The following is a 57,671-nucleotide window of genomic DNA, read 5'->3' as shown; positions in this document are numbered from 1 at the left end:
GTTCATTACTCCATGTTAAAACACCAAGAGTACGGTTTGTTTCTTGATCATTTAATGCAAAGTGTTTAATGTATACATATCCACCTTCGCTTTGGTACCCTTTTGTTACAGCTGCAGCCATTTTACCCGAAAGAAGTCCATCTTCTGAATAATATTCAAAATTTCTTCCAGCGAATGCTGTACGGTGTACGTTTATTCCTGGTGCATACCAACCAGTAACACCGTACGCCTTTGCCTCAGCTCCAATATGTTCACCCATTGCTTTTGCAAGTTCAAGGTTCCAAGTAGATGCAATCATAATTTCTGCAGGAAAGGCCGTACCAGATTGTCCGTTAGCTGCCATATTCATATTGTTTATTGCAGCTGGCCCATCGTAATCTAAGGTTGCAGGTTTACCAACACTCTCTATTTCAAGCGTTCTATAACCGCCTAGTGTAGCAAGTTTAACTAGTTCATCAACAGTAAACTGATCGAGTAATTCGTTCCAGGACTTATCATTAAAATCGACACCAACAAAATCTTTTAACGTTTTGCCATTGTCAGCTCCCGTTGTCGGCGCTGCATCATGAGTATCACTAGGGACATCGTATCGAATACTATTTATCAATTTGACAAATTCCTTATCTACTATCTTTCCTTGTACTGTTTTCTTTTCACCCTCAGGTGTTGTAACAGTAAATTCCTTATTCTTATCCATTTTTGCAAGACCAGCAAAATTATCTGCTCTAGTAAGATAATTGGTAATACTTCCTTCACCTGTTACTTCGTCATCAAACTGATTAACAGCTACTTGCTTATCAGTTGAACGTCCTGAATCATACACCACTTCAGCAAGTTCCTTAGAACCAACATCAGCTATTTTGTCATGAGAGTTACTCATAAGCATGAGCTTATATTCGCCTGCCTCAAGAACGTATGAACCGGTTTTACTATACTCTTTGTTAGCATCGTAAGAAGCCATATCCTCTACCTTAAAAGTAAGTGTTACAGTTTCAGATTCTCCTGGTTTAATCACATCTGTTTTTTCAAATGCAATTAAATCGATTGACGACTTTTCAATCCTTCCAGTGTAAGGGGCTGAGAAGTATAATTGCACAACCTCTTTACCTTCTACTGAACCAGTGTTTGTTACATTAACATCCACTGTTACTTCTGTATCAGTCCAATTTAAACTATCTTGAACAACTTCTTGTTCAAAGTTTGAATAGCTTAATCCATAACCAAATGGATATTGGACTTTTTCATCATAATTAATAAAACCTAAATCTGCAGCAGTTTCATAAAAACGGTATCCAACATATATACCTTCTGAATAATCAACATATTTTAATAGAACATTACTTGAGTCCACAGCTTGCGAATATGAACCATCATTATTTTCGAATACATAATCAAAATCACCGAAATTTGCCATAGCAGGTGCATCGAGAAGATCTTTCGTATATAGATCCACTGTTCGACCAGATGGGTTAACTTCACCAGAAAGAACCCTTCCCAATGCATTAAATCCGTTTTGTCCTGGTCCTGCCACATTCAAGATACTTTTTATCTGACTATAATTTTCAACCCAACCAAGTTCAAATGTATTCGCACTGTTTACTACTAGGATCACGTTATCAAAATTTTCTGTAACAGCATCAATCATACCCTGTTCTCTATTGCTCAGTTCAAGGTAATGTTTGCTTGTATCTAGATCATCTTCATTACCAAATTTCTGACCAGTTGCACCAAATGCACCACCCTCAGGATCAAATGTGTCTGGACCATCCATACTACGTGGTAGGTCCGCTCCCTCTCCACCTGAACGTGCAAGGAAAATAATTGCGACATCTGAAAAGCCTTTCGCTTGTTGCATTAATTCATCTGTATAGAAATCAGATGGTTTTGGTTCTGGAATCGTCCAGTCTTGGCCATCCATACCTACAAGTGGTCTCTCTATACCTGTATCAACATAAGCTTTATATAATTCCTCATTGACTTTAAAACCGGCCCCTTCAAGACCATCCTTTGGTGTAACTGCTTTCGACGCATCTGATGCGCCTGATCCAGTACCACCGTATATTGGATTAGTAAAACTCCATCCGAAAACGTTTACTTTTTCGCCCTCAGACAATGGTAAAGCGTTTTCATTATTTTGCAATAGAACAATACCTTCGTCTGCAATCTGCTCAACTACTATCTCTGAATTTTCACGGGCTTTAACTGCTTCTGCACTTTCTAAATCTATTGTAGAAAAGTACGCTGAGATAACATCCGAGAATTGAGCTAATGCAACGTTTGCAGCAACAATAATAATGATTAAGAAAGACAGAATTGAACTCCAAACAATCCGAAATTTTTTCTTGCTCATTTTCTTTTTCGCCATTTGGTTTCCCCCCTAACTATATTTACAACAAAATATTACCATATTATTTTTCTGATAAATTTCATCTGCATAAACTGTTGTTATTTTTGCATGAACTGTAAATCTATTATGTGAATTCTGTAAATAAAAAATAGACTTAGATTTTACATATACTCAAAACCCAAGTCCTTGCATTACATTAGTTATTATTCAACTAGTTTAATATTGGCATAAATATCTTTAGTTCAAACCACTTACCCTTTTGATCCACACTAACCACACCATCATACTTTTGAACAGTGTATCGAATGCTTTTCAGACCATAGCCATGATTAAATGAATCCTTCTTAGTCGTTACTGGTAGTCCAGCTTCTAGTTTTAGATCTCCTTCAAAATAATTTTCAATACGAATCATAAGGAACTTCTTTTGAGTAAAGACAGAAACATGAATTAATCTTTTTTCAGCTTCTTTGATTTGTTGTACATGTTCTATTGCATTATCTAGCGCATTCCCAAAAATGGTGGTGATATCAACGACATCCATATCGTTCAGCAAGGTGCCATCAGCAACGCAGGTTAGAGTAATTCCATTCTTAATGCAATGGAGATTTTTGCTAGTAAGTACTGTATCCAAGACATGGTTACCCGTTTTGTTTTGTGCTTCGTAAAATTTAATATCATTCTCCATCTTCTCTAGAAATTCATTTCTCTTATCTACGTTTTCTTCAGCTCTAAGTGCTATAAGTTGATTTTTTAAATCGTGATATTTAAAATTAATCATTTCGATGCTTTCTTTTGATAGCTGATACTGAGCATATTGATTCTGTAAGATATCCTGTACCGCTTTTAACTCATGCCTTGTTCTTAAGTCGTTTATTTGAATATGGTATGCATATAAGATAGACAGTCCACCCAAGTCAACCAAGGTTCGAATATTAAGAATCTCTTTGGCATATTGTCCACTAAAGGGAGTCCTAGAGGTCACAAAGCTCAAATTGCTTATTGCAAACACGGCTATACCCGTCATTATTGTTGACCAAAATTCACGCTTCCTAATATTCAATCTACCTTCTGTAGGAATATGCCTTTTTTCTAACAACCATAATGAAAGAAAAAGAAAAGCATATACAAACAATAGTAAAAGAAGCTCTAAAAATATATCACTGCTTTCAGCATTCCAGAAAAAGAACCGAACCTGCCATTCCAGAGATGCTACAAATTCTGCGGCAACAAACGCTCTTACACTAAAATATCCTGCTTCAATCATACTAATATCACAACACATATAAATCAGAAGAAACATCATTCCCATGGCGACAACCATACATGGTACCCAAAAGACAATCGGCAAGTCTTTGGTGATTACTAGAAAAACAGACTGAATGATGAGAGCACCACTTGAAAATGCCACCAATCTCCAGCCATATAGTTTCTTTGCCAATATCGATATATATACAAGACACGCAAGCCACTCCGCTAATGCTGTAAGTATTCTCGGGATATCCGGAAGAACATCATTCACTTTATCACCTCACCCCAATAATGGGATAAAGCTTCCATGAATGCTTTTCGTTTATTTCGGCTTACTAATAGTTCTTTCCCTTTCACGATTGCACAGTTATCATTCATTCCATCCACATGCTCTAAATTGATTAAGTAGCCCTTATGTGCACGAAAGAAGTGGAATTCAGATAATTGTTTTTCCAACTCTTTCATTGTACCGGTTGTCATAATTTCTTCTTTATTCATGGAAAAATTAAGCTTATGCCCGAAACTCTCCACATAATATATATCTGAAACCTTTAGACGCATAACCCCACCTTTGACCGCTATCGTAATAAAGCGCGACTCTCTTTTCTTCATTCTTTCAATCGCCCGATTCAGCCGTTCCGAGAACGCAAAATAAGAAATCGGTTTCAACACATAATCCAATGCATCCACTGAATATCCTTTAATCGCATACTGTGCCATATTGGTAATAAAGATAATAACAACCTCTGAATCCATTTTTCTAATTTCTTCTGCGGCAGCCATCCCGTCCATAAAACGCATTTGAATATCCATTAAAATAATGTCAAATTGAGCATGATAGTTTTCAACAATTTCATCTCCATCAGAAAAAGTCTCCATTTCTATATTTTCACCTTTCTCTTGTTCGAACCTTCTAATATACTCTATTAATTGCTCCTTATATTTAACATCATCCTCGACGATTGCAATACGTATCATTTCCTTAATTCCTTTCAATTTATTCCATTACCCTCTAAAAAAATTAGAGATTATTATCTCTCTTAAAACTTTGTATATAATTAAACTTTTAACATAACATTAAAGAAATAGAAAGAGGTTGACTAGACTTGGCAGATAGGAATTTTAAAGTAGTAATTTTAAATTAATAGAATAAGTAGACATCTAAAGTATTTTTAGAATTTAAAAAACCCCCTCCAGAAGGAAAGGTTTACTATTCAATATTGATTACATCCACTATTATCTTTCTTAACAAGTAGCGACAGAACTTGAGGCATCTAGAGTATATGTGGCAACCTATGAGATGATGGTGATTATAACCACGGCCTCAGCCTCCTCAACAAGCAAGTTTTTCTGCTGATCTTCACCTCATGCTATTCACCTGGAGTTTCCACCTTCCGCTACAATCATAAAATCCAATTATCAACATTAGATTTTACCCCCCCTTATTTATAGTCGCTTCATAATGCTCTTTACTAAGTCTTACTACTTTAAGTTCTTTAATTCTCTCATTCCATTTCAATGCTAGGCTCTGAATTCCAAAGAATTTTGTGAAAGTATGACTCCCAATGATAAGATTTATCCCTTTAAACTCTGCATATTGAATTGTATGGACTTCAGCATCATACCGATCTTTGCATTGCAACCCCCTGGAACTTTTGCTGAATAACAAAGGAGTTTAACCCCAACAAGCCCACCTTTTGAAAAATCATCCTTATATGGAAGCATCCACATCTCCATACGTCTGTTGAATTCCTGTATATCACTAAATTTGAATAGTCCTCAAAGTTACCAATTGTGCCCGATTTTAAATCCATACGAATGCACCACCCTTTCACCGTTGTTATAGAGAGATGATGGTAAAAAGGTGGCATCCGTTTGCATTTTTTGTGGGAAATTAGTGAATTAAAGAAAATCTCCTTTAAGCCTATCATTTATACTCCATTAGAAAAAGCACCTATATACAGCACCTTTAATTGTTTGCTATTATTTATGATATTTTTAGACAAAGTCTAAAAATATAAAAGCCTGTGAAATTTACGATGAAATTTCACAGGCTTTTTCATTTCAGAGGATTGTTTTATCACAACCTCTACCTTAATAAAGAAACTAACTTTAATTCAAATATAGCTACTAAGCGTCCTTTTACTTCATGATTTTTCAGTTTTTCTATCCTTTTATCGGTTTTCTCAACAGTCTCTTAAACCTAACAACAGCCTATCTAAATGACTCTCACTCAGAAACATTTCACAGACTAAAAGCAATAAATCGTTTTTTACCCAATATATCCGATAATTCATGTTTCCTAATAGACATTTGTACAATTTTTTCAATATAGTTTAGGAAATATCAAGGGTTGCATCGTCTATTTTGGGATATTTCCTATCCATAGCACAACTAACCACATCTTCATCAATTGCGATTATAAAGGTTGTCTTTTTTACAGCTAAAAATAACTTTATTGCTTCCAGTGTGTCAATTATACGTTCAGAACTGAACCTATCTAAGTCATCTATAATGATGATAAGATTCTCTAAGTTAGAATTATTCATCATTTGCTCAAATTCCTCTTAAACAATCTAATATGGAGAACCACGTTTTCCTCTTCTGATTATTCTTTGAGGAATTCTTTGCCTTCATCATTCCTGCTAATGTTTCTTCATCCTTTTTTCATCTTTGGGTATAATTGATGGGTAGGAAGTTTAATGGTTAGTTACACCGCAAAACCATCTGCGCCACGCACTCAACATGCGCAGTATGCGGAAACATATCAACCGGCTGCAAATACTCCACCTTATAATCTTTAGACATATAATCAATATCTTTTGCTAAGGTAGAGGGATTACATGACACATAGACAAACTTTTTCGGCTTTACCTTTTTGATTGCGTCTAATAGCTTACGATCACAGCCTGTTCTCGGCGGGTCAACGACAACCACATCTGGGCGCCAGCCTTCTTCTACCCATTTCGGCAGCCAGTGTTCTGCTGTGCCTGTTACATAGGTTGCGTTTTCGATACCGTGTCTATCTGCGTTTTTTTGTGCATCTGTAATCGCAGCTTCGATTGTATCCATGCCGCGGACTTCACTTGCGCCGTCTGCTAGCCATAAGCCAATAGTTCCGACCCCACAATAAGCATCCGCTATTTTTTCTTTTCCTGTTAATGCTGCTGCTTTTTTTACTTCATCGTACAGCTTTACTGTTTGAACAGGGTTCAATTGGAAAAAAGCTCGGGCTGACAATTCGAAGTTTAAATCACCTAGTGTTTCTTGAATGACCTCTTCCCCACTTAAATGGATGGTTTTTTCGCCAAAAATAAGAGACGTTTTGTTGCCATTGATGTTTTGCACTAAAGATTTTACTTCTGGTAATCTTTTTTGAATTTCAGCCATTACTAATTTTTTTCTTGGCATTTCTTTTTGTGTTGTGATCAATACCACTTGTACTTCTCCAGATTCAAAGCCAGCGCGTGTTACAATCGTGCGGACGATCCCTTTTTGTTTCCGTTCATCATAGATTGGCACTTGGAATTCTTCTAAGATTTTGCGGACTTCTTCTGATACTTTATTCGTTAACGGATGCTGTACCATACAATTCTGAATGGGGATTAAGCGATGGGAATCTAGTCCATATAGCCCTGCAATCACAGCACCATTTTTTTGCTGTCCCACTTGGAATTGACTTTTATTACGATAATTCCATGGATCTTCCATGCCGATTGTTGGGCGAATATCCAATTTATCAATTTTTAGCTTTGTATGTCTTTCTAATGATTGAATGACAATATCTCTTTTTTCCTGCAATTGCTGATCATAGGCTAAATGCTGAAGCTGACATCCTCCACATTGTTCATAAAAAGGACATGGTGCTTGTACGCGAAAAGGCGAGGCCTTTCTTATCTTCTTTACCTTTCCTTCTGAAAACTTGGGCTGAACCTTTGTTGCTTCTACTACCACTTCTTCTCCGGGAAGAGCACCTGGCACAAATACAACCTGCCTTTTAAAATAGCCGACTCCTTCTCCGTTGATCCCTAAACGTTTTATTGTCAATGGGAAGGTTTGTCCTACTTTCAGCTTCGCCATCGTATTTTGTTGTTTATCTTTCATCTATAATTACTCCTATTATCTTCTATTAAAAGGGTACTACTAGCTTTCCTCATTATGTCTTCTTCCTATACTAAAGCTTCTTTGGGGAAATATCCAGTTTCTCTTATTCCCAGAAGCTGAAAAAGATTTCCAGCTAATAAAAACTATAATTCCTCAGGTAAATAGCTTAATGACAAGTGAAGCAACTATTGCAAAAATATTGTAATAGTTGCTTTTTTAACGAAAACTCCTGAGGCAGCTATAAAATAATTACTGTCAACCATCCCTTAAGGTATTGACATGTAGATAATTCTAAGCTATTCTAAATAACGCAAGTAATTACTTACATTCATTTTTGGAAGTTGGATGGGATATGGAAAAAATAAATAGTACATCAGATCGAATCATTCAAGCGTTTATTGAGCTATTTCGTGATTATGGATATAAAGGAACAACGACCCGCGCCATTGCCGAAAAAGCAGGAGTAAATGAAGTAACAATTTTCCGCCATTTTGGAAATAAAAAGGGGATTATGGAAGCAGCTATTCAATCAGTATCCTATCACCCTATGTTAGAAAAAGTTATTAATGAACAAATGGTTTGGGATCTTGAACAAGATTTGTGGGTAATCGCAGAGGGCTACCTTACGTATATGGAAAAAGTTAAAGATTTAATTATGATTGGTATGAGAGAAGCGCAAATGTTTCCCGAACTTAATGAAACGATTGTTAACATTCCAAAGCAATTAAAAGAAATGATGGTATTATACTTTAATGAGATGAATAGAAGAGGCAAGATAGTGGATACAGATATTGATTTTCAAGCGATGAATTTTATCTGGCTGAATTTCGGCTACTTTCTTTCAAAATCTCGCTTTGGTGACAGTGTCATTTCAAGTTCAAAAAAGGATTTTATAAAACACAGTGTTTATCTTTTTGCTAGGGGATTAACACCCTAGTAATTTTTTATACTATAAATGCAAGCATGTACTTGCTTTAAAAAGGGGAATTTAAATGAAAACATTAAAACAATTTTTTAAACATCCTGAAACTATTATTGGTATTTCCACTGCGGTTGCATTCCTATTAATTTTCTTCTGTGTATGGATGACAGCATATGATGGCGTTAATAATCGGATCGACAAACTGAAAATTGGTTTAGTTAATGAAGACCAACAAATAGGTTCCATGATTGAAAAAAAAGTGGTGAAAAATGTACCATTTGAAGTGAAAATGTACCAATCGATTGATTCTGCAAAAAAAGATATGAATCAATCAAAACTAGATATGGTAATGCATATCCCTGCAATCTTCTCTAGTCGACTACAAGAAAATGGGAAACCGGAAATTAACTATTTCATTAACCAAGGAAACGCTACTTTGGCAAAACAAATAATGGATGGAGCAGCAAAGAATATTACTCAATCCATTAATGAAAATGTTTATAATTATAAACAACAACTTATTCTGTCAAACTTACAGGAGCAATTAGGAAAAAACATACCATCAAATGAGCTCGCACAAGAATTTTCAAAGGGAATTTCTCAAGCTTTGGAATCTTTAAACATCCAATCTGTTCAAACAACTGTAGAAAAGACGAATAATGTTGATGGATTTGCTCCTACTATGGTGCCGATGATGATGGTACTTGCTTCATATGTAGGCTCTATGATTATGAGTCTTAATATGAATATTGTTTCATCAAAAATAAAAAGCAATTATAATAAATGGTCGATATTCTTAGTAAGACAAATCATTAATATAGGTGCATCCATTCTTTTATCTGGCATCACATTATTATTGTTTGCTATATTTAATATTGAATTACACATATCTATAATGGAGTCAGGAATATTTCAAATTTTTGTCTATTTTTCTTTCTTAAGCTTGACACAGATGTTTGTTATTTTATTTGGACCAGGTGGCATGTTATTTAACATCCTTGTCCTTTCATTGCAGCTTGTTACTTCAGGAGTAATTATTCCAAAAGCGATGTTATCCAGCTTCTATCAGACGATTGGTTCCTATTTACCGGCAACATATGCCTCAAATGGCTATTATTCATTGATTTTTGGAGGAAAGAGTTTAACAACTGAGATGATGGCTCTGCTAATCGTATCAACTGTAACCCTTTTTGTAGCATTGTTTAGAATTGCTTTACTAAAAAAAAGCGTTTCTACAAATAGTGTCGTGAGTCAATAAGACTGTTTTACAAACTAGGTATTCAAAACAGCATTAGCACTGAAAAAGCTTCCTAAAATATCCCCCTTTCCAGCTAATAAAAACTACATTCCTTAGGTATATGGAACTGAAATTCATTACATGATTTAGCATTGGCTTAATAGTAGATTAATAATCCTTTTCTATACTAAGGTAGTACGAAAAATTACTTTGTTGAGGTGATTCTTTTGAATTTCAAGAAGTTAACATTGGGAATGATGACTGCTTTACTTTTTACAGGAATGTTAGTTGGCTGCTCTGACCAAAAAGATGACCAAAAGGAAGATACCAAAACAGAAACACCAGCAGAGAACGAAACAAAAGAATAAGAACATGAATATAGAAATAAGAAAGAGGCTGATCCCGATGTTCAGCCTTTTTTCTTATATGCATTTTCAAAAAAAGCAGATTATTCTTCTTCTGAACTTTCTTTATTTTTCAGAGCAAAATACTCTTTTAACATCACCTGATTTTCTGCTATATCTGCTAGTGTATACTGGTCCAATACTTTAAAAAACTGTTCCAATGCATTATTTAGAACATGCTTTAATGAACATACCGGCGTAATGACACAGGCATTTTTATCCTCAAAACATTCTACCAAATAGAAGTTTTCCTCAGTTTGGCGGATAAGTGCGCCAATATTGATTTCTGCTGGATCCATTGCTAAACGAAAACCACCGCTTCTCCCTCTGATTGTTTCTATATAGCCTAATTTTCCGAGATTGAAAATAATCTTCATCAAGTGATTTTTCGATATATTATAAACTTCGGATATTTCTTTGATATTTGTCAGTTTTGGTGTTTCTTTTGTTGCCAAGTAGATTAATACTCTTAGAGAGTAGTCAGAATAGTTAGTTAACCGCATAACCCTATCTCCTTTTGCTATTTTTACGGTTCTAATAGTGAAAATGTGAACATTTTGTTAAACATGTTAAAAACAGTGAAAAAGATGTATTTGAAATATTGCTTTTATCCAGACAGACTTTTATCATTAAAGATGTATTTAAAATATTACTTTAAAAGAAGGTTATAAAAATGCTATCACAAAAAACAATTGACATTATTAAATCTACTGTACCAGTATTACAAGTACATGGTACACAAATAACTACTGTTTTCTACAAAAATATGTTTGCTGCACACCCTGAACTGCTGAATATTTTTAATCATGCTAATCAAGCACGAGGACGCCAGCAAACCGCTCTTGCTAATACCGTATTAGCAGCAGCACAAAATATTGATCAGCTTGAGACTATTATACCAGTTGTAAAGCAAATCGCCCACAAACACCGCAGTTTAATGGTGAAAGCCGAGCACTATCCAATCGTCGGGGAATTTCTTTTAAAAGCGATTAAAGAAGTTCTTGGAGATGCTGCTACTGATGAAATTATCCAAGCATGGGCTGATGCTTATGGTGTCATTGCCCAAGTATTTATTGATATTGAAAAAGAAATGTATGAAGAAAGTGCTTCTAAAAATGGCGGCTGGGCTGATTATAAAGAATTTAAAGTGATGAAGAAGATAAAAGAAAGTGATGTTATTACGTCCTTTTATTTAGCTCCAGCTGACGGCAGTTCATTGCCAGCCTATGAAGCTGGTCAATACATTACCATCCGCTTATCCATTCCCGGGGAAAAATTCTTATTTAACCGTCAGTACAGCCTATCATGTGCCAGCAATAAAGAATATTTCCGTATTTCCGTTAAAAAGGAAGCGTCAGTAGAAAATCCGGACGGCAAAGTTTCTAATTATCTTCATAGCGATATTGATGTTGATGATCTAATAGAAGTTACCGTTCCAGCTGGTGACTTCACCCTTTTAAAAGAAGAAAGCCAGATTGTTTTTATTAGTGGTGGTGTTGGTATCACCCCATTTATGAGCATGGTAGGAACTATTGCAAAAGAGCAGCCAGATCGCGAGGTACAATTTATTCATTCTGCAAGAAGTGGTTCCGTTCAAGCATTCAAAGAGGAATTAATCCAACTGAAAGAAAAAATTGCGAATTTCAACCTTTCCTATATATACGAAAATCCTTCTGAAGAAGATAAGCTAAATCCTTTCTTCCAAAAAGCTGGCTATATTGATGCTGACTGGCTAAAAGAGAATGCCATCACAGCAGATGGACATTACTATGTCTGCGGCCCAGTTCCATTTTTACAAGCAGTGATAACAGGGTTAAAAGCAAATGGGGTTGATGATAGTCAGATTCATTATGAATTCTTTGGTCCTTCTATGAAGTTATAAGAAAGAAAAAAGCCATTTGTCCGCTGACAACTGGCTTTTTTTCTATTAATGGATATCCCGTTTCTTAAAGTTACCGCCTTTTACTTCTGATACATCATAAATAGCGACAAATGCTGTCGGATCTAATTCATGAATAATTTCTTTCATTTTTCTTTCTTCCATGCGACTGACTACACATGTAATTTCTTTAAATGGTTCATTCGAGTATCCACCTTCTGCAAGTGTATAAGTGGCACTACGACCTAGGCGGTCACGAATGGTTTCAACCATTATTTCCGGCTCATCTGTAATAATTTTAAACGTTTTGGATCCACTTAACCCTTCTTCTACAATGTGGATTACTTTAGAGGCAATGAAGTATGCAATCGCGGATAAAATAGCTCCTTGGAGACCAAATACGGTAGATACGAAAATAAATACAAACAAGTTTAAAAATAAGATTAAGTCACTTGTTCCGAATGGTAACTTTCTTGAAAGTAATACAGCTAACATATCGATTCCATCTAATGCTCCACCATTACGCAAGGCTAAACCCATTCCAAAACCAATGATAATCCCACCAACAACCGTTATTAGAAGTGTATCTCCTTCAATGATGGTCGGGACATGGTGCATTAAGCTTGTACTAATTGCTAAGGAGAGTATACCGATAACCGAATATATAGCAAAACTTTTTCCTATCTGTTTATATCCTAAAAATATAAAGGGAATATTTAATATCCCAATCAAAATTCCAAGGGGAAATCCCATTAACTGAGAACCAACGATACTTAAACCAGTAACCCCTCCATCGGAGACTGCATTGGGAATAAGCACTGCTTCCAGTCCATATCCCGTGATAATTCCTCCAATAATAACTAATAATGCTCTTGAAGCCTTAAGAAGCTTCTTTTGTTTTTTCTGTGTCTTTTTCTCCATTTACTTTCCTCGTTTCAAACTATTTAAATAATCAACTTATTTATATTTTACCATAGTTAATTGTTAACAACTAAAGATAAGGCTAAAGAGCTACTCAATGCTTCTCCATAGGTAAAGGGATGCATAGCTTAAATATGGATGCCATTCCGGGAGCAAAGCTTCCATTTCTTCTTTTGTCGGCTTCTTATCCAATTGTAAAAGCTTTTTCAACGCATTTTGAATCCCTATATCCGCAATGGGAAAAAGATTATTCCTTCCTAATCCAAATAACAATAGATTCTGAATCGTCCATTGCCCAATTCCTCGAAAGCGGATTAATTCTTTCATAATTTCGTCATCAGACTTTTTTTCTAAACTAGCGAGATCTAAATTACCTTTTATTATTTCATTGGAAAGATCGATAATATACTCTGCTTTTCTTGTACTAAATTGCAGCTCACGCAATTCTTGGACGGTAAGCTTTGCTACTGTTTCTGGTGCTGGGTAAAACCAGACACCATCTTTTTGAAAACCATATGTAGTCACAAAACGCTGGGTTAAGGTGAAGGCAAACTTTAGGTTTAGCTGCTGATGGATTATACACTTTACTAAACTGTTGTAAGGATGAAAATCTAATACAATCGGTGTTCCATAATGCTCCTCAAAGAGCGGCTTTAATTTGGTTGCTTGAAAATGTTCATGAATGGCGAGCAAGGATTCATCCCACCGGAAAATTCTGCGGATTTCTTTATAAATGAGGTCATGCAAAGAGGAATCTATTTCCTCCCATTCTAAGCGAAATGTTGGTTTTTCCGTTATTCCAGTTGCTTGTATCTTCACCACGATTGGTTTGTTATCGATACGAAGTGGTACTTTGACCCATCTTGCTTCTTTATCCAGTACATGTAGTGGATCTAAGGCTAATCTGCTCAATACGAGATCAAAATTATAAGGTCCTTCAATTTTAATGGTATGCAAGGTGATCACCTGTTTTTTTCTTGTATTATAGCATGAAAAAGCCCAATCAAGAGAAGAAAATCTCTAATTGGGCATGCTTACCATTCTTAATGCATGATCCCTTCATCCATTTCTTTCTTCAGTGTTAAATCGTCTAAGCTTTTAAAAGTATAGCCTCTTTTTTTCAAATCTTTAATTGCTTGTTCCAGCGCTTCTGCGTTATCTTTTGAAACAGTATGAAGCAATAAAATACAGCCCGGATGAACTTGTTTCATTATATTATCATAGCTATACTTCCAGCCCTTTTGCTGGTCGGTCTTCCAATCTACAAAGGCTAATGACCAGAACACTTGTGTATATCCTAACTCTTGAGCAAGCTTTAATGTTCTCTCACTAAAAACACCACGCGGGGGACGTAAATAAGTCATTCCCTTTTTCCCTGTTAGTAATTCCGTTTCTTTCACAACGGAATCAAGCTCCTGTTTTAACTTTTCATCACTAACTTGGGTAAAATCTGGATGATGGTAGGAATGGTTCCCAATAATATGACCTTCCGCAGCCATTCTTTTAACAAGATCTGGAGCACTTTTTAAATAATGACCAGTAATGAAAAACGTTGCAGGTACCTTTTCTTTTTTTAGAACATCAAGAATTTTCCCTGTATACCCATTTTCATAGCCATTATCAAAGGTTAGATAAAGCACCTTATCTTCACTTGTATCTTTATAATAAGCACCATACTTTTCTAGTAAAGCATCTAACTCTGGTCCTGCTTCTGCTGGTTGTTCATTTGCTGCCTTTTTGAATCCCCAGCTTTGTGGTTTATTGGATACACTCGCTACAACAGGAAGGGCAAATAAACAAAAAGCAGAAAAACAAATAAACGCTTTGATTGCTAATTTCAATGTAATTCCTCCTTTACCGTTCATTCCTTTTGTTATTTTCTGTACACTGGAGGAATTCATTCTTGGTAATAACAAGCAAAGAAAAAAACGGCTAATCTTTTAGCCGTTCTCACCAAATTTATTTGTATACACGATCTTTAAATTGCGCTAATTTTTCTAAAGAGGACATTTCAATATCTTGATGAAGAGAATTACCATGTGCATCCATTGTCACCACGGCTTTAAATCCCTCTACTTTTAAATGCCACATCGCTTCAGGAATTCCAAACTGCATTAGGTCTACACCTTCTACCGATTTAATGCAATCTGCGTAATATTGGGCCGCTCCGCCAATGGCATTTAAGTACACACCGCCATGCTCTTCCAATGCCTTTAATGTTTTAGCACCCATACCGCCTTTTCCAATCACTGCGCGAATGCCAAATTTTTTCATGATATCCCCTTGGTAAGGCTCTTCCCGAATACTTGTTGTCGGTCCAGCAGCCTTCACATGCCAATTTCCCTCTTCATCTTTGAGCATAACTGGCCCACAATGATAAATAATTTGTCCATTTAAATCAATTGGAGCCTCATTTGTACTTAAATATTTATGGATCGCATCTCGCCCTGTATACATCATTCCATTAATTTGGACAACATCTCCGACTTTTAATTGGCGGATTTCCTCTTCACTAATTGGTGCTTGAAGAGTAATAACTTCCTCTGCTGCCGCTACTTCATTGTCTTCCGTTTCTGCTTTGAAATCAATTTTATCTCCTTCTTGATATTGCCATTCCTTAATTTCCCCTGTATCAGGGTTTACGGAGATAGCCAAACGACGGAATGCCCAACAATTGTAAGCAACAGATACAAAGAAGCTAGCTGGAATACGGTTCATCACGCCAATTTTACAGCCTAACAGCGTTGTTTCCCCGCCAAATCCCATTGTACCAATTCCTAGTTTATTCGCATTCTCCATGATATACGCTTCTAGCGCCGCTAATTCTGGAATATCATTTGTATCGTCGACAGAGCGGAATAGCTGCTCTTTCGCTAAATCATATCCTGCAGAACGGTCTCCACCGATACCGACTCCAATGAAACCTGCACTACAGCCTTGCCCTTGTGCTTGATATACAGAATGAAGAATACATTTGCGAATTCCGTCTAAATCACGCCCAGCACGGCCAAGCCCTTCTAATTCACATGGAAGACTGTATTGAATATTTTTATTTTCACAGCCTCCGCCTTTTAAAATTAAACGAATATCGATATAATCCTTTTCCCACTGTTCAAACTTTATGACAGGTGTCCCTGCCCCTAAATTATTCCCGCTATTTTCGCCTGTAAGTGAATCAACAGAGTTTGGTCTGAGCTTCCCATTTTTCGTTGCAAGCTCCATTGCTTCATAAATAGCTGCTTTTATATCTAGCTGATTGACAGCAATAGGTGTTTTTATTTTAAATGTTGGCAGCCCTGTATCTTGGCAAATAGGTGAGACTTCCTTATCCGCCATCCCAATATTTTGCGTAATGGTCGCTAAACTCATCGCCGAACGAGTCCCAGCATTTTCTGATGCAGTAGCTTTCGCAATTGCACGTCGCACATCTTTTGGAAGATTGGTCGATGTTTCTACAATTAAATCGTAAATACTCTTCTTCAAATTTTCAAAATACATGCTTCTCCCCCTCATTTGAAAAGCGCAAGGCAACCTTGCACATTTTTTGTTACATACAAATACTCCCTATAAAAAATTATACTCTTCTCTTCGGCGATAGAGAAGTGATTTGCAATCGTTTACAGAAATATTCCGAAAAAACAACAAAAAAGCCTGGATGATTTTCTCCATCCAAGCAGCGCAATCTTATAAATCTCTATGTTTAAACTCATTACATTTTGATTCAATTTCATCTATCATTTCAATTAAGCGATCAATATCCTCTAGTTCAGCTTCTTCTGGATCAATTGCATCTAGCACATCCATAAACATATTTAATCTTGTCTTTAGAAAAGTAACTTGCTCATTTTTATCTGTAATTGAACTACCCAATGTATTCTCTCCTTTCAAAACTACTTCTTAATCGTAACGAATTTTTCTTCTTTCGGCAACCTTCGTCTTTTTAGCTTTGCACAGGTATTATTTTTTTACACATTCATAGCGGAAAAAGAAAGAAACATCCAGTCAAGATGCTCCTTTCTGTTTATTTATTGAAACTTTCCTTCCCTAACCCTGTTGCTATATAATCGATAATTCTATCCATCACTTTAGGAAAAAGCTCTGTTCCTATTTCATCTTTATGCAATCTTATCATCATAATCGCTTGGATAACTCCTACCGTTAATTCTGGATTCTCTTTAGGTAAGACTCCACGGTCCATGAGAGTTTTAATAGCGTTGATTCCTCTTTGAGTATGTATCCGCGAGAACTCCTCCATCTGTTCCGGAAGTTTTCTTGTAAGTCTTTCATGTTCATCACTCTGAAAAACACGCTGAAGAAAAGGATTTTCCTCAACAAATGTAAAAGATGTATGAAAAAATGAAGTTAGCAATTCTTTTGAAGAGAGATCTTCACGAAATAATTCAGCAAGAACTGTCTCACGTACTTCTTCTTCATTTTTGAGAATTTCAAAATAAAGCTCCTCTTTAGATTGAAAGAACTTATAGAAAGAGCCCTTAGCAATCCCACATGCCTGCACAATATCATCAATAGTTGTTTTTGCCAGTCCATACTGTATAAAAATTTCTCTTCCTTTTTCCATAAGGGAACGATGAATATGCTCTTTTTCTTGTTTTGTAAATTTAGGCATGACAAATCTCCTTTTAATATTTTATGACTTTTTATAGACATTTAGTCACATAATGTTTATACTTATCTTAATCTCTTTGTAAATAAAAGTAAATAAGTAATAGCATATTTTTGAATTTATATGACTATAAGACCTTTTTTGTTCATATAAAGAGATGGCAACGGAGGGGAAATTCATTGTTAGATCCATTCCCCCTCTTTCAATATTGAAAATAAAGATGGAGAGATGATAATGAAGACCTTAGAAAAAGCATTTGAATTTGAAAAATTATATAATTTTCGTGATATTGGCGGTATGACAACCAGTGACGGGCGCAAAATGAAAGCTGGTGTTTTATTTCGTTCAGAAGAGTTATCTAAGTTATCCAACAAAGATTTGGAAACCTTCGATAAATTGAATATAAAAGCCATTTGTGATTTAAGAACACCTAATGAACAAAAATCAAAGGTAAGTCGTATCCCGACCGGAAAAAAAATTCAATTATTAAATGTATCCATCCATGATAAAAGCCGAGAATTTACCCGTCTTGAATTCTTTAAATTTCTAGTTAGCAAGTCAAATACCATTGATTTTGAAAAGATCATGAAAGAAATGTATGAACATATGGCCTTTGGCTGTCATAAGGAAATTCGCGAAATTCTTATCTTTCTTTCAAACCAGCAAAATATTCCTGCCCTGATTCATTGCACAGGAGGAAAAGACCGAACTGGCTTTATATCAGCAATTATTCAATTACTTGTGGGTGTCCCATATGAGGCGGTTATAAACGAGTATCTAGTATCAAATCAGTTAATAGCTGCTCGTATGAAGAAAGTCGAAAACTTTATTAGATGGATGAGTTTGTTTCAAGTATCACCAGAACGATTAAAGCCCATGCTAGAGGTTCAACGTGATTACTTAGAAGACGTATATAGTAAAATCATCGAGGAGTACGGAAACATAGAAACATATCTTCTGGTGGCTTGTAATATTCCTCAAAGCAATTTAGACAAGCTCAAACAATTATTAATTGAATAGAAAGTTATGATCTTTAATATAGAGGCATTACATGTGAAGATGGGTTTAGAGATAATTTAATTGGTGATTTGCTTAACTTTCTACCCAGCAAGTTTATTAAAAAGAAGACAACGCTACATAAAAAGAGCATCTTCTAAGACTTAAGATGCTCCTTTTCTCTACATTATTGTAGGACTGTCCCCTTTTCCTTTACCTCCATATCTTCTCTAACAGCAGGAAGCTGGGTTCCTTCTTTCATTTCTGATGATTCAATTATTTGATCTTTCGTTGTAGCTATCTTGTTCGTAATTTGATTATATTGTCTCTTTGTTTGAAAGTAGAGTTGTTTGAAATCCTCTGTAATTTCTTTTAAGTCCTTGGAACGCTCACGCACAGTGGATTGAATCTGCTTGTACAATCTCTGGGTATCATTCGTAATAGCTTTCATGGCATCAGAGGAACGATGGAATCTTTCCTTCCAATCCTTTTTAAATTCATCTGGGTTATCTTTATAACTCTGAACAATGCGAGTGCTTCCATCTTTTATATTCTCGAATTTCTGCATCGTTCTTTTTCTTGTAGCTGGATCAATTAGAGAAACTGTGACACCAATGACACTTCCAATTACTAAGCCTGTTACAATTTTATTTCCTTGATTTGCTGCATTAGACATATCATTCATCTCCCTTCTTCTCGTTAAAGATTCTTTTCCCGCCTACGCAATATTTAAACAAAAACGTTTGACAGATAGGATTTTTCCTTTAATAATGACAAGGGGCCTTATATCCCTAACAATGAAAAAAGCATTCTATACCTTTTTTACACATAGATATAGTTTAACTATTTATTTTATAAAGGAGCTTATGATGATTACTGAAAAAAACATAATTTCTCCAAGCATTGATCCTTGGGAAGCTTATATGGATATGGAGCAGCATGGAAAATTAACCTTATCTAACATTGAATTTACTACAACAACCTTATGTAATATGCGCTGCGAGCATTGTGCTGTTGGTTATACTCTTCAACCAAAAGACCCGAATGCTTTACCGATTGATTTATTACTAAAAAAACTGGATGATATTCCGCATTTACGCTCACTAAGTATTACTGGCGGAGAGCCAATGATGAGCCGAAAATCTGTAGAAAACTATGTTGTCCCTCTTTTTAAATATGCACATAGTCGCGGAGTAAAAACACAGTTAAATTCAAATTTAACACTAGGTCTGGATCGTTATGAACCCGTAATTCCGTATTTAGATGTACTGCATATTTCTCATAACTGGGGAACAGAAGAGGAATTTGCAGAACGAGGTTTTGCGATGATGGCTAGAAAACCAACTTATGAACAAAGAGGGAAGCTATTTAACAACATTATTACAAATAGTAGAGCTTTAGTAGAAGCTGGGGTGGTTGTCTCTGCCGAAACCATGCTAAATAAGCGTACACTCCCATATTTAGAGCATATCCACTGGCAAATTGTTGAAGAGATGAAATGTCAAAGACACGAAATTCACCCTATGTACCCATCAGATTTTGCTTCTGCTTTAGAAACATTATCACTAGACGAAATTCGTGACAGCATCAATCACCTTCTTGATATTCGCGATGAAAATGTGTGGATGCTATTCGGTACCCTTCCGTTTTATCCATGTAATACGAAAGAAGAAGACCTACAGTTATTAAACCGCCTTTATTCTAGCAAAAACGTAACAGTTCGAAATGATCCAGATGGTCGTTCTCGTTTAAACGTAAATATTTTTACTGGCGATGTAATCGTTACTGATTTCGGTGACACTCCAGCTCTTGGTAATATTCAAACAGATAATTTAGAGGATATCTTCCAAAAATGGCTTTCCACTGATTTAGCTCGTTCACTAAACTGTCATTGTCCTGCTGTTAAATGCCTTGGACCAAATGTCCTTGTAAAAAACAGTTACTATCAAGATGTAGATTTTACAAAAAGAAATGCAGTAATTAGTCGATAATCAAAAGTAGTGTCCATTGATAGTTGATGGACACTTTTTATTGTGCGTTGTGGGAGTTTTTTGCATGATGATTTTGTACTATTGGTATAAGTTTGCGGTAAGGAGAAATGCTGTTTTTCTTTTTGGCTTTCATCTCTCTTATGAACACCATTTTTCTCTTTCCTCTCCGCTTTTCTTGCTTTCATCCTTCCTATGAACACCTCTTTTCCGCTTAGCTTACCTTCTTTTGGTTTTCATTTCTCTTATGAACACCATTTTTCTCTTTCCTCTCCGCTTTTCTTGCTTTCATCCTTCTTATGAACACCTCTTTTCCGCTTAGCTTACCTTCTTTTGGTTTTCATTTCTCTTATGAACACCATTTTTTCCAATTATCCCCTCCTCGTTTAGCTTTCATCCTCCATAAAAAAGCCACTTTCTCCGATTCACTTCTGTTATTTCTGTTTCCCACAACACCTTCTCTAACAAAAAAGACTGACATCCATAGTCAGTCTTTTCACCATTTATTTATTTCGGTTTTTCGCTTGCGCTGAATTCAAAGGAAACATGATCTTGGACAGGAATCCATGCACCAATTCCTTGAGAAGTTACATTTTTGACTATAATGGATTTTTTGCTTCCTTTAAGCATCATGTATACTTCACCATATGTCACTTTTCCTTTTTCATTAACTGCAGGTGCATAGCCATATAAATACCCTAGTCTTTTAGCTGGGATATTGTATACTTGATCCTTTTTCGTTCCTGTTCCAACCACTGTTTCAAATGCGAGAGATAACCCTGAATTTTGAGCTGCTTTTACAAGCATCATTTTCTTTACTTGTTCTGCATTGGGAATTTTTGCAGTTAAGCCGCCTCTTACTTTTTTCTGTGATTCTTGCACATAATGGATCTGATAGGATGATTTTCCACCACGATTATCATAGAAATTGGTGTTTATTTTCTGATACTCCCAATTTGGCGCTGTTTCTGTTGATTCATAGTTAAGCGGCCATTGGCCTAAATACACAATGGCTTTATAGCCAAGAGCAAATGGCGTACTATTAACCGTGGATTCATTCAGCATACGAATCAAGTCTGGATTATCGATTTTCACTTTAGAAGAATTAATAAGCTGCTGTGTTAACTCACTAGGTTGTAGCTTAGGTACATCCTGTGTTGGGTTTGGATACGTATTTTCCTTCGTTATATTCATAACTGCATTAGGTATGGTAATAATTTTGGATTTCCGTGGATTTTCTTCTTTTTCTTTTTCTTTTGCTTTTTCCGCATACGTGAACATTGGCAGCATTAAGAAAAAAGATATAAGCACAATCATTATTTTCTTGTACATAGCAAGTTGAACTCCCTTCAAATAATCATCCATCACTATGATTATTTTTTTCGGAGTTTATCGAGATTATCCATTTAAAAATAATTTTTTTCTTTCCTTCTATTTTATTACAAATTTCCCCGTCAGCTTAGAACAGTATGGATGGAAAAATTGAATAGCTGGACCAAGTCCAAAAGCAATGATTAAGGTACCAAGCCCAATAGGTCCTTTTACTAAAAAAGCGAACAATAAAGCAAGTATTTCTCCAATTAGCTTAGCCACCATAAGATTGACTCCATATCTCTCCTGAATGGTAACCATAAAATCATCAATGGGATTTAAAGGAAATTCAGACTGTAAGTAGAGAGCAATCCCGAGACCCACAATAATTAATCCGGCAATAAGTAAAAGTAATTGACTCATAAACATAAAATAATGAAGACGATTAACAAGATGTGCCATCCAAAAGTCAACAAAAAAACCAAGAATAAACACGGTTGCTAGAGATAATAAATTTGGTTTATTGCGTAAAAGTAAAGCGTTAACAAATATAAGGATGATACCTATAATAACAATCCAGCTTCCTATTGTTAATCCAACCAAATGAGACAAACCTACATTAAGAGCATCCCAAGGACCAGCTCCTAAATTTGCCTTAATAGTCAACGTTGCCCCAAACGCTAATATAAAAAGCCCGACTACATACAAAAGGCATCGATAAAAAAATGACGACATACCTGTATATCCCCTTTCTCCAACCATCCTCTTTCTTTCATTCATATGCTTACCTAACTTAAAACTTGTCCGTTATTCTTAAAAATAAATAATCAGAATATTTACATTTATTAAATATTATTGTATAATAAGATCATCAAATAAAAGGAGGGCAGCTATTTAGATCGCTTGTATTTTAGTAAAGGAGGACAATATAAACCTTTGAATATTCATCAATCAGAATGTAATCCATATTACAAAAGGAAAAGAGGTTGGTGATCCGATGGAAGCGACATGATAGAATCCCTAAACAACATATTTAAATCAACGAATACTTAAAATTTATTATCGAAAAATAAAGAGGTGAATAAAGAAAAAGAAGCCTAGCCGTTGTAAAGAAAACGGCTAGGCCTTGTTATTTCTAAATTATGTTTCTTAAAGCAAATAAAACCCAATTCCCATAATCGCATAAGCTGCCAGTAAGGTAGCTCCCTCAAACCAGTTTGTCTCTCCATCATTTGAAATACTTACCATTAGCAATACAGCTGTTACCATACTAATAAGTTCTGGCAACGTAAAGACTAATGACATTCCACTCGGGAAAAACAAGGAAATTAATACTAATAACGGTGCCACAAACATCGCAATTTGCAACGTTGAACCAATCGCAATTTCAACCGCTATGTCCATCTTGTTCTTGTATGCCATTACGACAGCAGAAGCATGTTCGGCCGCATTTCCTACAATCGCCACAATAATGATCCCGATAAATAACTCAGACCAGCCAAATGATTCTGCAACTACCTCGAAAGTATGTACTAGGTTTTCTGATACATAAGCAACTGCTAGTGTTGCAATCGCCAAAATAGCAATACTTTTTTTCACAGACCATTCTGGAATTTCCTCATGAGCATGACCGTGGTCTCCACTCTTTTCCACTTGATAAACTCCGCGATGAGTTACTAATTTGAATAAAAGTGCTGCTAAATACAATACAATCAATATAATAGCGATCCCAATGCTTAAGGAAAGTGTTTTTCCTTCACCCATATTCATCGTAAAAACTTCTGGAATTACAAATGCAACAATAACTGCGAAAATCAGCAGTCCTGAATTATGACGAGCATCAAAAACATTAAATTGCTGTCTCTTATACTTTAGCCCGCCGATAAAAAAGGACAATCCTGCTACCAGCAATAGATTCCCTAACACAGATCCAGTTAAGGATGCTAACACTACTTCTGTTAATCCCTCACGTAAAGCAAATATAGCAATTATTAATTCTACGGCATTACCAAAAGTAGCGTTTAGCAATCCACCAATTCGAGGGCCAGCGACAATTGCTAAGCTTTCTGTTGCTCTTCCCATAAAACTTGATAACGCGATGATGGTAAGACAGTAAATAACAAACATAAGAATGCTTGACCAATGTAACAAGGAACCTATTATCGATAATGGAACTCCAATAAATGCTGCTATCATAAATATTTTATTAACCATTTTTTCGCTTCCTTTCTCCTATCATCTTCATATATTTTCCCATCCAACTGGAGGCTAAACTTATTATACAGCTACTTTCCCTAAATATAACCAGTTTTTAAGAAATGTTACTGTTTTATCATAAGAAAAATAATATTCTTATTTCTCTAAAAAATCTATTGCAATACTGTTCAATCCCCTTTAACATCATTTAGGGAGACTAAATATAGACACAATGTAAGAAATAAGGGAGTATATTATGAACAGTAAAAAATTTGCCGTACTAATTAGCATTGTCAGTATTTCTGGATTTAGTCAAGGAATGCTGCTTCCATTAATAGCTGTTATTTTTGAAAATGATGGTCTTTCTTCCAGTTTAAATGGCTTAAATGCAGTCGGACTCTATATAGGGATTCTGCTAATCTCTCCTTTTATGGAACATCCCTTGCGTAAATATGGGTATAAACCCGTTATCATTTTTGGCGGGTTGGTTGTTATTGTCGCACTAGCACTTTTTCCAGCGTGGAAATCCTTTTGGTTCTGGTTCCTTCTTCGTTTATTTATTGGAATTGGAGATCACTCTCTCCATTTTGCAACCCAAACATGGATTACTACCGCTTCACCAAAGGAGAAACGCGGACGCAATATTTCACTATACGGTGTATTCTTTGGGATTGGATTTGCAGTGGGACCATTGTTAACACCATTAGTAAAAATAAATGAGTCGCTGCCATTTATTCTTTCATCTATTATGTGCTTTATCGCATGGATCTTTATTCTCTGGATTAAAAATGATTTTCCAGAACAAACAGTTGAAACCAATTCATTTCTCGATACAATGAAACGCTTTTCTAGTGCCATGAAGTATGCATGGATTGCTTTTCTTCCACCGCTTGCCTATGGATTCTTAGAATCAAGCTTAAACTCTAGTTTTCCTGTGTATGGATTAAGAATTGAATTAAGTGTCGTCCAGATTTCTCTCTTGCTTACCGCCTTTTCGATAGGAGCTATTGTCTTTCAGCTTCCTTTAGGAATGATTAGTGATAAATTTGGCAGAAGACAGACACTTATAACGATTTTAATTATTGGTACTGCCTGCTTTTCTTTCGCAAGCCTATTAGAAGCTTATTTAATTGGCCTGATCATCTGTCTCTTCCTTGCCGGAATGGCAGTTGGCTCTACCTTCTCACTAGGTATTAGCTATATGACCGATTTAGTTCCAACTAATCTTCTACCGACTGGAAATCTTCTTTGTGGAATGGCCTTTAGTGTTGGGAGTCTCATTGGTCCATATTTGGGCGGGGTGTTTATTCAGTATTTCCAGCATATAAGCTATTTTGTAGTGATTGCTGCTATCTTATTTATTGTTGGTTTGATTATTTTCCTTTTCGGGAAAAAAGAAGTGAAAAATCAATATTTAGCAGAAGCAAAATAATACCTTGCGCATACAATATGTGGTAAAATCAGCTTATACAACTAAATATAAAAAAATTATTTTAATTCGGTATTTATGCTGTCACCTACTAGGTGGCAGCTTTCGTGTTTTTTAAGGGTGTTGAACTTGATTCTCGCTCTCAATAAGAATGATTAACAAAGGAGGAAAAAACGATGTCTACAGAAACAGAATTAAAAACCTATATCGAAACAAAGGTAGAAGCAAAGCCAACTCTATTTGCCAAACTATCTCCTCATCTCGAACTTATTGCTGCAGGGATAAGCGGAGTATTCATTGTTGGCGGCTGGATTTTACATCATTTTCATTATTCTTCTATGTCTATTCTTGCCTACTTACTTGCTTTTGTGATTGGAGGGTATGCAAAAGCGAAAGAGGGAATCAGCGAAACTATTGAAAATAAAGAATTAAATGTCGAAATGCTCATGATTTTTGCTGCAGTTGGTTCTGCTATTATAGGATATTGGGCGGAAGGAGCGATATTAATATTTATTTTTGCTGTAAGCGGAGCATTAGAGACTTATACAATGAATAAGAGCAACAAAGAAATATCTGCCCTGATGAAATTACAGCCAGAAGAAGCGGTGCGAATCCTGCCTGATGGCCAAGAGCAAGTGGTTCCAGTATCTGCTCTTTCTGTCTCCGATATCATTTTAATTAAACCAGGTGAAAGAGTACCTGTGGATGGAAAGATTATAAAAGGAACTACAGCAATTGATGAAGCAGCTATCACAGGCGAATCTATCCCATTATCTAAGGGGATCAATGATGAAGTTTTTGCCGGAACCGTAAATATAAGTGGCTCCATTACCGTCACCCTGACAAAACATGCAGATGAAACTCTTTTCCAAAAAATTATTACATTGATTCAATCAGCACAAAGTGAGAAATCCCCTTCGCAAGCCTTTATCGAAAAGTTCGAAGGTGCGTATGTCAAAATTGTGTTAACTGTTGTTGTCCTATTAATGTTCCTTCCCCATTTCCTATTAGGGTGGTCTTGGAATGAAACTTTTTATCGAGCAATGATTTTTTTAGTCGTGGCCTCTCCTTGTGCCTTAGTTGCAAGCATTATGCCAGCCACCTTATCAGCGATTTCGAATGGAGCAAGAGCTGGTATTCTTTTTAAAGGTGGCGTTCACCTAGAAAACCTTGCCCATATAAGAGCAATTGCCTTTGACAAAACAGGAACATTAACAAAAGGAAAACCGGTTGTAACTGATGTCCTGGTTGATCGTCATTTTTCAAAGAAAGAAATCATTCAAATAACAGCTAGCATTGAAAGCCATTCAAATCATCCACTTGCAAAAGCAATTGTCCAATACGCTAAGCATAAGTATCAAGAGACATTCCCCCAGCCAGAGAGCATTCAAGATAATTCAGGCTGGGGTGTGACCGCCCTTTTGAATAACAGCGAATGGCGGATCGGAAAAGCTGCTTTTGTAGGAGAAAAGGAAGCAAAGGCTTTCCAAGAAGGAAAATATGATCAGTTATCAGAAGAAGGAAAAACCACTGTATTTATTAAAAAAGATGCAGATGTGATTGCGTTAATCGCATTAAAGGATATTGTAAGAGAAGAATCAAAAGAAGCTATTAACCGCTTAAAAGAAAATGGTATTTATACGGTTATGGTGACAGGAGATAATGAAAAAACAGCAAAAGCCATTGCCCAAGAAAGCTATGTAGAGGACTATATTGCGGAATGCTTACCAGAAAAGAAAGTAACCTCTATTAAAGAGTTAAAAGAGCGATATGAAATCGTGGCAATGGTAGGGGATGGAATTAATGATGCACCAGCTCTCGCCACAGCAAATGTCGGCATTGCCATGGGGGAAGGTACAGATGTTGCCTTAGAAACGGCAGATGTCGTCTTAATGAAAAATGATTTACCTAAAATTGCTGATGCTATTCAACTATCTAAACGGATGAATCGAATTATTAAACAAAATATTATCTTTTCTATTTCGGTCATTATGCTATTAATTATTTCCAACTTCTTGCAAATCGTTGCCCTTCCATTTGGCGTTATTGGACATGAGGGCAGCACCATCTTGGTTATTTTAAATAGCTTGCGGTTATTAAAAGGATAAGCAACTCGGCGGGAGGAATGGGATACATGTTTGGCTGATATTTTTTGATTTTGGCTGATTTCTCCTTCCGGTTGGCTGATATTTTTTGGTTTTGGCTGATTCCTCCCTCCGGTTGGCTGATATTTTTTGCTTTTGGCTGATTTCTCCTTCCGGTTGGCTGATATTTTCTATTTTTGGCTGATTCCTCCTTCCGGTTGGCTGATATTTTCTAGTTTTGGCTGATTCCTCCTTCCGGTTGGCTGATATTTTTTGGTTTTGGCTGATTTCTCTTTCTGGTTGGCTGATATTTTTTGCTTTTGGCTGATTCCTCCCTCCGGTTGGCTGATATTTTTTGCTTTTGGCTGATTTCTCCTTCCGGTTGGCTGATATTTTTTGGTTTTGGCTGATTTCTCCTTCCGGTTGGCTGATATTTTTTGCTTTTGGCTGATTTCTCCTTCCGGTTGGCTGATATTTTCTAGTTTTGGCTGATTCCTCCTTCCGGTTGGCTGATATTTTCTAGTTTTGGCTGATTCCTCCTTCCGGTTGGCTGATATTTTTACTTTTCAGCTAATTCTCTTGCTCGATTGGCCAGATATATTCAATTATCCACTATTCCCCAGCCCAATTAGTGATTTTTTTATAAGAGAACCATTTAATTGGCTAAGCTGTATATGAGTCATCATTAATTCCCCCACACTGTTTTCGTCACTGCTAACATTGTTACCAAAAGGAATTAATGGACCAAACACAAACTAGCTAATTTTCCCAATTTATATTGCTATCCTTTATTACGCCAAGCAAAAAGGCCTCCAAAGTGTATCTTTGAAGGCCTTTTGGTTAATGGTAGCCGTTTGATCCGTTGGCAGAACCAGATGTTTTATGCTTTGGCTTACTTTTCCCTTTTTGTTTTGTTCCGCCATCTTTTTTTGTATGTTTTGTCATTTTAAATTCCCCCTTTATTAAATGTTTCCCCTCTAATAGTTTGTTCTTTTGCATTTTTTTTATAGAGGTAAATAACGGATACACTTAACAAGGTTCTTTCTTTCTTTCCGTGAAATAAGCATTAATCTCGCCACCAATAATAATAATAATGCCTGTTATATAGAACCAAATCATTAGAACAATAATTGTTCCAATACTTCCATATGTTGCCGAATAATTACTAAAGTTCCCTACATAATAAGAGAAGGCTAAAGAAGCGACTACCCAGCCAATTGCAGCGAAAATGGCTCCTGGAATAGCGGAAACACATTTTAGTTTTTTATTCGGTGCAATCCAATAAAGAGCAAGAAACACAATAAATAAAATGATTGGGGATGCAAGAAACCTTAAAGTATTCCACAAAGATAAAAATTCATCCGTTAAGTTAAATTGGGAAAATAAAAACATCCCGATTTGTTCTCCAAATACTGGCAATAGCAAAGCAACTACTACTACAGCAATCATTCCAAGTGTCAGTAAAATAGACATTCCTCTTGCAACTATAAAAGATCTTGTTTCTTCCACATCATACGCTTTATTTAATGCCTTTACGATAGCATTTAATCCGTTTGAAGCAGACCATATTGTCGCAATGATACCAAAGGATAATAAACTAACATTTCTGCTTAGCACCTGATCAATATTGGATTCAATCGTATTCATAATATCTCCTGGAGCAAAACCCTCCACTAATCCTAATAAGTCTTCCTTCGTAATAGGAAGATACGGAAGAAGTGTCATCACAAAAATAAGTAATGGGAAAATTGACAAAAGGAAATAATAGGATAATTGGGCTGCCAGATCAAATACATTATCTTGTTGAATTTTCTTGATAAGAACCTTTATAAATGGAATTACGTCTCCCATACAAAATCACCGTCCTAACAGTTCTTTTATGTATGTCTATTGCCCTTTATTGTGTAAATAAAAACCTGTCCATTAAATAGAAAAGACATTAGCTCTTTCTGTACTCATGGTATGTAATGGAAGGCAGCCTAAATGCATCCCTCTTTTCAAATAAAGAGAGGGGGACATAGGCTGCTATCCCTGTTAAAGCATTCTTACAGGCTATTCTGGCTTAGGTAAATATTGCATGCTGGAAACAAGCGTTCTTTCCTGATTTCTCATTTTTCCACTTGTGAAAGCTTCCTTTGTATCTCGGATAATACCTGCTACGACTGGTGTTATTCCTTTTAGTTCTTCTAACTGTTTTTTAACAAATGCAGCATCGTCCGAAATTTTCAGGGCTGAATTCTTTATTTTTTCGGAAGTCAGATTCAAACTAGATGTCATTTGATCTAAATCTGTTACAGTATCTTTCGCATGCTGTAAAGTTGTTACTGCATGTTGTCTTGTATGTCTATCAAATAAGCTGATTGCTGTTCCAATAAGACTGCCGATAAAAAGACCTTTTGTTATACTCATTTTCATCATCCCTGCCACCTCTCCAAATTAGTTATTTTGGCTATTACAGCACCATTTCTAAAACAGGCTTGAAGGATGGCTCTTATTGCCTATAAGGAATATTTTTGTTTAATCTCTCGTAACAGACCTTCACAGCCATCCTTCACTAAGGCAAACACCTCTTCAAAATTGCCGGTATAATATGGGTCTGGTACTTCCTTTCCCGCAGCATGGTCTGTATAATCCATTAATAAACGGACTTTTGTGCCGACTAACATTTCATTAAGCTTTTTGATATTCGCTATATTACTGTTATCCATTGCAATTAGATAATCAAATTCTTCTAAATCCTTATCCGCCAATTGACGGGCAAAAATACCTGCATCCTTGATTTTATTTACTTTAAGAATATCTCTTGTTCCCTGGTGAGGCGGATTTCCAGTATGCCATCCGCCAGTTCCGGCAGAATCACAAATAATAGTCTTCTGCAATCCTTCCTTTTCGACTAGGTCACGGAATACCGCCTCCGCCATAGGCGAACGACAAATATTTCCTAAGCAAATAAATAAAACACGTATTTTCATTTTTATTTTCCTCCATTTTTCTATTTACATACTTTTTTTACTTACCAGTTCGCAAAAAGCACTTTATTTAATCATATACCTCTATATTGACATTTCTATGTTTGCATGAAAAGATGAATAGAACAACTTTATTGTCCAAGAAAGGGGAAAGGTATGAATTTAGATAATAAAACAACAGAAAATGTGAATTTCATGATTGAAAAGATAAAAGAAAAATTAAAAGTATTAAACATAGGTGCCATTAAATCCACCCATTTTGATGAAGATCTATATGATGACATTAAAGAAATTTATGATCATGTGATGAAACGAGACTCCTTTAGTCCAAATGAAATGCAGGCACTCGCTGAAGAGCTTGGAAACTTGCGAAAACAATAACTTGATTTTAAAAAATCAGTGGGTGGATGCCCACTGATTTTTTTAAATGCCATAAGATCGACAAAATATCCCCTTAAGCATCTTGATCTGTAAGAATAACAGGACCTTCTTTTGTGATGGCAATGGTATGCTCATATTGTGCTGAGTGCTTCCCATCTATCGTTCTCGCTGTCCATCCATTATTATCCATTTTCATTTTATAATCACCCATATTGACCATTGGCTCAATTGTAAATACCATTCCTTCTTTGATACGTGGCCCTTTACCAGCTAAACCAAAATGAGGTACTTCTGGTTTTTCATGTATTACTTTTCCAATGCCATGTCCGATAAAATCTCTCACAACAGAAAAACCGTGTTCTTCCACATATTGTTGAATAGCGAATCCAATATCCCCGATGCGATTGCCAACCTTCGCCTGTTCAATACCTATATAGAGGGCTTTTTTTGTAACATCCATCAGTTTTTGCAATTCAGCTGATACTTCTCCAACTGCATATGTCCATGCAGAATCAGCCAATGCTCCATTATAATTAACAACCATGTCAATGGTTACGATATCTCCCTTTTTTAGAGGCTCATTTCTTGGGAAACCGTGACAAATTTCATCATTTATACTAGCACAAGTTGCATATGGATAATCTCGGTATCCTTTTTGTTCGGGAGTCGCTCCCATTTCTGCTAAATAAGCTTCCACCTTTTGATCAATTTCCAAAGTAGTAATACCTGGTTTAATCATCTTGGCAATCATTTTATGACAACCAACTAGAATCTCACCAGCCTTCTTCATTTGTTCAATTTCTCGTTTTGATTTTAATACAATCATGTCCAAGCCTTCTTCCTATCTAAAGTTACCGCTAAGAATGAACACAAATAGAATTTTGTCTATTCCTCTTTTTATATTAGCGGTTCATTAAGTATGCTATCTTAACATTATGAGTTGATTGCAGCAAAAAAAACAACTATTCTCTTCTTAAGATTAACACAAAAAAAGAGCCTATACCTACTGCAACTCATGATAAAAAGATTATATTCCCCTTACCATAAATCTGTGTAGGTACAGACTCTTTCCATTATTTATATTTCTTTATTTATTTAAAAGCTTTAACGATTCACGATTAAAGGCAGGGATATCTTCTGGCGTTCTGCTTGTTACTAATTGGTCCCCACATACGACTACCTCTTCATCCTTAAAAGTAACACCTGCGTATTCCATGTCCACTTTGATTGATTTGTAGCCAGTAGCATTTCTACCTTCTAGCGCTTTAGCAGTAATGAGGAGCTGCGGTCCATGACAGATTGCAAAAACAGGTTTTTTTTCATCCATAAACGCTTTTGTAAAAGCCACAACTCGATCATCGACACGAAGCTGGTCAGGAGAAAATCCTCCTGGTATGAATAAGGCATCAAATTCATCAGGGGAAACTTCATCTATTCCTTTATCAATTGTCACTGAGGCTTCTTTTTGTTTTCCTTCCACCGTTTTACCAGCTTCTAGTTCAATTGTTACAACTTCGTGCCCAGCTTCTTTATAAGCCTTAGCTGGTTCTGTGTACTCAGAGTCCTCAAACATATCAGTAATTAAAGTAGCAATTCTTTTACTCATATATAGCATCTCCTTTTCCTATTTTCTATAAGTAACGTTCCCCATAGAATGAAAATAAAACATGCTAGGACCATTTTTTCACGCTTCGTTTCTTCTTGCAAAATCAACAAATCGAAATTTATCTGGTCGATGTCGCGACTCAGTAAATTGAAATAAAGTAGCATTTTCAAAATAAATGTAGTTTTTCACTACTACGATCGAATGAAATCCTTCTAAATCTAATAGATTATAGTCTTCTTCTGTAGGCTCTTCTACCGTAAATTCTTTTTTCGCAAAGCTAATTTTTAAATTTAACTCTTTCTCAATATAGTCAAAAATAGAGTTTTTACATATTTCCTCTGTTAATCCCGGAACATATTTTTCGACAATATAATCCTTATCTAAAATGATCCGTTCTTGATTAATTTCTCTTACACGAAACACTTCCCAGATAGAATCGTCCTTGTTTAACTGCATTTCCTTTTGCAAAAGAGAAGATGGTTGTTTATTCGTAAAGCTCTCAATAATTGTTACAGAGGAATGTCCCATTTTATCCGCCAATTCCTTAAAGCTAACTAGCCCAGAAATCGGAAATTGAAGTTTTTCTAAATCAAGTACTAAGGAGCCTTTTCCTCTGAGCTTTTGAATATATCCTTTTTGCGATAAAATATTTAAAGCCTTACGGATCGTTTCTCTAGATGTGTTATACTGCTCAGCTAATTCATTTTCAGATGGCAAAATAGTATCAGGTGGATACTTTCCATTTCTGATCGCAGCCTCAAGTTCCTCGAATATCATATAATATTTATTCAACATGAAATTCACCAACATTTTCAAATTATTCGTTACCATTCTACCCTTTTTCAGACAAATTGTCTAAAAAGGATTGAAAAATAAATAAAAAAATGTTTCAGTGTATGTAGAAAAGGGTAAACACTATAAGATATATTTCAATATTGTGAACATACTTTTAAAATAGTCCTTTACATCAATGGTTTATAAGCATAATGGATAGAACAATTCGTTCTTTATATGGAACTTTTTATCTATAAATGCTATCATAAATATACATACCGTAAAGAGTGAAAGTGAGTGAGCGTATGATTGGGGATCGTGTAAAACAGCTACGTTTAGAGAAGAGAATGTCCTTGTCAGAATTAGCTGAACAAGCCGGAGTTGCAAAATCTTATTTAAGTTCCTTGGAAAGAAATTTACAATCCAATCCATCGATTCAGTTTTTAGAAAAAATAGCAGCTGTTTTCAATATACCAGTCGATCATTTAATCAATGATCAACAGAATAAGGATGAGTTAGATTCTGAATGGTTAAAAATTGTAAAAGAGGCAATGGATTCTGGAGTATCCAAAAAAGAATTTCGTGAATTTTTGGAATTTAACAGATGGAGACTGGAACAAAAAAAATAATACGTTTTCCACTTATATGGCTAAAATAGGTTATTAAATTTTTCCATTACAAAAGAGTTATCTACATTGAATGCCTCACAATATAATTCCATTATTGTGAAAAAATTCAATGTAGAGATACCTTTTTTGTCCATTTTTGGACAATCATTTTCTATATACAAATGTTTATTTCGGATTTTCTTGAATTAAGTAATCCTTCTCACTTCGCAAAAATTCTCTTACTTCTTGCAAATTCATTCCAATATTTTTGGCTTCATTAATTAATTGAATCCATTCTGAATCCAATTCCTCGGTAAAAAGTTGACTATTAATCACTTAATTCTTCCCTCCCAAAAATACATTTGTATTTTGGCAGTCCGGCCATCATTGTTTTAAGACATTAGATCCGTGACTTTGCGTCCCAAACTTTCGTATTGGTTTGCCTTTTACATTTACCTTTTCTCGTATTCTTTACTGTTTTCCCATTATATCGCTTTTCCTCATGAAATGATGCAGTAATTTGTCATAAAATTAGGACAAATTACTAAAATATTTCTCGTTGTTTCTACAAAATATGTTGATTCCAGCGAATCTTATCGAATTAATCATACTTATGCATTATTTACAGATTTCTCTAATGCCAGCAGCACTACTTATCTTGTCTTCTATCATAATATTGTGTTTGATAGCTTTTTAGCACTTTTTTAAAAGAATAATTAATATGAATTTGTTCAAATGTAATTGCATCAAAAAAAGGATATTCCGTTAAGTCATTTTGGCATATAGGACAAATCCACCTGCCTCGTTCACTACTACTGTACGATGGTCTATTGCATATGTCACAGTTTTTTCTATACATTTTTCACCTCTTCCTTTGCCTTTTCCTTTTAGGTTTGTATGCTGAAAAATAATTGCTACGATTTAGTAAGAAAATCCATCCTAGTATCTTTTTAATTAGGATTATAATGTTATAAAACACAATAATGTTCTTATTAAAGAACTTTCCCATAAGTATAGTGCAAAACTATCATTTTTTAAAATTCCAAAAACAACCGTTTTTTCTTTTTAACGAACAACTATCATTCTTTTCCTCAGAATAACTCCTATTATCTAGCTTTTTCATATTTTCTATTCATTTTATCGTTCGTTATAATGAAATTATATTTCTTTAGGTGATAAGGAGAAAATTGTTATGCTGGTTGGAGCAAAAATAAAGACATTAAGAATAAAAAAAGGCTTTTCTATTAATGAACTTTCCGACAAATCTGGTGTTTCCAAATCTTATTTAAGTTATATTGAAAGAGGAATTCAAAAAAATCCCTCTCTTCAAGTATTAACGAAACTTGCCCACTCTCTTGAGACAAATGTGGAGGAACTACTAGACAATAATCACACAGTGATAGAAGGCATTGATGAAGACTGGATGAGTTTGGTAGAAGAGGCAATTGAAGAAGGAATCACAAAAGAAGATTTTGCTGGCATTCTTGAATATGTTAAATTTAAAAAAAGACAAGAGAACTAGAAATAAGGAAAAGCTAACTCTATTATAGCAATCGCGCATAAGCATAGGACATAAGCAAAAAATAGTTATGATTATCATAAGTTCATTTTTCTCAATGGGACAACTCTAAAGTCTCCTTGGCTTCCTCTATTGGAGTTTATCTGTACTCTTCCTGTTTCGTTTTTTTAATAAAACTTTTTCATTAAAAAGACTATTCAAAGAGAATGGCACTACCGATTTGGAAAGCGACATTCTTACTTCGAATAGTCTTATTTCTTATTTATTTAACTCTACTGCTATTCTTGAGCCCACTTCTGCATTGTTTTTGACTAATGCAATATTAGCAACTAGGCTTGTTCCTTCTGTTAATTCTTTTACGCGACTTAATAAGAATGGAGTTACTTTTTTACCTGTAATATGGTTTTCTTTCGCTTCTTGAAGTGCCTTTTCAATAATATCTGTAATGTATTTTTCATCGAGAGCATCATTTTCTGGAATTGGATTAGCGATCACTACCCCGCCATCTAATCCTAATACCCATTTTGTTTGGATCATGTCAGCTGCTTCTTTTGGATTTTCTACTGAGAAATTCACTTCAAATGGACTAGTTCTTGTATAGAAGGCTGGAAGAGACTTTGTTCCATATCCTACAACTGGAACGCCATATGTTTCAAGATATTCTAACGTTAATCCAATATCTAATATAGATTTAGCCCCTGCGCAAACAACCGCTACGCTTGTTTTAGCTAATTCTTGTAAATCTGCAGAAATATCCATTGTATGCTCTGCTTCTCTATGAACACCGCCAATTCCACCAGTTACAAACACTTTAATTCCTGCAAGCTCTGCGCAAATCATGGTAGCTGCTACAGTGGTTGCCCCATTCTTTTTACCAGCAATTAAATATGGTAAATCACGTCTGCTTGCTTTCTCAATATTATCGCTTTTAGCTAAAAATTCAATTTCATCTTCTGATAAACCAATCTTTATTTTTCCTTCTATTATCGCAATAGTTGCAGGAACTGCGCCATTTTTCCGAATAATATCTTCTACTTCTTTAGCGGTTTCCACGTTTTGAGGATAAGGCATACCATGGGAAATGATAGTTGATTCTAATGCTACAATCGGTAGATTATTTTTCTTTGCTTCTAATACTTCTTTTGAGAATTCTAGCCATTCTGTTTTCATGTTATATGCTCCTTTTAGCGAAAGTATTTTCCAAATAGTTCTTGTAACTTTTTATTATTTAATAGTGGATTTACTGTTTGATTCGATTGAAGGGTTATGTTCGAGCAAGTAATGCCGATTTTACAAGCGTCTTCCGTGTTTAGGCCTTTAATATGAGAATACATTATACCTGAAACAAGGGAATCGCCAGCACCTGTTACATCGACTACTTCTGCTTCTGGAGGTAAGATAACACCAGCTTCCCCTAGCTTTGTAAAATAGATAAGGCCTTTATCTCCCCTCGTTATAACTACTTTTTCAACACCTTTTTCGAGAATGATTTCGGCTGCTTTAAAGAAGTCTCCCTCTTCTTTTATTTTCATCTCCGCTAATGCCTCTGCCTCATCTCTGTTTGCAATCAACCAAGTAACTCCATGCAAATCTTCGGGCAGTTTTCGTACTTTTGGTGCCGATACAGGTGTAATACACAATGCCATTTGTTCTTGCCTGCATCTGATGATAATATGCTCCAATACTTCTGCTGAAAAATTAGTGTCAAGAATAACTAATTCTGATGTTGCAATATACCCCCACTTTTTATCGATTATATCTTTATCAATGGTGTCATATATAGACATATCCGCTAAAGCAACAGCAAGTTCACCATCAGATTCCAATAAAGCTGTATAGGTCCCCGTTCGATATAGATTAGACAAAAGAGAAGGAGTGATATCTGCATAGCTTTTGGTATTCTCTAGTAGCCATTCCCCTTCATGGTCATCTCCCACAATAGTAAATAAAGAAGTTTCGAGTCCCAATCTCCCTAAATTCTCTGCAATATTTCTTGCTACCCCGCCAGGAGACTGACTTGTAGAGGCTGGATTAGAGGTACCGTATTGAATGGTCTCCTCTGCTTGAACTTTACGATCTACATTGGCTCCTCCAATACAAATAACTTCTTTCTTTTTTGGTAACACATAGGCTCTACCTAGTAGTTTTCCTTCTTTTGTTAAAGAAGAAATATAACCTGCTACCGCAGAACGGGATAAGCCCATTTTCTCAGCTATTTCATTTTGAGTAACAAAGGGATTTTCTTTAATCAGCTGAAGAATAAAAATCTCTTTATCATTCACTTCCATCTCCCCCTCAAATAAAGTGAAACTGCCAATTGTCAGAAGTAGAGAAGAATCATCTCTAGCCCCAAAAACAACATTTGTCTACATTATAAACTTTTGTTTATCAAACAACAAGACTTTATTCATTTTTATGAAAACTTTATTTATTTGTTTTTTTAGGAATCTCTTTTTAATCAAGATTTTCCAATCAAAAAAAGAAGACTATCCATTGTTAGTCTTCTTTTGCTACTCTTGGTTCAATTAAAATATCTACTCTTCTATTTTTTGCTCTTCCAGCAGAACTATCATTACTAGCAATAGGCTGAAACTCACCGTAACCTTTGGCGCTAAATGATTTAGGATCTAGTTTCTTGTTTTCAAGAAGTAATTTCATGAAATTTAAAGCTCTAGTCACACTTAGTTCCCAGTTGGACGCATATCGTGAATTGCGGATGGGAACATTGTCTGTATGTCCACTTATAATAATGCTTCGCGGCGGATCCATGACAAGTAAATTAGCAATTTCGGAAACAACTTTTCTGTCTTTATTGCGAACTTCGGCACTTCCAGAAGCAAAGAGTACATTATCTCTAATTGAAACATGCAAACCTTCATCCGTCAGTTCCGTATCCAGCTTATTCCCTAATTTATTCTTAGCAATATAGGCATTTACCTTTTGTTGAATCTCTGATAATTCTTGTTTATCTTTCTGTTTTTGTAATTCTTTTAGTTCTTTTTCGCTAAGATTTTTTTTATCTTTTTTATCTTCCTTTTTCTCTTGATCAGCCAAATCAACATCTGTAGTTTCACTATTCATTGACGGTGCAGGACTAGGATATTCAAATATACCTGTCCCTCCTTGTAATTCTTTATTAAAAGCTTCTGCGATTTCAGAGAATTTTTTAGCGTCAACAGAACTCATGCCATATAAAACGATAAATAAAGCCAGCAATAAAGTAAGGATATCCGCATAAGGAACAAGCCAAGATTCATCAACATGCTCCTCATGATGTACTTTCTTTTTTTTCTTTTTACTCATTCGTATTCACACTACTTTCGCTTTCTTCAAGAAATTGTCTTCTTTCTGAAACAGGTAAATACGATGCAAGCTTTTGTTCAATTACCCTAGGCGCTTCTCCTTCTAAAATAGAAAGAACCCCTTCTATCATCAAATATTTTTGACTTGCTTCCATGTGTGATTTTCTCTTCAGTTTATTTGCAAATGGATGCCATAAAACGTATCCAGTAAATATCCCCATTAAAGTAGCAACAAACGCGGCACTAATAGCATGTCCAAGCGCTTCAGCATCAGACATATTTCCTAAAGCTGCAATCAGCCCAATTACTGCTCCAAGTACTCCCAATGTAGGGGCGTAGGTACCTGCTTGGGTAAAAATAAGCGCTCCTGTACGATGTCTCTCTTCCATTGCTTCAATTTCTTCTGTTAATACATCTCTAATATACTCTGCACTTTGTCCATCCACAGACAAAGATAAGCCATTTCTCAAAAATGGATCTTCAATTTCATCTGTTTTTGCTTCTAATGCAAGAAGTCCCTCTTTTCTAGCTAATTGTGCCCACTCTGAAAACAAGCGAATTAACTCTTTCGTATCCTGCACTTTCTGCTCCTTAAACAAGATGCCGAATAACTTTGGAACTCGTTTAATCTCTGAAGCAGGAAAGGCAATAACTACTGCTGCTACTGTACCTACTAAAATAATTAGAATAGCTGCTGGATTCAATAATACCGCAGGACTGACACCTTTAAACACCATTCCTACTCCCACAGCAATAATAGCAAGTATAATTCCTATCAAGGAAGTTTTATCCATTATTTTCACCTATCTTATTCCAAAATTTCGATTCTATGTCTTACCTTTTTTTTCGACATTTCTCTTCAAAATTTTAGTTTTATTTCATGTAAATTTCGGAAACTTCATGAATCATGACAATAGTCCTGCTTTTTTAATCGAAAAAGAGGACGGGTCATAAGAATTTCAATCAAATATACCCCCGAACAATTATACGTACACACTAAAAAATAGTCGTATAATTGTTCGGGGGTTAATTAAATTTAAGAATGAGGGTTTGTGATGATTACCGCAGCCTGAATACACTTCGCTTTCCATGGGGCAGCCGCGGAGGCTTAGGTTGCTCCCCGGGGTATTATATGTCTGTAGTGTAATAGAACGAATTGGTTTTCACCACCAAATTAGAGAATATTCGTCTTTATCCATTATATATTTGTTTTGCCAGCCACTCTTTTGAAATATAAGTTAAGAAACCTATATTTGAATCATAACCGTACCTACTATCATTATTTCGGAAAGAATTTATTCTCTACCTTTTTCTGATATCCAGAAAAAGGATTAGAGTGACTTTCTCCTGTACGTTCTTTCATCATTTTACGAAATCGCAATAATTTTTCATTATATTTTCTTTGTAAAACTACCTTTTCTTCTTCTGTCTCACAGGAACGAATTAAATCTTCCATGGACAATAATTCTTGTCTAATCTTATCCTCTTCTAATGAATATCCAGCATTCTTGAGAACACGATAGGCCATTCGCAATTCTTTTGGTACAGAATCTAGACTATCTTTTGGGAGTGGTTTTCCGAACCCTGGAAGATGGTTAAATTCCCCGTCTTTATATGCTTTTTTTATTTTATCTTCTGAAACAAGAATCGAAAAATCCATTCATCTATCCCCTCCTGTTTTCATAAACCTATTTCCATTATACAATTTCCACTTCTCGTCGGTATAGGATGAGCGATTTTTATAAAAAATAGAAAAGAAAGGGGTGTTATTATTGGCACGTGGAGAACATTTCAATCATAAGAAGAAACACCATCCAGGTCCGCTTCCAAAGGACACAAGAAAACATACACATACAGAGGATGCTCCTGGCGATGAAGAATTTATCGTAACACAGGAAGCTTTTAAAAACCGAATCGAAGAAGAAGAGTAAATCCATGCAATAGACGGCGTTCGCGACCATTGGTAAAGGGCGCCGTCCTCCTTTTTCCCTCCCTTTATTTTCCTATACGTTCGAAATAGGTCTTCTATATGCTCCGCATTAATATTCAGCAAAAGCTCACTATTTCCCATTCCCCTTCTCCTCTCATGTTATACTAGAAGGTATCGTATGACTAATAAAACGATAATTATTAAATAACTTAAAATGAATAACAGAATCTGCTTCTATTATTCAAGACAGCTAAAAATTCTATTGGAAGGTGTTTAGATGAAATCTCTTGTGTTATGTGAAAAGCCAAGTGTTGCGAGAGAAATAGCCAGAGTGCTTGGTTGCAATAAATCCACTAAAAATTATTTGGAATCAGATAAATATATAGTGACTTGGGCTTTAGGCCATTTAATTGAATTAAAAATGCCCGAGCATTATGATCCCAAATTTAAAAATTGGAATTTAGATGATTTACCAATTATTCCACAGAAAATGGAATTAAAAGTGATGAAGCAAACCAGTCATCAATATAAAGCCATTGAACAACTGGCAAAAAGAAAAGATATTAAAGATTGTATTATCGCCACAGATGCAGGGCGTGAAGGAGAATTAGTCGCACGTTGGATATTAGAGAAAATCCGATTTACCAAACCAACTAAACGATTATGGATATCTTCACAAACGGACCGAGCAATAAAGGATGGCTTTAAACAACTAAAGCCGGGAAAAGATTACGATCGCTTATATCAATCCGCTGTGTGTAGAGCACAAGCAGATTGGCTAATCGGCTTAAATGTTTCAAGAGCCTTAACAACGAAATTCAATGATCCATTGTCAGCAGGGCGTGTTCAAACCCCTACTTTATCAATGGTTCTAGAGAGAGAAAAAGAAATTCAATCCTTTGTTCCAAAAGAATATTGGACCATCACTGCACAAATAGATTCTCTACAAGCGAAATATGAAAAGAATCAAGAGAGAAGAATCTTTTCAAAAGAAACAGCAGAAAAAATTGTAGCTAATACGAAAGGGAAGCAGGCAGTGGTTGAGACGCTTACCGTAAAAGAAAAAACAGAGCATCAGCCATTGCCTTATGATTTAACAGAACTCCAGCGAGACGCAAACCGCCGATTCGGTTTTTCTGCCAAAAAAACGTTAAATGTCCTGCAGAAGCTATATGAGCAACATAAACTTGTCACCTATCCGAGAACGGATTCACGATACTTAACGACAGATATGAAGAATACGATGATTGATCGCATTGAAAGTATATCCGGCGCATTTAAAGAAGAAGTTCAACCTATCTTACGTAACAAGGGGAAGGTCGAAGCAAATAATGTGTTCAATAACAATAAAGTATCTGACCACCATGCCATTATCCCGACCGAGCAGCCTGTATTTTTAAACCGGTTAGATAATGAGGAAGTAAAAATTTATGACTTAATCGTAAAAAGATTTTTGACGTTATTTTATCCAAAATATAAGTATGAAATTATTTCTACTACATTAAACATTAATGGAGCTTCCTTTGTCGCTCAAGAAACAAATATATTAGAATTAGGTTTTAAAGCTTTAGACTCTCGCAAAACAGATTCTTCAAAAAATATACAGCTTCAAAAGGGACAACAATTAAAAGTCCAATCTGTAAATTTGGAGCAAAAATTTACGGAAGCTCCATCACGTTTTACAGAAGCTGATATTCTAGGAAAAATGGAGAAATTCGGACTGGGGACTCCTGCTACGCGTGCTGAAATAATTGAAAGATTGCTTTCATCTGAGGTATTAGAAAGACAAAATGGGAAATTACATTCTACCTCCAAAGGAAAACAGCTTCTCAATCTCGTTAATGATGATTTGACTACTCCCGATTTAACGGCAAAATGGGAGCAAGAGTTAGAGGATATCGCTAAAGGAAAAGCAAATCCTCATCAATTTATGGAACAAATTAAAGAGCAGACCAAACGATTTGTCCGGGAAATAAAACAAAGTGAGAAATCGTATAAAATGCAAAATCTCACTGGCTCCAAATGTCCTGAATGTGGGTCTTTCCTAAAGGAAAAAAATACAAAAAACGGAAAAATTCTTGTATGCTCCAGTATGGATTGTTCTTTTAGTAAAAGAAAAGATCCTAAACTTTCCAACAAGCGTTGTCCACAATGCCATAAGAAAATGGAAATTCATAATGGAGTGGCCGGTACCTATTTCCAATGCAGAAACTGCAATGTAGTGGAAAAAGCTACAGACCGTAAAAAGACCATTAACAAAAGAGAAGAACGGAAACTTGTTCAGAAATACAGTAAAGACGAAAGCTTTGGAAATAGTCTAGGTGATTTATTAAAAGCCGCGATGAAAAAAGACAATTAAAAGCTACAAGGCTGGTATATTCGCATTCCAGCTAATAATTACTCCAATATCATCCGAAAAGTTATGGATAATTTCGGATGATATTTTTTATGTACTTTGCTACTATTACAAGCCGTTCACACTACTCTTTGCTTCCATGAATCAGTATTCTTCATTTTTCTCATCGATTATTAAACTTTTCTAATAAAGTACTCGCACTTAGTTCTCTAGTGGAGGCAACTTGCCAATCCGCTTTTGCAAAAACATCTCCTTGTCCTATCCCGACAGAAAACATAGGTGTCTGCAGAATTCCACTCAAGCCTGCTTGTCCATCCTCTATAGCAGCACACTCATGATAATCGACCCCTAAGCAATCTGCTGCTGTTAAAAATATTTCTGGATCTGGTTTTCCCTTTTTCAGGGAATGTGGATCTACTATGCATTCGAACCAGTCTCTTATTCCAAAGCGCTCCAATAAAAAAGGTGCATTGGAACTAGAGGATGCAATCCCAAATTTAATACCCATTTCCCTAAGATCTTTCAAAAATTCATACATTCCTGGCAGCATATTTTCTACTGTGAATTCCGAAATTAAAGCTTTATAATATTCACTCTTGTGATTTCCTAACATTTCCTTTTCTCTATCTGTAAATACTTTATCTGTTTGTGCAACTAAGTCGTCAATTAGCACCTTTCGCGGAACACCTTGATATCTTAAGTTATCTTCTCTAGTAAAGGATGCCCCAATCTCCACCGCCATTTTTTTTGTTGCTTTGTAATATAAGGGAACAGTGTCTGCTATAACACCATCAAAATCAAAGATAACTGCTTGTAACCGATTAGTCATAAAAACCTCCCATAAATAAAAAAATCCATTATAGCTATTTTACCAAAAATGCTTATTATTTGTTTCTCTTGCGATAAGATCAATTATTATCCTAATGTTACGATCAATCAGTTTATTTCTCTTTCTAAAAAAGCTACAATAGAAGCAGCATCCATTCCATATTGGGATTCATGTTATACATAGAGCTAACCGCTTATAGAAAAGGAGAATAAAAATGAGTACATTTCAAGAAAATTTACAAAAATATGCTGAACTCGCAGTAAAAGTCGGTGTAAATATCCAAAAAGGACAAACACTTGTTATTAATACATCCATTGAATCTGCAGAGTTTGTTCGTCTTGTCGTAAAAGAAGCTTACCAAATTGGCGCAAGTAATGTTGTAGTCAACTGGAGTGATGATATCGTTACTCGTACAAAATACGAATTGGCACCAGATGAAGCATTTAAAGAATATCCTGAATTTAGAGCAAAAGAGACGATTTCACTTGCAGAAGAAGGGGCAGCCTTCATGTCTGTAGTATCTTCTAGTCCAGACCTTTTAAAAGGGATTGATTCTGAACGAATTAGTAACTTCCAAAAGGCTTCTGGAACAGCTTTAAGCCAATTCCGAAAATATGTACAGTCTGATAAAGTAAGCTGGACCGTAATTGCTGTTCCATCCAAAGCTTGGGCAAATCTTGTTTTCCCAGACGCTCCTGAAAACAGCAGAGTGGAGTTACTATGGGATGCTATATTTAAGGCTATTCGAGTAGATCAAGCAAATCCAATCCAAGCATGGAAAGAGCATGATAAAACACTTCATACAAAAGTGGATTACTTAAATGAAAAAGCATACAAACAGCTTCATTATACAGCTCCAGGTACAGATTTAACGATTGAACTTCCAGAAGGACATCTATGGTGTGGAGCAGGATCTATCAATGAAAAAGGTTTTGAATTCATGGCAAATATGCCGACTGAAGAAGTCTTCACTGTTCCACATAAAAAAGGAGTAAATGGAACTGTATCAAGCACAAAGCCGTTAAGCTATGGCGGAAACATTATTAATAATTTCTCCGTAACCTTTAAAGATGGTCGAATTATCGATGTAAAGGCAGAAGAAGGGGAAGAAATTCTTCGTCAATTAGTTGAAACAGATGAAGGTTCTCATTATCTTGGAGAAGTAGCTTTAGTACCACATCGTTCACCTATTTCTCAATCAAATATTCTTTACTACAATACTTTATTTGATGAAAATGCCTCAAATCACTTAGCAATCGGAAGTGCATATGCATTCTGTATTGAAGGTGGAAAAAAGATGTCAAGTGAAGAACTAGCTGAAAAAGGTTTAAACGATAGTATTACACATGTCGACTTTATGATAGGATCAGACAAAATGAATATTGACGGTATTACCGTAGACGGAAAAATAGAAGCAGTATTCAGAAATGGAGATTGGGCATTTTAATTTTAAGTAACTAAGTTCAATAAGGATGTTCCATGGAATGTTTATGTTATGAAACATTTCACGGAACATCCTTTATTTTTTACTATTCTTTTAATCTTTCTATTTTACCAAGCTAATCGATTTAATTCGTTGAGATAAGTCCAATTGGATGATTAGTTTATAGTTTCCTGCTGTATACGTAGCTATAGACCCAGCCTCTTTCGTAACAAAATCATCTGGCTTCCCGATTGTATCCTGAATCGATTGTACTGATTCTTTTAAACGAATACCTGGAATAGAAATAGAAGTAACAAGATCGGTTTTCTTATCATAGTAATAAGTAATCTCAGGAAAATCCAATTGACTATATTTCTGATTATAATCCTTGATTGTATAATTAGAATTAATTTTCTTTATCTCTTTTATATTTGTTCCGATTGGATATTGGGCGCCTATCAACATTCCTTGTTCCGCTAAATTCTTTAAACTAGAAGTAACAGATAAGTTTTTATATGGATAGTAAAATTCCGTATCATCCAGCCATTTATTGATAATTTCCTTATTTTTAATAGAAGTTCCATCTATTTTTACTAATTTCCCGCTTTTCTGCTCAAGCATCCACGTATCAAATTCCATTTGGTCGGTATCTTTTTCCCTTAAGGTTTGTATATAATTTTGTTGAATGTTTTTGATATTTTTACTATAGATACGCATTCCATAATCAGTTAGGGTAACTAATTTCCCATCATGAATGGTATAGAAATAGGCCATTACCTCATTTGCTTCTTTCCCTTGGTAAACAGCCGCAATATTTTGCTGGTTAACAAGAAATGTTCCTATATTTTTTTGCGATAAATTGAATGTCATAGGATTGGGTAATTCTAGATCTTGTTTTACTGCTTTCTTTCCGTATTCTTTCGTCCATAAGTAAAAGGCAAAGTCTCCAGTCACAATCGTATCGTCTTTTTCCCCTAGATCCGTATCTTCTACTTGCTGATATTTCCTTTCCCCTTCTCCTATAATATATAATTCATACTTTTTCTCTTTCACGTTTATATCTATTTCAAAATAAGCATTATCTTTCGTCCATTGTAAATCTTTCTTAATCACCATATGTTTTTGATCCAACTCATTTTTATGTTTCTCTGTTAGATAGGAATTTACCATAGAAGTGATTAAAATCCCTGCAATTATAATGACTCCGACCACTATTAGCCAGATATATTTATTTTTTTTCATTATCTTTCTCCTATTTTCCAAACACATCTATACTCCTTTAGAAGGAGTTAGAGTTTCACTTTATGGATAGTTGTCGTTCTAGTTGTTTAAAATCAAGCATAACTACCATAATTTCTATTATTGAAAGCTCACTAAAGATAATTCCAATTTTTTATTGAACTTCATATATACTTATTAATAGTACCAAATTGCTCTCCAATCTACAAATCTAGCTTTTTCCAGCACCTATTTCCCCCTTCTCCGAGACCTTTACCACACAACATATGGACTATCCACCGCTCACCCATTCCCCATATCCAAGGACCTAACTTGCGTCAATATAAATAAATATGAGATGATTAATATAGCTAGCTATATATATAAATAGAGAAAACTCCGATCCTCGTGGTTTTTCTTCACTCTTGCTAATATTAAGCACCTTACTCAGTCTTTTCGGATGCCTTTTTCCTTATTGATTTCACCGCCCGTTAAAATGGAGATAAAAGATTCTTAAAATTAGGAGGGATAAAATGAAACAACTACATCTTATAATCAATGGAAGGGTACAGGGCGTAGGTTTTCGATACTTTGTCCAAATGATTGCTATGGAAAATCAGATAACCGGCTGGGTTCGCAATAAAGCAGATGGAACCGTGGAATGTAGGGCTGTAGCTTCTTCTGAAACACTGCGAGCTTTTGTGGAAAAAGTAAAAAGGGGTAATCGCTTTGCCAGAGTGGACCATATAGAAATACAGGAAAGTGAGCCAGAAGAACTATTTTCGAGCTTTAAGGTTATTTATTAAATATTCCATAGGACATATTCAATTTCTGCCATGTTCTATTTTTATTAAATTATGCTTGTATAGACTTGAAAATAATAAATTTTCATGTCAGAATAATAATATTTTAAAAAACAAAATAAGATGTACATATATTATTAGGAGGATCATATGTGGAAAGACTTTAAAGCATTCGCAATAAAAGGAAACGTAATAGATTTAGCAGTAGGGGTAATTATTGGAACGGCATTCAGCAAAATTGTCAGTTCACTAGTAGATGATTTGATCATGCCGCTGTTCGCCCATTTTATTGTCGGCGTAGATTTCTCAACATGGTCTTATTCAAGTATAAATTACGGAAACTTTATACAACGAATTGTTGACTTTTTCATTATTTCTTTCTCTATCTTTTTAGTAATTCGTTTTTTAAATCGCTTTAAGAAAAAGGAAGAGGTCCAAGAAGAAGCAGTAACTGTTGATACTAAAGAAGAGCTATTAAAAGAAATCCGTGATTTACTAAAAACAGAAGTTATTCGCGATAAAGATGGTTTAAATTGAAACCTTTTTGTGCCTTGTTCGTATTACTATATAAATTAAACACAGTACAGGAGTGAAGAAAAATGTATGCATATAACCCAAGTAATGAATATATGCCTTCTGTTTTAAGAACTTTTGCTCTTTCTCTAGGAATAGCATTTATCGGAACAATGATCGGTAATTTCGTCCCAGCCAATTTATTTTTACCGTTATCAATTTTAGAGGTTGTTCTTTTATTAATCGCTATTTTCGCAAGAAGAGGAAAATCTTTATCTTATGGTTTCTTATTTACCTTTACGTTTATTTCAGGGATTACCACTTTTCCAATCGTCTCTTATTATGTATCCACAGTTGGCGGAAATGTTGTCATTAATGCTTTGGGTACTACGACAATTGTGTTTGCTGGGGTTGCTATATATGCAACAAAAACGAAGCGCGACTTCTCTTTCTTAAGAGGAATGTTACTCGCTTCCCTAATCGCTTTAATCGCTATCGGGATTTTCAATATCTTTTGGCCATTAGCAACAGGTGGCATGCTCGCGTATTCCTTCATTGGTGTCCTAGTATTTAGCGGCTATGTGTTGTATGATTTTAATCGAATGAAACATTATGGTATAACAGCAGATCAAGTCCCTTTAATGGCCTTGAATTTATATCTCGATTTTCTAAATTTATTTATAAGTATCTTACGTATTTTCGGAATTCTGTCCGAAAGAGATTAAAAAGGTTTGAGTAAAGAGGCCAAAACCTCCTTGCTCAAACCTTTTTATATGTATGCCTATAAATAATCCGCTATTTGTCTTCTAATTAATCGAATCATTTCTTCTGGATTATCTTTTATTACAAAAGAGTGCACTCCACGATTTGTATGTAAATATAGCATTTTATATTGATTACTCGAGGGCTTAAAGGAAATGTCATGGATGGTGTGTAAATGAAATGTCTGCTCGGCGCTAGTAACTCTATCACTCCATAACTCAAGACTTTTTTCTTCTTCGATTATTTCCATATTCAAGTCAATCTTTCTTGTAACAACAAAATAGGAAAGAGAAAATATTTTCACCTTTACCTCCTTGCACCTATCCCATAGTATAGAATGATTATGGATAACGAAATTAAACGCTATCCACCTGCAAAATCAGACAGTGTTATTAGACAATATTTTGGAGAATGCCATCATTTCCTGGAAAATAATTTGGTATTTCGACAACATGAAAAATCGATTTTTATCAATAATGAAAATATTCTCTTTCTCCCAGACTTTCTTTCGACAAACTTACTAGCTTTAGTATGATTTTATTTATTATTAGATAGGCAAGAGAATGACATCACATTCCCTTGCACATCATCAATAACTTCTATACTTCTTTGCAAGTTCTTCTGTTTCTTTCTTCCGTTTCTTTCGTGCTTCCGCTCGTTCCTTCGCTGATTCGTAAAGGCTCTTTTCCTCTTCTGTTTGTGGAATAACTTTGGGAACTTTTGTCGGTTTTCCATTTTCATCGATGGCAACCATCGTTAGAAAGCTAAGTGCACATAAATGGCGCTCTCCAGAAATTAGATCTTCTGCTGTTACTTTTACAAATACCTCCATGGAAGAAGTTCCTGTATAGGTAACAAAAGCTTCTAGACATACAGCATTTCCCTCATGAATTGGATACAAAAAATCGACTGAATCAGTCGAAGCAGTAACAATTCCTCTTCTTGCATGACGCATCGCCGAGATAGCAGCTGTATCATCAATATAGGCCATTAATTTGCCACCAAATAAAGTTCCATAAGTATTAGTATCTGTTGGAAAAACAATACTTGTTTTCACCACTAGTGACTCACTACAAAATTTTGACTCTTCCATAGCTCCTCCTTGCATATTCATGGGAGTTTTCTTCTTGTTTAACATATCTACCATCTTATTATATGCTAATTTAGGAGGAAGAGTCTAATATTGCTTAGATTAAGGTTATCGAAAAAAAGAATTTTTCTTCCGGGCTTTTAACAGATCCCCCATCCACCCTCGTGATTTAAGATAGAAATATACAACAACCGTGGAGCCAATAATTATTGCTAAAGAAAAAACGTAGCCGAATTTCCATTTTAGTTCTGGCATAATTTCAAAGTTCATTCCCCATAATGCTCCCCAAGCCATAATTGGTGTACATATTGTAGTGAATACCGTCAGTGTTTTCATAATTTCGTTTCCTCTATGTTGGGATACTACTTCTTCAAAATCAACGAGATTATTTAATTCTTTTTGATATTCTTCCACCAAAATTAATCCTCTTTCGATTCTCTTAGTAACACGAGCATATACCTTTCCTTTTGTGATTTCCTCGCCAAAAGCTTCCTCTAATGAGTATCTGATTTCAAGAAAAGGAATCATGACATTCTTCCAAACAAGAAGTTCATGTCTAGACTGATATACTTTATCTAATGTTTTTATACTATTTCTCTGTTTAACATCCCAAATCAATTGTTCTAACTGTTGTTCATAAGCGTCTATATGATACAAAATATCTGTCATTACTTTTCCTAGAATAACCATAAATCCTTCAATCGGTGTTTGTGCATGCTTAATCTCTTTTAATAGATTGTTTCCATCAATATGTAAACTATTATCCTTATAATCATAAGTGATTAATGTATCGCGTGATAAGAAAAAATGAAAAATTTCATAATCTTCTCTTTTATCTATTTCTCTATGGTATATAAGCGAACCACTTAATACTTCTTGATCTTCTTCTGACGTATCAATATGAAGATAGTTACTTCGATTCCCTTTTATATCGCGAAACCATGTGTTTATTAATGGACCCTTTTCAAAAGAAACTTTCTGTATATCCGCTTCTTTCAATAACTGAAACCAGTCCCAGTTCTCTAAACGGTATCTTTTCACTTGAATCTCCCCTTAAACGCTTTTCTATTATTATTCCCTGAATGACGTTTGTAAAACTTATAATAGGGTAAATAAACAATAGGATGGAACGAGAAGGAATAAAATTAGGAGGGATTATCTCATGTTTGGAAAAAATTCAATGCGTACATTTGCAATTGTCGGGGCTGGATTAGGAAGTTTTTTCCTGTTTACATCAAAAGGAAAAGACATGTTTCATCGCTTTAAAAGCAAATTCAATTCTACGCAACAAGAGGACTTACTTTCTAAAGCAGGAAATCCCGCTCCAGATGATATCGGTGACAACAATATGGTAAATGAAGGTGCTATGTATTCCGTAAATTACTATAATAAACAAAGAAATAGTAACTAGTTTCGATGCAACTAAATGAAAAGGTTCATTACTCGGACTATTCCTTTCATCTAGTAATGATTAATTAAAAGACATTTATGTACAGAATGGGAAAACTTGAATCAGTAGAGAGAATCGACTGATTCAAGTTTTCTCTCATAAATGAACTATCTTTTTATTCATAACTTTTGGCTTCAATTGATCCTTCGCCCGTTTCATTCTTGTTTTGACCGTTGATAACGGCGTTTTTGTATGGTTGCTTATCTCTACCAATGTTTGATTGTGGTAATAAAAAAGCAGTAAAGGTTCTTTGTACATATTTGGTAGTTCTTCTAATGTATCAATCATCTCTTCTTTTTCACATTTGCTCATTAATGTTTCCTCAGGTTCCAAAGCCACAGAAGTATCTCTCGCATATGTATAAACAGACTCTTCCCAAAACTTCTTAGATGTTTTCTCTTTTCTCCAGTAGTCTCTACATTTATTTAGAGCAATTTTATAGAGCCAGCTTTTCACTTTATGGTGGTCTTCAAAGCTGCCAAATGAGGTATACGCGGAAATTAATACTTCCTGATACAAATCTTCCGCTAGTTCTTTATGCTTAACAAGCGATAATATATAGATATAAATTGATTTTCCGTATTCCTTCACGACTTGTTCAAATAATTCTTCTTGATTTCCCACAGTATATGTTTTATTTATTAGGGATTCCATGTTCTTTCTTTTTCCCCTTCCCAGTTTTACGATTCTACTTAATAAACGCTTGCGCCTATGCGAATCCCTACACTTTTTTAAAAATTTTTATTGGAATTTATTCACTGGTGTCAGCCACATAGAAACTCCAATTTTTTTGCATATTGTTAAATAATGCATGGAAGCTAATATAACTGCTCCTAAATTCATCCCAATTGCAATTCCGCTCATTTGAAGCTGGCTTAGAGATCCTAAATAATAAATCGCTGCATAGGAGAATGATGTGGCCCACACACTATGAAAAACCGCATCTTTCAACAAGCCCAAACCAATTAAATATGCTTGCATGGGAATGGTGAAGTAATGAAGTAAAAAATAGGGCCATAAAAGCTGCACAATTATAGCTGCCTGAGTAGAGTGAAAAAAGGTCATCGTCAGTGTGTCCGCGTAAAAATAAAAAATCCCAACAGATATGGTTCCGTAAATAGCTGTTATGATCATCACTTGCTGCAATAATCTTTGTAGTTTTGCATAATCTTTTTGTACATATGCTTTTGAAACAGTTGGTATAAGCATTGTCATGAAACTATGGGATATAAAAGCTGGAAAAAAACCTATTGTCATCGCTATCCCTGCAAGCATTCCATACTGTTCTGTCGCATTTGCTACCGTAATTCCTGAGGCAACAAGTGCTCCTTTTATAAGAAAAGGCTGAATGGCATGTGTTAAAGCATGAAATATTCGAAGACCTGTTGTCGGAATAGACACAGATAATAAATCCTTCCAAATGACTTTCCCATTCATGCTTTCATTTTTCCCTTTTTTAATTCGTTGATATTGCACAAAAAACATATGCAATAAGTATAATAATACGACTGTATCACTCCCTACAATGGTAAAAAAGGCAATCAATACAGAAGTATTTAAATCAAAGGAAAACCATTGAAACAAAAAGACTAATAAACCTAGTTGAATAATTTTTTTCAAAAAATTAGAAGCTGCAATTTTCCCCATTTGCTGTTTTCCCATAAAATAACCTCTTGCAATAGAAGTAAAGGAAATAATCGGCAATAGAAGAATAACTAGCCACTTCAAGAGTGGATGATAATCATAAAAAATAGGGATAAAAGGTATGATGATAGATGCGATGGTGGTTAGAAAAATAGTAAAAATAATGGTCCACTTTAATACTTGCTGCAGCATCGATAAATGATACTTGGAATCTTTTTCAGCAATAAATTTCGAAATGGATGTTGGCAATTCAAAGGTAGCAAGCAGTACAATAAGAAAGATAGTAGGTAATATGGTCATAAATAAACCTAGTCCATGTTCTCCAAGTTCCCTTGCCATTACCATATTAATAATGAATTCAATACATTCGCCAAAAAACGCGGTAACAATTAATAAAAAGGTCCCTTTATAAAATGAACTCATGAATCTCTCCCTCAATCTATCTTCCACAAGCATGTAAGTAAAAGATGTGTGTTTATTTTCTCTTCTTTAACATCATATGAGACAAGTTCAAAAAATATTTTCCTAGATTGTCTTTTTCTTTATTGAAGAGAGAGAAATGTCTTAATTAAACGTTTGATTAAGGGACCTATTCCATTTCATTTAAGGATTCTTTATTAATTGTTTATTCTACAAGCGAGTGTTTAAAAGCATAAATGACAGCCTGCGTGCGATCCTGTACTTGCAGTTTACTTAATATATTACTTACATGTGTTTTAACCGTTTTTAGAGCAATAAATAATTGGTCAGCAATTTCCTGATTACTCTTCCCTTCCGCCATTAACAAGAGAATCTCCATTTCTCGGGTAGTTAGCTCTTCGTGCAGAGGTGTAGATTTCTTTTCTCGCATTTTTGTCATCATTTTATCGGTGACTTCAGGCTCTAGGACAATTTGTCCTTGATATGTTTCGCGCACAGCTCTTGCAATTTCACTCGCCTTGGATGTTTTGAGCATATAACTTGTAGCCCCCGCCTGCAAAGCAGGATATACCTTTTCATCATCAAGAAAACTGGTAACAATAATAATCTTTGCATCCTGCCAAGCGTCTATTATTTGCCTCGTTGCCTCAATTCCATCCATTTCATCCATTACTAAATCCATCAAAATCACATCTGGCTTTAATTGAAGAGCAAGCTCGACAGCTTTACGGCCATTTTCCGCCTCTGCAACAACTTCAATATCTGTCTGTGCAGATAAATAAGAAGAGACTCCAATCCGCACCATTTCATGATCATCCACTAGCAATACTCTAATCATTTAAATCCTCCTTTCTTCCCAAAATCGGTACTTTCACTTCTAATCTTGTTCCTTTATTTTCCAAACTTATCAATTTTAATACTCCACCAATTTCGGCTGCTCTTTCGTGCATATTTTGAAGTCCATAAGATCCTGCTTTTCTCTTATCCACATTAAAGCCGACACCATCATCGATGATTCGCAATATAACAAATGCCTCCCTTTGAATAAGCTGTACTTCTAGGGAATTTGCTTTCGCGTGTCGTAATGTATTGGATACCGATTCTTGAAGAATTCGAAAAAGATGATCTTCAATTCCTTTATCCAAATCGATATCTTCTAGTTTCATTTCTATTTCTAAAGATACCTTTTGCTGAAGTTCATGTAATAATTCAACAATTCCCGCTTTTAACGTTTTCCCTTTTAAAGCGATTGGTCGTAAATGAAGTAATAAAGCTCTCATCTCTAATTGAGACTGTTGAATCGTTTCCTCTACTAACTGTAATTGTCGTGATTCATGATCATTCGTTTTCGGTCTTGTTTCATTAATTGCTGATAACAGCATCGATGCCGCAAATAATTGCTGGCTAACCGAATCGTGCAATTCTCTGGCCAGACGATTCCGCTCTGCAATAATGACAGTTTGAACTTTCACCTCTTGATCTTCCGCTTTCTCATTTACGAGTTTCTGAGATAACTTCGTTTGTTCCACTAATTGATTCTGCAGTTGAATGATTCTATAGCTTAAAGATTGGAGCTCCTCTGTTGAACCAATTGGCTGAACTGGATAATACTCCATTTTATCCATTGTATGTAAGGTTTCTTCCATGGAACGAATTTGTTTTTTCCAAGAAAATCCTGATAAATAACCAATTAAAACACCTAATGTAATATCCACACTGATTAAAAATAAAATAAATGGAACATCCATTACTTCTTTTTCCCACAAAGCACTCCAGTTTGACGGTGGAAAGACGATTAGATAGCTTATAGAAAAAAATACAAGTAAAAGAAGGGATGCACTTACTCCCCACAAAATTTGTCTTGTTATAATACTCATATTCTTTTCACCTCTAAGCTACCTGTAATTAATGAGGTGAAGATTTTCACTCTCGTCTCAGCCTGATCAAATCCAGCTGTCCGAATGCTTATATTTTGATTCCAAATCTTTTCTTCTGCTTCGCTAAATATTTGATAGGAACCAAATAAACTAGAATGGTGGATACTGACTTCCATATCATAAGGGATATATACCTTCACATCTCCGACAATATTTCGAATCATCATAACTGTTTCACCCTCTGGTAACACCGTGTAGCTAAGGTCCACAGTAGTATTCGTTATGCCACCCTGAATGTTGATATCATCCCATTCATATACATGATCTGGGGTGATATTACGGCTAAAAAGAGAATTCATAAACAAGGGCTTTTTCTTTATTATAGTTTCTTCTGTCTGTATGGCCGTTTCCTTATCTCTTATGATTGGTTTAATAATATCCTCGGTATTCTTTTTTTGAAATAATTGAAAAAGGTAATAAGCAAGGAGTGTAAACAAGATAATTTTCACTGTAACCATATTTAATATACTAACGATTAAAAGCAGGCTCCCTATCCAAAAAAGAATCTTCCCAGCTCCGCCGTTCCGTGATTTCTTTGATATATAAATCATGCCAATTGAAACAAGAAGGGAAAAGATTAGTCCGGGATTAAAGACGAAGATTTCTAATAACAAAAAACCTCCAACAATATAAACCCAATTTGCATAGTTATCTTTTATTTGTTTAAACATTGGCTATTCTCTCCCTTCTTTATTTTATTTGGATGAATATCTTTAAATAATAGAAGGCTGGCTTTACATGCTCCAGCCTCTTTTAGGATACCATTTTTTTATAAGGAAATGGAGTCATCTTCTTTTTTTAACATATCTTTCTCTAATGCTGCTAACTTTTCGTCCATTGTTTGTTTATAGTATTCTGTATTTATTTTTTCTTCTAACGTTTCTATATATTGTTCCATTTCACTGAATCGCGTTGGATTTGTTGGATTCGCCTGTTTTTCTTCTAAAACTTTATTCATTGTATGATGGGCTTTGGTTATATTTTCTTTTGCCATCAGCTCCATCTGGCGTATTTTCATATCCTTCAATTTATGCTTCATGTCCATATATTTCGTTTCTATTTCATGCAATTGCTGCTCTGTATTTTTTAACGACTCTGTTAAGCGTGCTACTCTTTCTTCATAATGAGTCTGCTCTTGTTTAGCATAAGCAGAAAGTTCTTCTTCCCCTGCTTTGCTTGCCACCTCAGCCTGTCTTTGTCTTTTCTCCGCCATTTGTTCAGCCTGTTGTAATTCCTTCATGAATTCTTCTTTTAATTTATATTGTCTTTCGACCATTTTTTTTACTTTATCTGTCTCTTTCTCACATTCTCTTACATATTGATTTAAAAGCGCGATTGGATTTTTTTCTTCCTTCTTATCTAATAAATGATTAATGTCGGCCATTACCGTATTTTTTATTCTTTCTAATAGATTTGTCATGTTAACCTCTCCTTATTTATTTAATTCTGACCACTGTTTTTCAAAATTTACAAAAGGGTCATCCGTTGTTTTATTTGTAATAATGTTTTGCTTGTTGTTCCACTTTTTGTAAACAAGATATAATACATATGCGGCTGCTAATCCGATGATAGCAGGCAGGTTACTAGCCGTTATGATAAGCATAATCACTCCGGCTATTCCCCACCACAGCTTACCTGATGAGCTTGTTGCTTTCGTGTATTGCTTAAAGGCAAAATAAAGAATTGCTGCACTAATAACTAAACCGAGTATTGGACCTATCTGTGATAATAGGATGATAGAGGCAACTGCCCCAATAAGAAATAAACCAAATTTTTTCATTTTACTTTTCGCTCCTTTCTTATCTACTATGTTACCTCCTTCAAGTTTTTTTCATAACATGCCTTAGCTTGATTTTCCACTACAACTTTAGTCTTAGAGAATACTAATCCTAAAAAAACAAAGAAAAAACTGTTCATAATGGAACAGTTTCAGACTGTAGACAAACTCCTGTATTTTGGAAATAGAAGTTTGAGTAAAGTATATTTATTAATCTCTTTGAATTTAGACGTTACTTTCCGCTCCGGGGGTTCGCTTTCCGCGGGGCTCGCGCTGAGCCGCTTCGGCTTACAGCCTGCAGGGTCTCAGACTGTCTCGCTAATCCCACAGGAGTCTCACCCCCTCTACTCCAAGCAACACATGAAAATGCATTTTCACTTCTCCAATATCTTTTTGTCGACAAGCTGAAACTGTTCATAATGGAACAGTTTTTCTTCTACAGTAATTATTTTTCTGTGCCTGTCAAAAAGCTCTTGGAGCGAATTCCTGATCTTCTAAGAACAAAATCTACATCTACTTTAATATCTGCTTTTGAAAATTCTTGATTCCACTTGTCTTTTATTTTCATAAATGAATCATAGTCTTGCCTTCTCATTGCTTCTCCAAATCCGAAAATATCCGTTTCGTATTGGCTTTGAACATGTGAAATGGTATTCGATATTTCTTGGGA

At 35.3% G+C, this 57,671-nt stretch carries 60 protein-coding genes and 1 riboswitch (2 of these 61 running past the window's edge); of the genes, 18 read left to right on the top strand and 42 right to left on the bottom strand.

Annotation, left to right across the window (positions count from 1 at the left end):
- From NiCM35_RS17920 to rlmD, 5 genes are all read right to left on the bottom strand, one after another.
- Positions 1 to 2,365, bottom strand: the 5' portion of a protein-coding gene (locus NiCM35_RS17920; protein WP_123258904.1) for a glycoside hydrolase family 3 protein. Its footprint begins 530 nt before the window's first position; the window shows 2,365 of its 2,895 coding nt (coding positions 1–2,365); the start codon lies at positions 2,363 to 2,365; its stop codon lies off the left edge, out of view.
- 193 nt (positions 2,366 to 2,558) lie between these two features.
- The gene (locus NiCM35_RS17915) at positions 2,559 to 3,866 is read right to left on the bottom strand and encodes an ATP-binding protein (RefSeq protein ID WP_123259988.1); all 1,308 of its coding nucleotides are present in this window, start codon (positions 3,864 to 3,866) and stop codon (positions 2,559 to 2,561) included.
- On the bottom strand, positions 3,863 to 4,591 hold the full coding sequence (locus tag NiCM35_RS17910; RefSeq protein WP_249879229.1) for a LytR/AlgR family response regulator transcription factor: 729 nt from the start codon (positions 4,589 to 4,591) through the stop codon (positions 3,863 to 3,865). The genes NiCM35_RS17915 and NiCM35_RS17910 overlap by 4 nt, the downstream gene beginning before the upstream one ends.
- Positions 4,592 to 5,931: 1,340 nt before the next feature.
- A complete protein-coding gene (locus NiCM35_RS17905; protein ID WP_123258901.1) occupies positions 5,932 to 6,147 on the bottom strand; it encodes a P-loop NTPase fold protein in 216 nt (71 codons plus the stop codon).
- A gap of 154 nt (positions 6,148 to 6,301) precedes the next feature.
- Positions 6,302 to 7,699, bottom strand: coding sequence for a 23S rRNA (uracil(1939)-C(5))-methyltransferase RlmD (rlmD, locus tag NiCM35_RS17900; RefSeq protein WP_433780356.1), 1,398 nt, complete (start codon positions 7,697 to 7,699; stop codon positions 6,302 to 6,304).
- 352 nt (positions 7,700 to 8,051) lie between these two features.
- Here rlmD and NiCM35_RS17895 point away from each other — a divergent pair, with 352 nt between their 5' ends.
- The 3 genes from NiCM35_RS17895 (at position 8,052) to NiCM35_RS17885 (ending at position 10,226) form a co-directional block, all read left to right on the top strand.
- Positions 8,052 to 8,636: a TetR/AcrR family transcriptional regulator gene (locus tag NiCM35_RS17895; protein ID WP_095330750.1), complete on the top strand. Its 585-nt coding sequence runs from the start codon at positions 8,052 to 8,054 to the stop codon at positions 8,634 to 8,636.
- Positions 8,637 to 8,691: 55 nt separating this feature from the next.
- Complete coding sequence (locus NiCM35_RS17890; protein ID WP_433780353.1) at positions 8,692 to 9,879, top strand: YhgE/Pip domain-containing protein; 1,188 nt, start codon at positions 8,692 to 8,694, stop codon at positions 9,877 to 9,879.
- A gap of 206 nt (positions 9,880 to 10,085) precedes the next feature.
- On the top strand, positions 10,086 to 10,226 hold the full coding sequence (locus NiCM35_RS17885) for a hypothetical protein (RefSeq protein ID WP_163184888.1): 141 nt from the start codon (positions 10,086 to 10,088) through the stop codon (positions 10,224 to 10,226).
- A gap of 80 nt (positions 10,227 to 10,306) precedes the next feature.
- Here NiCM35_RS17885 and NiCM35_RS17880 read toward each other — a convergent pair whose 3' ends face one another.
- Positions 10,307 to 10,765 (bottom strand): RrF2 family transcriptional regulator, encoded by a 459-nt coding sequence (locus NiCM35_RS17880; RefSeq protein WP_433780351.1) that lies wholly within the window; start codon positions 10,763 to 10,765, stop codon positions 10,307 to 10,309.
- 170 nt (positions 10,766 to 10,935) lie between these two features.
- On the opposite strand from NiCM35_RS17880, the gene hmpA reads away from it, so the two are divergent.
- Positions 10,936 to 12,144: an NO-inducible flavohemoprotein gene (gene hmpA / locus NiCM35_RS17875; RefSeq protein WP_341123912.1), complete on the top strand. Its 1,209-nt coding sequence runs from the start codon at positions 10,936 to 10,938 to the stop codon at positions 12,142 to 12,144.
- Positions 12,145 to 12,189: 45 nt separating this feature from the next.
- Here hmpA and NiCM35_RS17870 read toward each other — a convergent pair whose 3' ends face one another.
- The 6 genes from NiCM35_RS17870 to NiCM35_RS17845 all read right to left on the bottom strand — a co-directional run bounded on the left by NiCM35_RS17870 (position 12,190) and on the right by NiCM35_RS17845 (position 17,689).
- On the bottom strand, positions 12,190 to 13,062 hold the full coding sequence (locus NiCM35_RS17870; protein ID WP_095330742.1) for a YitT family protein: 873 nt from the start codon (positions 13,060 to 13,062) through the stop codon (positions 12,190 to 12,192).
- 90 nt (positions 13,063 to 13,152) lie between these two features.
- The gene (locus tag NiCM35_RS17865) at positions 13,153 to 14,019 is read right to left on the bottom strand and encodes a DNA-3-methyladenine glycosylase family protein (protein WP_217279733.1); all 867 of its coding nucleotides are present in this window, start codon (positions 14,017 to 14,019) and stop codon (positions 13,153 to 13,155) included.
- Positions 14,020 to 14,105: 86 nt separating this feature from the next.
- Entirely contained in the window at positions 14,106 to 14,927 is an 822-nt protein-coding gene (gene pdaA, locus NiCM35_RS17860; protein WP_433780348.1) for a delta-lactam-biosynthetic de-N-acetylase, read from the bottom strand.
- 94 nt (positions 14,928 to 15,021) lie between these two features.
- Complete coding sequence (locus NiCM35_RS17855) at positions 15,022 to 16,560, bottom strand: fumarate hydratase (RefSeq protein WP_095330740.1); 1,539 nt, start codon at positions 16,558 to 16,560, stop codon at positions 15,022 to 15,024.
- A gap of 186 nt (positions 16,561 to 16,746) precedes the next feature.
- Positions 16,747 to 16,932 (bottom strand): SE1561 family protein, encoded by a 186-nt coding sequence (locus NiCM35_RS17850; protein WP_047941711.1) that lies wholly within the window; start codon positions 16,930 to 16,932, stop codon positions 16,747 to 16,749.
- A 151-nt stretch (positions 16,933 to 17,083) separates the two neighbouring features.
- Complete coding sequence (locus NiCM35_RS17845) at positions 17,084 to 17,689, bottom strand: TetR/AcrR family transcriptional regulator (protein ID WP_123258891.1); 606 nt, start codon at positions 17,687 to 17,689, stop codon at positions 17,084 to 17,086.
- 231 nt (positions 17,690 to 17,920) lie between these two features.
- Between NiCM35_RS17845 and NiCM35_RS17840 the strand changes: the two genes are divergently transcribed.
- Complete coding sequence (locus NiCM35_RS17840) at positions 17,921 to 18,706, top strand: tyrosine-protein phosphatase (protein WP_371472403.1); 786 nt, start codon at positions 17,921 to 17,923, stop codon at positions 18,704 to 18,706.
- A gap of 163 nt (positions 18,707 to 18,869) precedes the next feature.
- Here the strand turns inward: NiCM35_RS17840 and NiCM35_RS17835 are convergent, their stop codons facing one another.
- Positions 18,870 to 19,358, bottom strand: a complete 489-nt coding sequence (locus tag NiCM35_RS17835) for a YtxH domain-containing protein (RefSeq protein ID WP_171509292.1) — start codon at positions 19,356 to 19,358, stop codon at positions 18,870 to 18,872.
- 193 nt (positions 19,359 to 19,551) lie between these two features.
- On the opposite strand from NiCM35_RS17835, the gene yfkAB reads away from it, so the two are divergent.
- Positions 19,552 to 20,673: a radical SAM/CxCxxxxC motif protein YfkAB gene (gene yfkAB / locus NiCM35_RS17830; protein ID WP_433780346.1), complete on the top strand. Its 1,122-nt coding sequence runs from the start codon at positions 19,552 to 19,554 to the stop codon at positions 20,671 to 20,673.
- A 504-nt stretch (positions 20,674 to 21,177) separates the two neighbouring features.
- Here yfkAB and NiCM35_RS17825 read toward each other — a convergent pair.
- The 3 genes from NiCM35_RS17825 to cax all read right to left on the bottom strand — a co-directional run bounded on the left by NiCM35_RS17825 (position 21,178) and on the right by cax (position 24,195).
- On the bottom strand, positions 21,178 to 22,002 hold the full coding sequence (locus NiCM35_RS17825) for a YfkD famly protein (protein WP_095330728.1): 825 nt from the start codon (positions 22,000 to 22,002) through the stop codon (positions 21,178 to 21,180).
- Between the two features lie 99 nt (positions 22,003 to 22,101).
- The gene (locus tag NiCM35_RS17820) at positions 22,102 to 22,716 is read right to left on the bottom strand and encodes a YczE/YyaS/YitT family protein (RefSeq protein ID WP_095330727.1); all 615 of its coding nucleotides are present in this window, start codon (positions 22,714 to 22,716) and stop codon (positions 22,102 to 22,104) included.
- A gap of 414 nt (positions 22,717 to 23,130) precedes the next feature.
- Positions 23,131 to 24,195 carry a calcium/proton exchanger gene (gene cax / locus NiCM35_RS17815; RefSeq protein WP_095330725.1) on the bottom strand — a complete coding sequence of 355 codons (1,065 nt, stop codon included), beginning with the start codon at positions 24,193 to 24,195 and terminating at the stop codon, positions 23,131 to 23,133.
- A 238-nt stretch (positions 24,196 to 24,433) separates the two neighbouring features.
- Here cax and NiCM35_RS17810 point away from each other — a divergent pair, with 238 nt between their 5' ends.
- Positions 24,434 to 25,609, top strand: a complete 1,176-nt coding sequence (locus NiCM35_RS17810) for an MFS transporter (RefSeq protein ID WP_433780343.1) — start codon at positions 24,434 to 24,436, stop codon at positions 25,607 to 25,609.
- Positions 25,610 to 25,782: 173 nt separating this feature from the next.
- Positions 25,783 to 27,714, top strand: coding sequence for a heavy metal translocating P-type ATPase (locus tag NiCM35_RS17805; protein WP_095330721.1), 1,932 nt, complete (start codon positions 25,783 to 25,785; stop codon positions 27,712 to 27,714).
- Between the two features lie 1,005 nt (positions 27,715 to 28,719).
- Here the strand turns inward: NiCM35_RS17805 and NiCM35_RS17800 are convergent.
- From NiCM35_RS17800 to NiCM35_RS17790, 3 genes are all read right to left on the bottom strand, one after another.
- Positions 28,720 to 29,541: a YihY/virulence factor BrkB family protein gene (locus NiCM35_RS17800; protein WP_433780341.1), complete on the bottom strand. Its 822-nt coding sequence runs from the start codon at positions 29,539 to 29,541 to the stop codon at positions 28,720 to 28,722.
- 201 nt (positions 29,542 to 29,742) lie between these two features.
- On the bottom strand, positions 29,743 to 30,108 hold the full coding sequence (locus NiCM35_RS17795) for a hypothetical protein (RefSeq protein WP_433780339.1): 366 nt from the start codon (positions 30,106 to 30,108) through the stop codon (positions 29,743 to 29,745).
- Positions 30,109 to 30,188: 80 nt separating this feature from the next.
- Positions 30,189 to 30,662, bottom strand: a complete 474-nt coding sequence (locus NiCM35_RS17790) for a low molecular weight protein-tyrosine-phosphatase (RefSeq protein ID WP_095330715.1) — start codon at positions 30,660 to 30,662, stop codon at positions 30,189 to 30,191.
- Between the two features lie 153 nt (positions 30,663 to 30,815).
- On the opposite strand from NiCM35_RS17790, the gene NiCM35_RS17785 reads away from it, so the two are divergent.
- Positions 30,816 to 31,040 carry a DUF1128 domain-containing protein gene (locus NiCM35_RS17785; RefSeq protein ID WP_095330713.1) on the top strand — a complete coding sequence of 75 codons (225 nt, stop codon included), beginning with the start codon at positions 30,816 to 30,818 and terminating at the stop codon, positions 31,038 to 31,040.
- A gap of 73 nt (positions 31,041 to 31,113) precedes the next feature.
- Here NiCM35_RS17785 and map read toward each other — a convergent pair whose 3' ends face one another.
- From map to treR, 3 genes are all read right to left on the bottom strand, one after another.
- Positions 31,114 to 31,866, bottom strand: a complete 753-nt coding sequence (gene map / locus NiCM35_RS17780) for a type I methionyl aminopeptidase (protein ID WP_095330711.1) — start codon at positions 31,864 to 31,866, stop codon at positions 31,114 to 31,116.
- Between the two features lie 261 nt (positions 31,867 to 32,127).
- Complete coding sequence (locus NiCM35_RS17775) at positions 32,128 to 32,646, bottom strand: type 1 glutamine amidotransferase domain-containing protein (protein WP_095330709.1); 519 nt, start codon at positions 32,644 to 32,646, stop codon at positions 32,128 to 32,130.
- Positions 32,647 to 32,724: 78 nt separating this feature from the next.
- Positions 32,725 to 33,441, bottom strand: a complete 717-nt coding sequence (treR, locus tag NiCM35_RS17770) for a trehalose operon repressor (RefSeq protein WP_171509291.1) — start codon at positions 33,439 to 33,441, stop codon at positions 32,725 to 32,727.
- A 284-nt stretch (positions 33,442 to 33,725) separates the two neighbouring features.
- Here treR and NiCM35_RS17765 point away from each other — a divergent pair, with 284 nt between their 5' ends.
- The gene (locus NiCM35_RS17765; protein WP_047941727.1) at positions 33,726 to 34,049 is read left to right on the top strand and encodes a helix-turn-helix domain-containing protein; all 324 of its coding nucleotides are present in this window, start codon (positions 33,726 to 33,728) and stop codon (positions 34,047 to 34,049) included.
- Between the two features lie 165 nt (positions 34,050 to 34,214).
- Here the strand turns inward: NiCM35_RS17765 and NiCM35_RS17760 are convergent, their stop codons facing one another.
- Together NiCM35_RS17760 and NiCM35_RS17755 are read right to left on the bottom strand one after the other, a co-directional pair.
- Positions 34,215 to 34,364, bottom strand: a complete 150-nt coding sequence (locus tag NiCM35_RS17760) for an anti-repressor SinI family protein (RefSeq protein WP_082138297.1) — start codon at positions 34,362 to 34,364, stop codon at positions 34,215 to 34,217.
- A 32-nt stretch (positions 34,365 to 34,396) separates the two neighbouring features.
- Positions 34,397 to 34,482: riboswitch (cyclic di-GMP riboswitch) on the bottom strand.
- A 195-nt stretch (positions 34,483 to 34,677) separates the two neighbouring features.
- A complete protein-coding gene (locus NiCM35_RS17755; RefSeq protein WP_047941728.1) occupies positions 34,678 to 34,887 on the bottom strand; it encodes a hypothetical protein in 210 nt (69 codons plus the stop codon).
- Positions 34,888 to 35,220: 333 nt separating this feature from the next.
- Here NiCM35_RS17755 and NiCM35_RS17750 point away from each other — a divergent pair, with 333 nt between their 5' ends.
- Positions 35,221 to 35,550: a helix-turn-helix domain-containing protein gene (locus NiCM35_RS17750; protein WP_123258886.1), complete on the top strand. Its 330-nt coding sequence runs from the start codon at positions 35,221 to 35,223 to the stop codon at positions 35,548 to 35,550.
- Positions 35,551 to 35,805: 255 nt separating this feature from the next.
- Here the strand turns inward: NiCM35_RS17750 and NiCM35_RS17745 are convergent, their stop codons facing one another.
- The 5 genes from NiCM35_RS17745 to NiCM35_RS17725 form a co-directional block, all read right to left on the bottom strand.
- Entirely contained in the window at positions 35,806 to 36,717 is a 912-nt protein-coding gene (locus NiCM35_RS17745; protein WP_433780335.1) for a pseudouridine-5'-phosphate glycosidase, read from the bottom strand.
- Positions 36,718 to 36,731: 14 nt separating this feature from the next.
- The gene (locus tag NiCM35_RS17740; RefSeq protein WP_217279784.1) at positions 36,732 to 37,835 is read right to left on the bottom strand and encodes a carbohydrate kinase; all 1,104 of its coding nucleotides are present in this window, start codon (positions 37,833 to 37,835) and stop codon (positions 36,732 to 36,734) included.
- Between the two features lie 208 nt (positions 37,836 to 38,043).
- Positions 38,044 to 38,850, bottom strand: coding sequence for a flagellar motor protein MotB (motB, locus tag NiCM35_RS17735; protein WP_095330700.1), 807 nt, complete (start codon positions 38,848 to 38,850; stop codon positions 38,044 to 38,046).
- Positions 38,843 to 39,643 carry a flagellar motor stator protein MotA gene (motA, locus tag NiCM35_RS17730; protein ID WP_095330698.1) on the bottom strand — a complete coding sequence of 267 codons (801 nt, stop codon included), beginning with the start codon at positions 39,641 to 39,643 and terminating at the stop codon, positions 38,843 to 38,845. Before motA ends, motB begins: the two co-directional genes overlap by 8 nt.
- Before the next feature lie 485 nt (positions 39,644 to 40,128).
- Complete coding sequence (locus NiCM35_RS17725; protein WP_095330697.1) at positions 40,129 to 40,509, bottom strand: DnaJ family domain-containing protein; 381 nt, start codon at positions 40,507 to 40,509, stop codon at positions 40,129 to 40,131.
- 112 nt (positions 40,510 to 40,621) lie between these two features.
- Between NiCM35_RS17725 and NiCM35_RS17720 the strand changes: the two genes are divergently transcribed.
- Positions 40,622 to 40,780 carry a hypothetical protein gene (locus NiCM35_RS17720; protein WP_162837578.1) on the top strand — a complete coding sequence of 53 codons (159 nt, stop codon included), beginning with the start codon at positions 40,622 to 40,624 and terminating at the stop codon, positions 40,778 to 40,780.
- A gap of 276 nt (positions 40,781 to 41,056) precedes the next feature.
- A complete protein-coding gene (locus NiCM35_RS17715) occupies positions 41,057 to 43,138 on the top strand; it encodes a DNA topoisomerase III (protein ID WP_433780333.1) in 2,082 nt (693 codons plus the stop codon).
- Between the two features lie 160 nt (positions 43,139 to 43,298).
- Here the strand turns inward: NiCM35_RS17715 and pgmB are convergent, their stop codons facing one another.
- Positions 43,299 to 43,964 (bottom strand): beta-phosphoglucomutase, encoded by a 666-nt coding sequence (pgmB, locus tag NiCM35_RS17710; protein WP_341123712.1) that lies wholly within the window; start codon positions 43,962 to 43,964, stop codon positions 43,299 to 43,301.
- Positions 43,965 to 44,178: 214 nt separating this feature from the next.
- On the opposite strand from pgmB, the gene NiCM35_RS17705 reads away from it, so the two are divergent.
- Positions 44,179 to 45,411 (top strand): aminopeptidase, encoded by a 1,233-nt coding sequence (locus tag NiCM35_RS17705; RefSeq protein WP_163186764.1) that lies wholly within the window; start codon positions 44,179 to 44,181, stop codon positions 45,409 to 45,411.
- Positions 45,412 to 45,510: 99 nt separating this feature from the next.
- Here the strand turns inward: NiCM35_RS17705 and NiCM35_RS17700 are convergent, their stop codons facing one another.
- Positions 45,511 to 46,629, bottom strand: a complete 1,119-nt coding sequence (locus tag NiCM35_RS17700; protein WP_163186762.1) for a DUF4309 domain-containing protein — start codon at positions 46,627 to 46,629, stop codon at positions 45,511 to 45,513.
- A gap of 509 nt (positions 46,630 to 47,138) precedes the next feature.
- Here NiCM35_RS17700 and NiCM35_RS17695 point away from each other — a divergent pair.
- From NiCM35_RS17695 to NiCM35_RS17685, 3 genes are all read left to right on the top strand, one after another.
- Positions 47,139 to 47,411, top strand: coding sequence for an acylphosphatase (locus NiCM35_RS17695; RefSeq protein ID WP_123258882.1), 273 nt, complete (start codon positions 47,139 to 47,141; stop codon positions 47,409 to 47,411).
- A 147-nt stretch (positions 47,412 to 47,558) separates the two neighbouring features.
- Positions 47,559 to 47,945 carry a large conductance mechanosensitive channel protein MscL gene (mscL, locus tag NiCM35_RS17690; RefSeq protein ID WP_095330689.1) on the top strand — a complete coding sequence of 129 codons (387 nt, stop codon included), beginning with the start codon at positions 47,559 to 47,561 and terminating at the stop codon, positions 47,943 to 47,945.
- A 62-nt stretch (positions 47,946 to 48,007) separates the two neighbouring features.
- Entirely contained in the window at positions 48,008 to 48,646 is a 639-nt protein-coding gene (locus NiCM35_RS17685) for a Bax inhibitor-1/YccA family protein (protein WP_095330688.1), read from the top strand.
- Between the two features lie 56 nt (positions 48,647 to 48,702).
- On the opposite strand, the gene NiCM35_RS17680 is transcribed toward NiCM35_RS17685, so the two are convergent.
- From NiCM35_RS17680 to NiCM35_RS17670, 3 genes are all read right to left on the bottom strand, one after another.
- Positions 48,703 to 48,987: a hypothetical protein gene (locus tag NiCM35_RS17680; protein WP_433780329.1), complete on the bottom strand. Its 285-nt coding sequence runs from the start codon at positions 48,985 to 48,987 to the stop codon at positions 48,703 to 48,705.
- A gap of 285 nt (positions 48,988 to 49,272) precedes the next feature.
- Entirely contained in the window at positions 49,273 to 49,776 is a 504-nt protein-coding gene (locus tag NiCM35_RS17675) for an acyl-CoA thioesterase (protein WP_095330730.1), read from the bottom strand.
- Positions 49,777 to 49,881: 105 nt separating this feature from the next.
- Complete coding sequence (locus NiCM35_RS17670) at positions 49,882 to 50,814, bottom strand: magnesium transporter CorA family protein (protein WP_095330684.1); 933 nt, start codon at positions 50,812 to 50,814, stop codon at positions 49,882 to 49,884.
- A 121-nt stretch (positions 50,815 to 50,935) separates the two neighbouring features.
- On the opposite strand from NiCM35_RS17670, the gene NiCM35_RS17665 reads away from it, so the two are divergent.
- Complete coding sequence (locus tag NiCM35_RS17665) at positions 50,936 to 51,184, top strand: YbyB family protein (protein WP_047941743.1); 249 nt, start codon at positions 50,936 to 50,938, stop codon at positions 51,182 to 51,184.
- Positions 51,185 to 51,319: 135 nt separating this feature from the next.
- On the opposite strand, the gene NiCM35_RS17660 is transcribed toward NiCM35_RS17665, so the two are convergent.
- The 8 genes from NiCM35_RS17660 to NiCM35_RS17625 all read right to left on the bottom strand — a co-directional run.
- Positions 51,320 to 51,877 carry an RNA polymerase sigma factor gene (locus NiCM35_RS17660; RefSeq protein WP_095330683.1) on the bottom strand — a complete coding sequence of 186 codons (558 nt, stop codon included), beginning with the start codon at positions 51,875 to 51,877 and terminating at the stop codon, positions 51,320 to 51,322.
- A gap of 87 nt (positions 51,878 to 51,964) precedes the next feature.
- Positions 51,965 to 53,290 carry a polysaccharide biosynthesis protein gene (locus NiCM35_RS17655; RefSeq protein ID WP_123258880.1) on the bottom strand — a complete coding sequence of 442 codons (1,326 nt, stop codon included), beginning with the start codon at positions 53,288 to 53,290 and terminating at the stop codon, positions 51,965 to 51,967.
- Positions 53,291 to 53,492: 202 nt separating this feature from the next.
- A complete protein-coding gene (locus tag NiCM35_RS17650) occupies positions 53,493 to 54,125 on the bottom strand; it encodes a response regulator (protein WP_123259994.1) in 633 nt (210 codons plus the stop codon).
- Entirely contained in the window at positions 54,118 to 55,164 is a 1,047-nt protein-coding gene (locus NiCM35_RS17645) for a sensor histidine kinase (protein ID WP_095330678.1), read from the bottom strand. Before NiCM35_RS17645 ends, NiCM35_RS17650 begins: the two co-directional genes overlap by 8 nt.
- Complete coding sequence (gene liaF, locus NiCM35_RS17640; RefSeq protein WP_433780325.1) at positions 55,161 to 55,895, bottom strand: cell wall-active antibiotics response protein LiaF; 735 nt, start codon at positions 55,893 to 55,895, stop codon at positions 55,161 to 55,163. Before liaF ends, NiCM35_RS17645 begins: the two co-directional genes overlap by 4 nt.
- 98 nt (positions 55,896 to 55,993) lie before the next feature.
- Positions 55,994 to 56,644 carry a PspA/IM30 family protein gene (locus NiCM35_RS17635; RefSeq protein ID WP_095330676.1) on the bottom strand — a complete coding sequence of 217 codons (651 nt, stop codon included), beginning with the start codon at positions 56,642 to 56,644 and terminating at the stop codon, positions 55,994 to 55,996.
- A gap of 12 nt (positions 56,645 to 56,656) precedes the next feature.
- Entirely contained in the window at positions 56,657 to 57,004 is a 348-nt protein-coding gene (locus NiCM35_RS17630; RefSeq protein WP_095330674.1) for a lmo0954 family membrane protein, read from the bottom strand.
- Between the two features lie 442 nt (positions 57,005 to 57,446).
- Positions 57,447 to 57,671, bottom strand: the final stretch of a protein-coding gene (locus tag NiCM35_RS17625; RefSeq protein ID WP_123258876.1) for a Ger(x)C family spore germination protein. The gene runs 972 nt beyond the window's last position; 225 of the gene's 1,197 nt are visible here — the last part of the coding sequence; its start codon lies off the right edge, out of view; its stop codon occupies positions 57,447 to 57,449.

Source organism: Niallia sp. M35, assembly GCF_050971705.1.
GTDB classification, from domain to species: domain Bacteria; phylum Bacillota; class Bacilli; order Bacillales; family Cytobacillaceae; genus Niallia; species Niallia circulans_A.
Note: the sequence above shows the minus strand (reverse complement) of the source record. Positions and strands in the feature narration are given on the sequence as shown.

Bases quoted from the DNA above. Each gene is read 5' to 3' on its own strand.
- NiCM35_RS17905 (WP_123258901.1), bottom strand. From the start codon at position 6,147: ATGATGAATAATTCTAACTTAGAGAATCTTATCATCATTATAGATGAC.
- rlmD (WP_433780356.1), bottom strand. From the start codon at position 7,699: ATGAAAGATAAACAACAAAATACGATGGCGAAGCTGAAAGTAGGACAA.
- NiCM35_RS17895 (WP_095330750.1), top strand. From the start codon at position 8,052: ATGGAAAAAATAAATAGTACATCAGATCGAATCATTCAAGCGTTTATT.
- NiCM35_RS17890 (WP_433780353.1), top strand. From the start codon at position 8,692: ATGAAAACATTAAAACAATTTTTTAAACATCCTGAAACTATTATTGGT.
- NiCM35_RS17880 (WP_433780351.1), bottom strand. From the start codon at position 10,765: ATGCGGTTAACTAACTATTCTGACTACTCTCTAAGAGTATTAATCTAC.
- hmpA (WP_341123912.1), top strand. From the start codon at position 10,936: ATGCTATCACAAAAAACAATTGACATTATTAAATCTACTGTACCAGTA.
- NiCM35_RS17870 (WP_095330742.1), bottom strand. From the start codon at position 13,062: ATGGAGAAAAAGACACAGAAAAAACAAAAGAAGCTTCTTAAGGCTTCA.
- pdaA (WP_433780348.1), bottom strand. From the start codon at position 14,927: ATGAACGGTAAAGGAGGAATTACATTGAAATTAGCAATCAAAGCGTTT.
- NiCM35_RS17855 (WP_095330740.1), bottom strand. From the start codon at position 16,560: ATGTATTTTGAAAATTTGAAGAAGAGTATTTACGATTTAATTGTAGAA.
- NiCM35_RS17845 (WP_123258891.1), bottom strand. From the start codon at position 17,689: ATGCCTAAATTTACAAAACAAGAAAAAGAGCATATTCATCGTTCCCTT.
- NiCM35_RS17840 (WP_371472403.1), top strand. From the start codon at position 17,921: ATGAAGACCTTAGAAAAAGCATTTGAATTTGAAAAATTATATAATTTT.
- NiCM35_RS17835 (WP_171509292.1), bottom strand. From the start codon at position 19,358: ATGTCTAATGCAGCAAATCAAGGAAATAAAATTGTAACAGGCTTAGTA.
- yfkAB (WP_433780346.1), top strand. From the start codon at position 19,552: ATGATTACTGAAAAAAACATAATTTCTCCAAGCATTGATCCTTGGGAA.
- NiCM35_RS17825 (WP_095330728.1), bottom strand. From the start codon at position 22,002: ATGTACAAGAAAATAATGATTGTGCTTATATCTTTTTTCTTAATGCTG.
- NiCM35_RS17820 (WP_095330727.1), bottom strand. From the start codon at position 22,716: ATGTCGTCATTTTTTTATCGATGCCTTTTGTATGTAGTCGGGCTTTTT.
- cax (WP_095330725.1), bottom strand. From the start codon at position 24,195: ATGGTTAATAAAATATTTATGATAGCAGCATTTATTGGAGTTCCATTA.
- NiCM35_RS17810 (WP_433780343.1), top strand. From the start codon at position 24,434: ATGAACAGTAAAAAATTTGCCGTACTAATTAGCATTGTCAGTATTTCT.
- NiCM35_RS17805 (WP_095330721.1), top strand. From the start codon at position 25,783: ATGTCTACAGAAACAGAATTAAAAACCTATATCGAAACAAAGGTAGAA.
- NiCM35_RS17800 (WP_433780341.1), bottom strand. From the start codon at position 29,541: ATGGGAGACGTAATTCCATTTATAAAGGTTCTTATCAAGAAAATTCAA.
- NiCM35_RS17795 (WP_433780339.1), bottom strand. From the start codon at position 30,108: ATGATGAAAATGAGTATAACAAAAGGTCTTTTTATCGGCAGTCTTATT.
- NiCM35_RS17790 (WP_095330715.1), bottom strand. From the start codon at position 30,662: ATGAAAATACGTGTTTTATTTATTTGCTTAGGAAATATTTGTCGTTCG.
- NiCM35_RS17785 (WP_095330713.1), top strand. From the start codon at position 30,816: ATGAATTTAGATAATAAAACAACAGAAAATGTGAATTTCATGATTGAA.
- map (WP_095330711.1), bottom strand. From the start codon at position 31,866: ATGATTGTATTAAAATCAAAACGAGAAATTGAACAAATGAAGAAGGCT.
- NiCM35_RS17775 (WP_095330709.1), bottom strand. From the start codon at position 32,646: ATGAGTAAAAGAATTGCTACTTTAATTACTGATATGTTTGAGGACTCT.
- treR (WP_171509291.1), bottom strand. From the start codon at position 33,441: ATGTTGAATAAATATTATATGATATTCGAGGAACTTGAGGCTGCGATC.
- NiCM35_RS17765 (WP_047941727.1), top strand. From the start codon at position 33,726: ATGATTGGGGATCGTGTAAAACAGCTACGTTTAGAGAAGAGAATGTCC.
- NiCM35_RS17755 (WP_047941728.1), bottom strand. From the start codon at position 34,887: ATGTATAGAAAAAACTGTGACATATGCAATAGACCATCGTACAGTAGT.
- NiCM35_RS17750 (WP_123258886.1), top strand. From the start codon at position 35,221: ATGCTGGTTGGAGCAAAAATAAAGACATTAAGAATAAAAAAAGGCTTT.
- NiCM35_RS17745 (WP_433780335.1), bottom strand. From the start codon at position 36,717: ATGAAAACAGAATGGCTAGAATTCTCAAAAGAAGTATTAGAAGCAAAG.
- NiCM35_RS17740 (WP_217279784.1), bottom strand. From the start codon at position 37,835: ATGGAAGTGAATGATAAAGAGATTTTTATTCTTCAGCTGATTAAAGAA.
- motB (WP_095330700.1), bottom strand. From the start codon at position 38,850: ATGAGTAAAAAGAAAAAAAAGAAAGTACATCATGAGGAGCATGTTGAT.
- motA (WP_095330698.1), bottom strand. From the start codon at position 39,643: ATGGATAAAACTTCCTTGATAGGAATTATACTTGCTATTATTGCTGTG.
- NiCM35_RS17725 (WP_095330697.1), bottom strand. From the start codon at position 40,509: ATGGATTTTTCGATTCTTGTTTCAGAAGATAAAATAAAAAAAGCATAT.
- NiCM35_RS17715 (WP_433780333.1), top strand. From the start codon at position 41,057: ATGAAATCTCTTGTGTTATGTGAAAAGCCAAGTGTTGCGAGAGAAATA.
- pgmB (WP_341123712.1), bottom strand. From the start codon at position 43,964: ATGACTAATCGGTTACAAGCAGTTATCTTTGATTTTGATGGTGTTATA.
- NiCM35_RS17705 (WP_163186764.1), top strand. From the start codon at position 44,179: ATGAGTACATTTCAAGAAAATTTACAAAAATATGCTGAACTCGCAGTA.
- NiCM35_RS17700 (WP_163186762.1), bottom strand. From the start codon at position 46,629: ATGAAAAAAAATAAATATATCTGGCTAATAGTGGTCGGAGTCATTATA.
- NiCM35_RS17695 (WP_123258882.1), top strand. From the start codon at position 47,139: ATGAAACAACTACATCTTATAATCAATGGAAGGGTACAGGGCGTAGGT.
- mscL (WP_095330689.1), top strand. From the start codon at position 47,559: ATGTGGAAAGACTTTAAAGCATTCGCAATAAAAGGAAACGTAATAGAT.
- NiCM35_RS17685 (WP_095330688.1), top strand. From the start codon at position 48,008: ATGTATGCATATAACCCAAGTAATGAATATATGCCTTCTGTTTTAAGA.
- NiCM35_RS17675 (WP_095330730.1), bottom strand. From the start codon at position 49,776: ATGGAAGAGTCAAAATTTTGTAGTGAGTCACTAGTGGTGAAAACAAGT.
- NiCM35_RS17665 (WP_047941743.1), top strand. From the start codon at position 50,936: ATGTTTGGAAAAAATTCAATGCGTACATTTGCAATTGTCGGGGCTGGA.
- NiCM35_RS17660 (WP_095330683.1), bottom strand. From the start codon at position 51,877: ATGGAATCCCTAATAAATAAAACATATACTGTGGGAAATCAAGAAGAA.
- NiCM35_RS17655 (WP_123258880.1), bottom strand. From the start codon at position 53,290: ATGAGTTCATTTTATAAAGGGACCTTTTTATTAATTGTTACCGCGTTT.
- NiCM35_RS17650 (WP_123259994.1), bottom strand. From the start codon at position 54,125: ATGATTAGAGTATTGCTAGTGGATGATCATGAAATGGTGCGGATTGGA.
- NiCM35_RS17645 (WP_095330678.1), bottom strand. From the start codon at position 55,164: ATGAGTATTATAACAAGACAAATTTTGTGGGGAGTAAGTGCATCCCTT.
- liaF (WP_433780325.1), bottom strand. From the start codon at position 55,895: ATGTTTAAACAAATAAAAGATAACTATGCAAATTGGGTTTATATTGTT.
- NiCM35_RS17635 (WP_095330676.1), bottom strand. From the start codon at position 56,644: ATGACAAATCTATTAGAAAGAATAAAAAATACGGTAATGGCCGACATT.
- NiCM35_RS17630 (WP_095330674.1), bottom strand. From the start codon at position 57,004: ATGAAAAAATTTGGTTTATTTCTTATTGGGGCAGTTGCCTCTATCATC.